Genomic DNA, 57671 nt, shown 5'->3' on the forward strand with positions numbered 1-57671 from the left:
GTGCCATGGGGATGGCAAAATCGCTATTCCAATAATGGTCAAACTGAACTTGAGTTTGTTCAACGACGGGACCATGGATCAGCAAATCAAAGTCACCAAACTCAACATCAGATTGAAATGAAAAATATTCGTTACCGATATTTCGCCCGCCAACGATAGTGGCGACACCATCGGCTGTCAGCGACTTATTGTGCATACGACGATTCAGTCGGTCGCCATCGGTAATCCAAGAGAGCATACGTAGATAACGATGTTGATGTGGGTTAAAGAGACGGATTTCGATATTAGGATGGCCATTTAGATAGGCAATGGTACTGTCTTTACGACTTTGCATATCATCTAACAACAAGCGTACTTTGACGCCTCGTTCTGCTGCCTCAAAAATACGCCAAATGATTAGCTGGCTGGTTTCATCATCACGAAAGATGTAGTACTGCAAATCCAGAGACGTGGATGCTGATTCAATCAAAGCCAAGCGTGTTAGCAGCGCATCATGTCCTGTTCCAAGTGGGTAAAAACCGGAATAATGGGTCGGCGTGTTTGCTGGTGGTTGGAAAAACTCCGCCAGTGGTGAGGAGGCATCAAGTCCTGAATGATAACTTGCTACTTTTGGAGCAAGCGCTGCATTTGATTCACAGCCAATTAATAGTAAGGCGCTAAGCACCAGCGCAGAGCATCTTTTCAAGCCAAATCATCCTTTGAATAGCGTAAATCGATACGGTAACACATTTGTGTTTTTATTGGAGAGAGTAAAACAGGGGTTTTTGAACTGGATAGAAAAGTCGCAGTGATACAGTAACCACCTATACCCAAGTTGTTCCCACATCTTCAAACGATGACAGGGATCGAAATTCCATTGCTTGAAATCACTTGGGTATATTGTTTAGCGGTTACATTTGAAGATTAATGCGTGGTATTTGGGCCTTTGCGCACAAGGTCTTGGCCGTTTTTAAATACTTCTTCAGAGACCCAACGACCCAGTACAAGTTGGTGCTTGTCATCAAGTACGGCAACAAAGTGGCGACCGGTTGAGTTTTGTGTCGCCAGCGCTACGCCAGCAACATTTTGTAGGCCTAGAATACCGCTATCAATCGCGTGCAAAAATGCTTCTAATTCTTCTAGGGTATCGATAATTCTTTCGTCTTTAATCATGACTGAAATCTCAAGTATTACTTTGGGCGCTACTTTACCTATCCCACACTATAAAATCTATAGTTGTGCACCTTTAGAGGGTGGTAAGGCATCGTGCATCAGGCTTTGCGAGTCAAAGACTGTTCATTCGTTGGTTGATCCAGCAACCGATTTGCTTGATGGACATTGACGGTAAGTAGGTTGACCAGTTGTTGAAATTGCTCGACGTCAGGAATATTACCCGCTCGAACTTCATGTTCGATTTTTTGTGTTAGGTTGCCAAGATTGTCCAACTGTAAGTTGAACGCGACGCCTTTTAATGCGTGGAGGGTTTCGTGTAGTTCTTGTTTATTTCTGACACTAAAGGCCGCAATCAGTTGGTCAATGTAGCTTTCAAAATCATTGATCAGCGAAGTGACTAACTCGCTGTAGACGCTAGGGTCAATTTTGAGCTCTTCCAGCATCGCACTGTTCGTCAATTCTTCTTCTGTTAGACGTAGTTTCTCTAAGTTTTCCCGATGCAGTTGCACCACATTACTGGGTTGATGATGTTGCTCGATGCGATGATTGAAGTTGACTAAGGCATCATGAAAACTCTCTTTTTGCAGCGGCTTAGTGAGTACGTGGTCTGCGCCTGCAGCAATAAAATCATCATGCGCTTCTCGGAATACATCCGCAGTGTAAGCGAAGATCAGCGTTTTTAGTTTCAACTTCTCTCTGAGATAGCGAGTTGCCTCGATGCCATTCATCTCCGGCATATGGTTGTCCATCAAAATCAGGTCATAATTGTTTCGCTCTGCCATTTCGATCGCGATACGCCCATTTTCCGCAGTATCAACGTGGTGGCCTAGTTTAGAACAAAATCCTTTGGCAACAATGGCGTTCACTCGATTGTCATCCGCCAACAAAATTTTGAGTGATTTCTGATTTACCGCTACTTGATTGACTTGCACGCACTCTTGTTGACGTTGGCTATGCTGTTGGGTGCGTTGCTGGTCGATGGCTAATGGCAGAGTAATTTGAAAGCGGCTACCTTGGCCTAGGCGGCTGGTTAGTGTGAGCTCACCGTGCATGAGTTCAGTCATCTTTTTCACGATCGCGAGACCAAGGCCGCTACCACCAAACTGGCGAGTCGTTGAAGAATCGGCCTGTTCAAACGATAGAAAGATGGTTTCGTGTTTATGTTCATCAATACCAATACCGGTATCAATGACCGCGATCTGTAACTGTTGAGGTTCCTCAGAGGTTAAGGAAAATTCCAATGTGACATGGCCTTTTTCAGTAAATTTGATCGCATTACCGGCAAGATTAAATAGGATTTGTCTCAAGCGGGCACAATCGCCAATAAAGTGCGTGTGCGCAGGGATACGATTGTCGATATTTAGCGGGAGGTTTTTTTCTTCTGCAAGTGGAGAAATAGCGCTGACCACCGGATCGATCACTTGGTTTAATCCAAAACTGGCAGACTCAAGCACGAGTTTATTTTCTTCAATTTTTGAGTAATCGAGAATGTCATTCAAAATCGTCAACAGGTGCTGACCTGATTCGAGGATCACCTTGATATTGTTTTTGGTTGCAGCTTCTTGGGTTTCTCCATTAATGATTTGTGCAATACCGAGTACGCCATTCATTGGCGTTCTGAGCTCATGACTCATCGTGGCAAGAAATTGCGATTTGGCTTTGGCTGCTTTGAGCGCTTTCTCAGAAGCCATCTTCATTTCTTGGTTGATTTTTTGTAGGTGGATAAAGCGTTGATAGCCTTGAAAGGCAATTAAACCAATTAAAACCCCGACAGCGGCAACACAATAGTACAAAGCATGGCTGAGTTTGAGGTTAGCTAAGTTTCTTAGGGTAATTTCCGACTCTTCAATAAAGTGGTGATTATGTTCACTCAGTAGATCCCGATACAGAGCCTCTTGGCGACCGTCGATAAGCTTTAATTGCTGAGTAAACTGCTGAATTTGGGGGTGAGCAATATGCTCCCCAGAGAGGTTATTGTTTACAAAATCAAGAAAGTACCAATGATTGTCACGGTGTGTTTGGGCAGCAATGGTTTTTTTGAACAAAGCGTCTAACGATATCAGGGCGTATTTTCTGGCGACTTGCACGCCTATCAGCATGTCGAGCATACCGGTTGTATGATAGAGCTGTTGTTCGAACGCGTTGATATTTTCCTGAGTCGTCTCAAATGAGGCGTCGATAGGGAACCAAAGCATGGCCTTGAGGGTTTGTGGTAATAATTGGGCTTCTTTTTCTATGTCGATAATGCGGTCGGTAAAGGTGTAATGTAAGCGGTCTTGCTCAGGTTGATAATTGAGGATTTGATCTCTCAGGCCAAGTAATTCATGCCCAATATCCGTAGTATCAATAGAGATTTGTTCGATGTTGCGACTATTTTGAAAGCTCATGTAAGCGAGGGCAAATAGGGTGGTTGAACCAATCGCGAGTAGTAGGCTGAAAATTTTGACTCTATTCATTTTCAAACTCCTGCAAAATCTTTGGCCTTGGTGCGCTGAGTGTTTTGAGGAAGGCTTCTATTTCAGTGATTGATTGCGCATCCATGGTGATGCCGAGCTGTCCTTGGGCCATAATCTGAATCGCTTGAGCAAGGGTTGGTGTCCGTCCGTCGTGAAAGTAGGGGGGAGTATTGGCGACATTGCGTAAACTGGCGACGCGAAAGTAATACTTATCGAGCGTATTTTCGGTGACTAAATGTCTGCCGGTGTCCTCAGAGTGATTGAGGTTGGTGAAGTAGCCAAATTTTTGAATCATGTTGCCACCAATATTTTGCCCTTGATGACATTGAACACAGCCTACTTGTTGAAAGGTTTGCCATCCGCGTTTTTCCATGTTAGTTAGCGCAGATTCATCTCCATGTAAGTATTGATCAAAGCGAGCATTGGGCGTTTGTAAGCCGCGCATGAACTCAGCGAGAGCGAAACGTATGTTTTCTTGGTTAATGTCAAAATCTTGAACATCGGCAAATAGAGTCTGATACCGCGTAGAGCGCTGTACATAGTCCTCAATTTTTGTCCAGCTAGAGTCCATTTCAACTGGATTGGTGACAGGTCCATTCACTTGTTCCTCTAAACTATTGGCACTGCCATCCCATAAAAAGCGATAGTTAAAAGACGAGTTAAATACCGTAATGGAGTTGCGAATTCCTTTACCATTTACGCCGGTTGAGACTGGAGTGTATTGTGCGCCATTGGTTTGCAGATCATGGCAACTCTCGCAACTGATGGCGCGGTTAGAAGAAAGATTAGGGTCACGGAATAGCGTCCAGCCAATTTTGGCAATATCACGGTTAAATTGAGTTTGTTCTGGGATGGGTTCAACCAATCTCATCGCTTGATAAGACTGCTGTTTATGATCTGAATGGTGATGGTCTTCGCCGCTGTGGACGAACAGCGGCAACAGGATCACTAAAGTTAGTATTTGCCAACGTGTCATAGATAAAATTATTTTGTATATTTATCTATAAATTTAGTTGCATATGAAAATTTGCAATCTAACCGCTGATGTTGGCGTCATCGGTATGCAAAACAGGTGCGTTAGGTTTTACGCCTCTCTTTGGGGTAAAAGCTTTTTACCAAAGACATTAACCAGCGCACCAAACATAATCATTGCGCCGCCCATATAAGTCCACATCGAAGGAATCTCACTAAATATCACAATACCAATTAAAGTAGAGAAGATGATTTGCACGTAAGAATACGCCGAAGCCGTGCCAGCAGCCTGTGTTTGCATTGCTTTGGTTAGACCAAATTGGCCAATTTGAGTAAAGACGCCAACCAACACTAACATCGCAATTAAGGATGGATTGGGTAAAACAAACTCATCCCACATTAAAAAGGTCGAGATGGGTAGTGCGACCAAAGGAAAATAGAAAATGATCACCGAACTGTCCTCGGTGCGACTGAGCTTGCGAACTACCACATAAGCAATTGAACTGGCAAATGCGCCTAGCAGGGCAACCATAACCCAGAATAATGGAAGTTCAGGAGCATTGTTCACGTGGGATAAATTAGGTTGAACCATTAACCCTACGCCGACTAAGCATAGAAAAATACATAATGCAGTTGAGCGTTGAATACGCTCTTTAAGAAACAGCAGACCCAGTAGAGCGGTAAAAATTGGGTGACAGTATTGAAGGATTGTTGCTTCTGCAAGTGGCAAATGAACCACAGCATGGTAGACGCACATTAGCGCTACGGTACCAACAGCACCTCGCAATAGCAGAAGTTTTCGATTATTGCCCCAAATCGAGATACCTTTACGCTTTACATCAAGATAGCTAAGGATAAGAGAAACTAACGCGCGTGCGGCGACAATTTCAAACACCGGAATGCCGTATTGGCTCACGTATTTGACGCAAGCAGACATAAGGGCAAAACCCAAGGCGGAAAGCAGCATAAATCTCACCCCAACAGGGATAAGATTGTTGAGAGTATTTGGCATGATGGTCGCAGTGGATGGGTTTTCAGTCATCATATACCTAAGTCACCCAAAGGTGCTAGTTATCTTCGGTATGACTTGGCGTATCAGTGCTCAAGGGAGAGAGTTGAGCGCTTAACGATTCGTTTTGCGTGACTCTTCAGGCGAGTAGCTTTGCCACTTTAGACGACCATTGGTTTCAAAGTCAGTTGCGTTCTCACAACGCAATAGAAAGCCGCCAACCTCAAGCAGTGAGCCTTCGGAGTAGGCTTGTCCTTGGTAGTAGCAGAGTCGTTGGTTTGTGTTATCGCCATCGACGATAACGGCGGTGCGGTTGGGCGTTGAATAACTTTTCTCGCTCGCGACACTGACACTCGCAATAACACTCAATCCCAAGCTCAATAAGACAAATAAACATTGTTTCATACTGACTCTCCAAATTTGCGTTGGTAGCGTGGCAACATACTCTCATTGCCTAGTAATCCACCTTGGTGAATATAGAGCAAGGTTTTATCTCGATTATTGGGATACCAATCGAGTAGACACTGCCACATCATTGGGTCATAAAGTAATTCAAATTCTACGCCAGTTTGTTGCTGTAGTTGCTGCCAAATTCGATAATCTTGCAGGTAGAGCTTGCCAAAATGATGTTTGCTCGCCGGTTCGATAATGGTTGGGTGGTCTGTTTCACCTAGCTGTTTAAATTGTAGACGCAGATAAGCACTGCCACCTACGCAGGCACACGTAATCACCTCAATCGCATGCTCATTAAGTTGATCATGATGTTTGAGTGCCTTATGAAGAAAGAGTGCGGTAGTCCCCGTTCCTGAGGGCAACGCAATGGCCCATTTTTGTTTTGGCTGAGTTAAAATCCACTCAGCAATTTCATTGGCAAGTTGCGTAACACCATATTCCGCCAGTTCGCAGCGTCCTCCTTCCGGTACAAATAAACAGTGTTCATCCGGTTGACGAATTTGTTCAATGTAGTCAACTGGATGCGAGTTGCTCTCGGCAACAGGAATCACTTGTGCACCTAGGGCTAATGCTGCGCGGTAGTTGCCGGTTGGTGTCTCCTTCAGCCATTGAGGAATACGATCAACGTAAAACTCTAATTGCCAACCTTTGAGGTGTGCGAGTGCCGCCATGGAATACAAGGAGTTGGCTTGAGCACTGCCGTAACCAATCAATGTTGTTACTGCCGGAAAGTCATCTTCTAACAACGCCATAAACTTACGCGCCTTATTCCCCGAGAACTGCGGGTGTAGCTGATCGTCTCGCTTTAGGTAAAAAGGAATATTGCTAAATTGGTGCTGGGTGACGGGCGTGTCGGCGAGTTTCATTCTTAATCTGCAGTGATAAAACAACTAGGTCCCAATCATAACGGAAGGGGACCTTGAGTGTTATTGAAAAGTGATGCTTGCCATGCATCCGCGTGGTGCATGATTTTTCAAACTAAACTGCCAATGATAGCGATGGCAGAGATCTTCAACAATTAACAGCCCCAATCCGTGGCCTTGTGTACTTGGGTTGTCACTTAGCCCCGGACCATCATCAATAATACGGATTTGATGTTGATCCACTTCTATCGTGATTTCGCCCTGCGGGGTTGCTGCAATCGCATTGCGAATAAGGTTGCCAACCACCATATTCAGTACCGGTTGGGAAGCGCGTAAGATTGGTGCAGAGGTATAACTCAACGTAATCTCAATCGCTTTGTCTTTGGCTTGGTTTGAGTTGTCTGCGACGATGGTTTCAAATTCGGTGAGTTCGATTTCTCTCAGCGGAGCATCGTCAACATTTCTCTCATATCTGACGATACTCAATAGCGCATCAACCATCGTAATCATTTGTGTTGTGGCGGTATCAATGCGGTCAATTTGGCGTTGATTGAACGGCTCCTGCTGACGTTTAGCCAGCAACTTGTTCGCGCCTTTAACCACTGTCAGTGGTGTGCGCAGTTCATGGCTGGCATAACGAGCAAAGGCTTGTTCTCGTTTCAGCGCTAAGTTGAGATCTGAGCGATATTGGTTGAGGCGTTCGGTCAGGATCTGAAATTCTTCCGCTGCTTCTGAAGAGATGCTAAATGCGTTTTCAGCGTTACCAGAATGGTTTTGCAATTGATCCGCGATATTATTGAGAGGCTCGATCAAGCGAATTGAGAGTCGATATAAAACGGTACCAAAAATGAACATCAACGTTGAGACGATCAAAACCACTATAAGGCTAGAATAAACGATCTCGTCTAAATCAAACTCGACATTATCGATTTTTGACATCAGGACGATATCGTAACTCTGCCCATTTTTGGTGTAAGTGCCTTTGTATATCATGCGCGAAATTTCGCTTTGATTACTCTCCTCAAGCTCCACTTCACCTAAGTAGTCTTCGTGTAACATTAAGTATTGGCGGTAGTCTTCAGGCACCAGTGACATATCATTGTAGGCATCAGTGAGCATGTCGATTTGGATTTCGCCATTTTCACCGGCAGTAAATCGCTGAATCGCGATGTCGCGATCGAGTAAAATTCGACGCTCACCCATGCGATCTTCCGACCAATGAATGGCCAAAGAAAAAACACTAAAGCTGATCAAACCAATGAGAAGTGACATACCGATAAAGAATATCGCCAATCGATTGGTTAAAGATTTGGTGCTGCCTAACAGTTGCATTATTCACTCATCTCTAAACGAAAGCCAATTTTCGGAATAGTCACCAGCAGCGGTTTTTCAAATGGTTTATCGAGCTGGTTTCGCAATTGGTAGATATGGCTGCGTAGCACGTCGTTGTTGGGTTCGCTCTCATCCCATAGTTTTTCTGAGATCTCTTGGCGAGTGACGATTTCTGGAGCTCGAGCACACAGCATTTCTAGGATAGTGTAGGTTGTCGGATTGAGTGCCAGAAGTTTTTCTTCTCGATAAGCCTTGCGTGTTTTTTGGTTGATGGTGACAGGGCCAAAAATAAGCTGAGTTGGCGCAATTTTTCCTCGATAACGTTTAATCAAAGCATTCATGCGAGCTTCGAGGATTTCAAGATCAAATGGTTTAGTTAAGTAGTCGTCGGCACCATGTTGAAAGCCTGTCAGCATGTCATCTCGACTATCTAAGGCAGTAAGCATCAGTACTGGTGTAGTATTACCTGCGTCACGGAGTTTATTGCATACGGTTAATCCATCCATACGTGGCAACATCAGGTCGAGAATGATCATGTCAAAGTTACCGTTTAGCGCCAGTTGTAATCCCAATTCGCCATTGTCTGCGTAATCCAGTTCCATTTCTAAGCTCTCGAAGTAATCGAATAAGATTCCTGCGACTTCACGGTTATCTTCAACAAGTAATATTTTGTTCATAGGTCTTCTGATTGTCTTATATGGCCATATTGAATCAACAATAGCGTGAAAAAAACGTCAATAACATTCTTTTCACACCTTCCCCCGTAGATTAGCCGCAGAACATCTCAAAGTTCCCACTTTGTCCTCTAACGTTGAAGTTAAACATTATGGCGGTTGTATGGATTTAATATCTATTACTCAAAAACGTTTTGAATCGGCGATTACTCTCTCGGTTATCGTTCCTTATTTTAATGAGTCTGCAGTGCTTCCTGCGTTGCATGCTCGTCTTACTGCGACGTTGGATCAGATCCCGGAGCGGTGTGAAATTATTTATGTCGATGATGGTAGCAATGATGACAGTCTACAGCTCGTTGAGCATTTTCAATCAACCAGCAGCATTGTGCGTAGTGTTTCGTTAAGCCGTAACTTTGGCAAAGAGTCGGCGATGAGTGCAGGCCTTGAGTACAGCCGTGGTGAGGCGGTGATTCTTATTGATGCAGATTTGCAAGATCCACCTGAATTAATACCTCAAATGTTGGCAAAGTGGCGCGAAGGTTATGACGTGGTCAATATGCAACGCAAAGAGCGTCACGGTGAAACTTGGTTAAAGCGTCGTTCAGCGGCTGCTTTTTATCGTTTACTCAATAGTTTAGCCAAAGCTTCTATTCCGGAAAATGTTGGCGACTTTCGCTTGTTGAGCCGCCGAGTGGTTAATCATATCAACCAAATGCCAGAGCGTAATCGCTATATGAAAGGGATTTTTTCTTGGCCTGGTTTTTCTCAGTACACCATGCAATTTGATCGCGACCCTCGTTTTTGTGGTGAGACAAAATGGAACTACTTTAAGTTATTTGGCCTAGCTGTTGATGGCATTACATCATTTTCTATTCGTCCTCTTCGATTGGCCACCTTGTTCGGTAGCCTTATCGCTTTAGGTGCATTTTTCTATGGTATGGTGATTGTCACGCAAACATTATTGTGGGGCAGTGATGTGTCGGGCTATCCATCGTTGATGGTAGCGCAACTGGCAATTGGCGGTATTCAATTGCTTTCTATAGGCATTTTGGGTGAGTACATCGGACGTATTTTTATTGAATCGAAACAGCGCCCGCTGTTTTTGGTGCGCTCGGTAAAAGAGAAGCCGGCTGTGATGGTGTTTGAACCTATGGAGAAACGCGCATGAGTTTTAACCGAGTTCATTTGTGGGCGATCTTAGGCACGGTATTGCTGGTTCGATTGATTTCTCTTGGTGCGTATCCGCTGATGGATACGACAGAAGCACGGTATGGCGAAATGGCGCGCTTAATGATCGAAACCGGAAACTGGCTCACTCCGCAGTTTGATTATGGTGTGCCGTTTTGGGGGAAACCACCACTTTTTACGTGGATGAGTGCCACCGGGATTGAAGCATTTGGCATTAATGAATTTGCCGTGCGTTTTCCTCATTGGTTGGCAGGCATTGCTGTACTGGCATTGATGGCGCATTTTGCACGCAAACAATACGTGAGTGGGTTAGTCACGACAGTCGTGTTAGCCACATGTGCGATTTTTGCTGTTGCTGCGGGAGCGGTGATGACCGATATGGCGCTGACCTTTGGTCTCAGCCTTGCCATGGTTGGTTTCTATCAATGTTGGCAAGGGAGTAAGCGTTGGGGCTATGTGGGCTTTGTTGGATTGGCGATAGGATTGCTGGCTAAAGGACCATTAGTGATTGTATTGATGGGTATCGCGATTGTGCCATGGTTAGTATTACAACACGGTGTTAAAGGTGCGTTGGTTACACTATGGCAACGTATTCCGCTGTTATCGGGCGCCGCATTAATGCTGCTCATTGCGGTGCCTTGGTATGTTTTAGCTGAGCGCGCAACGCCCGGGTTTATTGATTACTTCATTGTGGGTGAGCATTTTAAACGATTCTTAGTCAGTGGCTGGGAAGGGGATCTATACGGCTCTGCACATGATGAACCGCGTGGCACGATTTGGCTGTTTTGGTTATATGCCGCCGCACCATGGTCAGTGGTTCTGCCGGTGTTGCTGTGGAAGAAGCGTCGCCTATTCATGCTACGTGAAGCTAAACATTTTCCTTTAGTGAGCTTTTTATTGTGTTGGATGTTGTCACCATTGCTGCTGTTCACCCTGTCTGGAAATATTTTGCCAGCGTACGTGTTACCGGGTATTCCGGCTTTGGGTATGCTCGTGGCGATGTTGCTGGCAGACGTTAAGCACGATCCTAAGTGGTTTAAAATCACAGCCGGTTTAATGCCAGTATTGTTAATCGTTGCCGTAGTAGTGATCAACTTTGGCGTTGATGACAAGAAGAGCGACAAGATGATCTTTGCGAAAGTGAGTTCTGCGATACCGACGTTTTATGTTGGTGACCGTCCGTTCTCGGGGCAGTTTTATAGTCACGGTAAAGCACTTAAGTGGGATCCATCGGTGCAACTACAAGCGATGCCTGGTTTTCAGTTGATTGGCAAGAAGCATGACGTGCAACAGCTAGTGCACGAACAAGCTCTGAATTGTGTTGTGGAATATACCGCTAAAAGCAAGCGTATTCTGTATCGCTGCACTCCTTCGAGTTAGCGATGAAGGTTTTGTTGAACTTGTTGCAGCGACCTTTTATTCGGTTCTGTGTTGTCGGTGGGGTTGGATTTATTGCTGACGCGTTGGTATTTGCGCTTTGCGTTGAGTTATTTGGTTTTCCTTTACTGTGGGCGCGTGCAATCTCTTTTGTGATCGCGGCGAGTGTGACTTGGTTTGGCAATCGTTGTTTTACATTCATGGATGTCGTTAACGGTGGAGTATCTTCGCTCGTACAATGGGGTAAATTTATGCTGGTGGCATGTTTTGCTGCGATACCTAACTTCGCTATGTTTCAGAGCGTGTTATGGTTATTCGATGATCAGGAATGGGTTCCATATCTGGCACTGCTTCTGGGTATTGTCGCGGGTATGTTGGTGAATTATTGCTTGAGTCGCCGCTGGGTGTTTTCTTCACAATCAGCTGCTCATCACCATTAAAACAGAACAATATAGACGGCGCTTAATCGCGCCGTTTTTTTGCTCGAAAGAGAATAAAAAAAGCCCAGTGCAAGTGTGCGCTGGGCTGATACAAACTAATTTAGGAGTTAATTAGGAAAAAGCAGTGTAAATAAATACTGTCAGTAAGGGAGAGAGTTTGCGGCCTGTAAACTCGTCATATCCTCTTACACTTATTCAGACCCACCGATCGTCGAACAGTTCCCAAAAATCACTTTTTTTATTTATTTTTAATTATCAGCTAATTAGGAGAGCTTGGTTCTCTCTGAGGTCAGAACTTGCTCAAAATGTGATGTTAATTGGTTGTTAATGATGTTTTGTGCCTGTATATTTTCAAACAGGTGTTTAATACAGACGATTAAAATGACTGCAAAGCTGAAGACAAAAGATAAGATTTTAGATGTCGCAGAATCCTTGTTTGCAGAGCATGGTTTCAATGACACCTCTTTGCGCACGATTACCAGTAAAGCCGGGGTGAACTTGGCTTCAGTGAACTATCATTTTGGTGACAAAAAAACGTTAGTGAGAGCTGTGCTTAATCGCTATCTAGAGGCGCTAATGCCTGCCGTATCCGATGCTTTGATCACTCTCAACTGCAATGAAACGTTTTCGATGAAGCACGTGTTTGAAGCGTTACGCGGTCCTTTGATGGCGCTGAATCATGTTCGTCCTAATGGAACCAGCCGTTTTATGTTGTTAATCGGGCGAGGATATACCGATGTTCAAGGCCACTTACGTTGGTTTATCACGACGCGTTACCAAGAATCGCTGACGCTGTTTGTCGATTCGGTACTGAAAGCCAATCCTAACCTCAGCCGTGAAGAAGTCTTTTGGCGTTTGCATTTCACACTCGGTACTTGTGTCTTCACCATGGCATCCAGTAAAGCTCTGGCTGAAATTGCCCACAACGATTATGGGCAAAAAGTCGATGCCCAAGATGTATTAGACCAATTGATTCCCTATCTTGCTGCTGGTGTATCAGCAGAGTAACCATCAAAAATAATAACTATTTATAAGTACGCAAATACGTATAGAAACGTGAACAAAAGGAACTGGTTATGAGCTCTTTACGAAGAAAATGGATCAGCGATCCAGCTTTTAAATTGTTTAAACAAGTACTTCCACCGCTGTCTGATACTGAGAAAGAAGCGATGGAAGCGGGCAGTGTGTGGTGGGATGGTGAGCTGTTCTCAGGTAAGCCAGATTTTACCACGTTGCACCAATACCCTAAGCCGACTCTAAATGCTGAAGAGCAATCCTTTATGGATAACGAGTTGGAGACGCTACTTTCGATGCTCGATGATCAAACCATCAATAAGCACGATCGAGACTTGCCAGAGGAAGTGTGGCAATACCTACGTAAAGAGCGCTTCTTCTCTTTGATCATTTCTAAGCATTATGGTGGTAGAGAGTTCTCAGCTCTTGCGAACTCAACCATCGTATCGCGCATCGCAACGAAGAGTATCAGTGCTGCTGTTACCGTTATGGTGCCTAACTCGCTTGGTCCAGGTGAGTTGTTATCTCATTATGGTACTCAAGAACAAAAAGATTACTGGTTGCCGCGCCTAGCCGATGGAACCGATATTCCTTGTTTTGCACTGACCGGCCCAGAAGCGGGTTCCGATGCCGGCGGTATTCCTGATGAAGGCGTGGTTTGCATGGGGCAATATCAAGGTGAGGAAGTACTTGGTATTCGTGTTTCATGGAATAAGCGTTACATCACGTTAGCCCCTGTCGCGACGGTACTTGGTTTAGCGTTTAAGATGAAAGATCCAGACGGGTTGCTTGGCGATAAAACCGATATTGGTATTAGCTGTGCGCTGATCCCTGCTGATCATGAAGGCGTTGAGATTGGTGAGCGTCACGATCCACTGGGTTCAGCCTTTATGAATGGTCCGACTCGCGGTAAAGACGTGTTCATTCCTATGGATTGGCTTATCGGCGGCCAAGAATATGCAGGTAAAGGCTGGCGTATGCTGGTGGAATGTTTATCCGCAGGACGAGGTATTTCACTGCCGGCACTCGGCACGGCAATTGGCCACTTAACGGCGCGTACAACCGGCGCTTACGCCTATGTACGCAAACAATTTGGCATGTCGATCGGTAAGTTTGAAGGGGTAGCAGAGGCCTTGGGTCGAATTGGTGGCTATACCTACTTACTTGAAGCGACACGTACGCTGACCACAACCTCTTTGGATATGAATGAAAAACCGGGGATTGTTACTGCGATTGCTAAATATCACATGACAGAAATGGCGCGCACCATTTTGAATGACTCTATGGATATTCATGCAGGCCGAGCAATCCAAGATGGCCCAATGAATTATTTGGCTAAGCACTACATTGGTATTCCGGTGGCAATTACGGTGGAAGGCGCGAACATCCTGACGCGTAATCTAATGATCTTCGGTCAAGGTGCAACGCGTTGTCATCCATATGTACTCAAAGAAATGGAAGTAGCGGCAAACCCTGATCAAGAAGAAGCAGCACGAGAATTTGATAAGTTACTGTTCAAACATATCGCACATGCAACCAAAAATACCCTTGGAGCATTTGGCGCGGCGTTAACGGGTTCTCAGTTTATTTCTGCCAAAATGAGTGGCCCAACCAAACGATACTACCGCGACATTACACGCATGAGTCGAGCGCTTGCGGTGAGCGCAGACTTCGCGATGTTGACGTTAGGCGGCGAACTGAAACGTAAAGAGATGATTTCGGCACGTTTGGGTGATGTGCTAGCGTATTTGTATATGGCGTCAGCGACATTGAAAAAATATGAAGACGATGGCCGTCAGCAAGAAGATTTGAACTATGTGCATTATGCTGTTCAACACTGTTTGTATCATGCTGCGCAATCACTTCAGCAAGCGTTTATTAACTATCCGCAAGCGGCAATAGGACGCTTGATGAAGGTGTTGGTATTCCCATTTGGGAATCATTTCCATAAACCAAGTGATGAACTGTCGGTGAAATTAGCGCAAAGCCTAATGATTCCGGGTGCACACCGAGATCGTCTCACTCATTTGTGCTACATCGGTGAGCGTGAGGATGACAATATTGGCTTGATGGAAAATGCCTTTATTGCCATGTATGACGTACAAGGCATTGAGCGCAAACTCATGGAGGCCGCTAAACAAGGTAAGGTGGCACGTAAAGGTTTATTAAGCGAGCGATTGGAGCAGGCGAAACAAGCGGGTGTGTTAACGGATAAAGAGATTGAGCAAGTGTTGGCAGCAGATAAACTGCGTTACCATGCGATTCAAGTTGACCACTTTAGCCATGATTTCTCAGAGGTAAGAACACCACCTCTTAATCCAGAGCCAAAGGCCAAAAAAGCGAAGCAGAGCAAACCTAAGCTCAATAGTGTTGCTTAGTACGTAGCGAAAACAGAGTGAAAGGCACCTTCGGGTGCCTTTTGTGTATTTTTGGCAATAAAATGGATGGAATTTGTTTGAAAGTGCTCCAACCACTTGCATTTTCACTGCAATTTTTCAGAAATTAGATGCGATTTCCCGACGAACCTTTTATCCTAGCGAAGATTTTTAAAGGAAGTTGAATATGATCATCAAACCTAGAATTCGTGGATTTATCTGTACCACAACACACCCAGTGGGTTGTGAAGCTAACGTAAAAGAACAAATTGCTTACACTAAAGCGCAAGGTCCAATCAAAAATGCACCTAAGCGTGTACTTGTGATTGGTTCTTCAAGTGGCTACGGTCTATCTTCTCGTATCGCTGCAGCATTTGGTGGCGGCGCATCAACGATTGGTGTGTTCTTTGAAAAAGAAGGTTCAGAGAAAAAGCCGGGTACAGCTGGTTTCTACAACGCAGCAGCTTTTGACAAGCTTGCGGGCGAAGCAGGTCTGTATGCAAAAAGCCTAAACGGTGATGCTTTCTCTAACCAAGCAAAACAACAAGCAATCGATCTGATCAAACAAGACCTTGGTCAGGTTGATATGGTGGTTTACTCATTGGCATCGCCAGTACGTAAAATGCCAGAAACAGGCGAAGTGATTCGTTCTGCGCTAAAACCAATCGGCCAAACTTACACTTCAACTGCGGTAGACACTAATAAAGACGTGATTATCGAAGCAAGTGTTGAGCCTGCAACAGAACAAGAGATCAACGATACTGTTACTGTTATGGGCGGTGAAGATTGGGAACTTTGGATCAATGCACTTGCTGAAGCAGGTGTACTTGCCGACGGTTGTAAAACCGTTGCATACAGCTACATCGGTACTGAGCTAACTTGGCCAATCTACTGGGATGGTGCGCTAGGTAAAGCGAAGATGGACCTAGACCGCGCTGCTGCTGCACTAAATGCAAAACTGTCTGCAACTGGCGGTACGGCGAACGTAGCTGTTCTTAAGTCAGTAGTGACTCAAGCAAGTTCAGCAATTCCAGTAATGCCTTTGTACATTGCAATGGTATTTAAGAAAATGCGTGAAGAAGGCGTACACGAAGGTTGTATGGAGCAAATCTTCCGCATGTTTAGCCAACGTCTATACAAAGAAGATGGCAGTGCGCCTGAAGTGGACGAGCAAAACCGTCTACGTCTAGATGACTGGGAACTGCGTGAAGACATTCAGCAACACTGCCGTGAGCTATGGCCACAAATCACGACTGAAAACCTAAAAGAACTGACTGACTACGTTGAGTACAAAGAAGAGTTCTTGAAGCTATTTGGTTTTGGTGTTGAAGGCGTAGACTACGAAGCGGATGTGAATCCAGCGGTAGATGCGGGCTTTATCACTATCGAATAAGCCTATTGATTGCCCACTTAATGCTAAGTAGGCTAAAAATTCAAAAGCCACCTGATATTACAATGGTAATCAGGTGGCTTTTTTATTGTCTGAAGGCTTTGCATGTAGCGCCTAGAAAGCTAGGCACTAATTTGCTTAGAAGCTAAACGTTGACCAAATAGGTGCGTGATCAGAAGGTTTGTCGATACCGCGTAGCTCGTAATCGATGTCTGATTCAACGCACTTTGCAGCAAGGCTTGGCGTGGCCAGGATTACATCAATTCGCAGACCACGGTTATCATCAAAGCCACGCGAGCGGTAATCAAACCATGAGTACTTATCTTCTACTTGTGGATGTAGTGTACGGAAGGTATCTACCATGCCCCAATTAAGTAGAGTTTGCAGCCATTGGCGCTCTTCTGGTTGGAATGAACATTTACCAGTTTTCAACCAACGTTTACGGTTTGCTTCACCGATACCAATGTCGAGATCAATCGGGCTGATATTGATGTCACCCATCACAATGATGTTTTCACTATTGGTGTGGTACTGATTCAAATAACCCATGAGGTCGGTGTAAAACTGACGCTTGTATGGGAATTTGGTTTCGTGGTTAATGTTGTCGCCTTGCGGGAAGTAACCGTTAAGAATCGTGATTTTTTCACCTTCGCTATTCTCGAAGGTCGCCATAATCATGCGCTTTTGATGATCTTCATTATCGCTTGGAAAGCCTTTTTGAATCGCGATTGGCTCTTGTTTACATAGCATCGCGACACCGTAATGGGCTTTTTGACCATGGAAATAAACTTTATAACCCATAGCTTCCACATCTTCGATTGGAAAAGCTTCATCATGTACTTTGATCTCTTGTAGCCCAATCACATCGGGTTGATGCTTGTCGATAATGGCTTGTAATTGATGAAGACGGGCTCTAAGGCCATTGATATTAAATGAAATAACCTTCATTTCTCATCCTTATATGGTCAATTGGCGATGGCGTTATTGGTTTTTTAGCTTCGCTTCTAGATCGTTTTGTACGATTTTAAGCGCGGCCAAGGCAATGTGTGGGTCTACTTCGCTGCTCTCAAGTAAGTAGATCAGATCAACAGCCAGTTTTATTTCATCAGGCGCTTGCTCAAGACTGCTCTTGGGTGTGGACATATTACTGATTTCTCTCTCGATAGGTGATCTGGTTTTCCAGTTTTATCTTCGCTGCGCGACAGCGCTCTAATCGTTGCTCGGTGACTAACAGTGCTTGCTGCGCTTGTTGTTGAGCAAACGGCGGAGCGGAGTTAAGCGCGTTTTGTTTATCGATCACCATTTCCATCAATCTGCGTTCCCAATCTTGGTGTTGCGCTAACTCTTGGTAGAGAACATTGATTGGTTTTTGATAGAAACTATGGTGTTGAGGCGCTTTTTTGCGTATCGCTTGAGTGGCTAACTCTCGTTGAATCGCGCTCATTTGGGCAAATAATCGCTCACTTAGGTATTCCGCTCGCAGCGTGGTTAACTTGTCCGTCTCTTGTTCTCGAATTAAGGTTTCGAGTGTGCTCTTTGTTTCTTTAACGCAAGGAACTAGTAGCTTAGCGCTACCATGAAATAAGCGGTCATCAAACAGAGCTTGAGGTTGCTCACCTCGGCGTCTATCGATATCAGCAGCTTGAATTGCCAACTGATCAAGTGTAGAGATAAGTTGTTTTAGTTGAGTCATACTGCGACAAACCACGCATCGTAAGCCAATTTCACCGCGAGAATACTCACCACGGTAACGAAAATGGGGCGAATAAAGTTAGCACCAAAGCGAATTGCTGAGTGCGCACCAACAAAAGCGCCTGCCATAAGGCATATTCCCATGGTTAAACCTAAAAGCCAATCAATATGGCCTAAGATGGCAAAGGTAATGAGCGAGGTGAAATTACTAGTGAAATTCATTGCCTTTGCCACGCCGGAGGCAATCAGAATATTGAGGCGATAAAGCGCCATGGTGCTCACAGTCCAAAAAGCGCCGGTGCCCGGTCCCGCGACACCATCATAGAAGCCAAGCAACGATCCTTGAATAATTTGTTTTTTATGGAAAATAGGGCACGGTGGTGGAGTTTCATTGCCGCTGTTTTTTGGAGTTTTGTGCCAGACAGAGTAGATTGCAGCGATGAGAATGACGAGAGGTAGTGCTTTTTCTAACCATTCGTTACTGATCCAGTCAACGAAAAGCGTGCCAAGAATCGCACCAATAAAAGTGGTGATAAAGGCTCGCTTCCAACTTCGAGGACGGAATAAACGTTTGCGATAATAAGTGAATGCTGCTGTTGATGATGCGAACGTCGCCGCCAGCTTATTGGTTCCTAACGCCATATGAGGCGGTAACCCTAAAGAGAGTAGGGCTGGCACGGTGAGCATACCGCCGCCACCGGCAACGGCATCGATAAATCCAGCAATAAAAGCGACTAACGCCAACACCAACAGCATGGTCGGCTCAAACATTTCCATTAATTATTCTTCTTATAGTCTTTATTCAATAACTCGTTTAAAAGGCGGTAATGAATCAAGTAACGCTGTGCCGTATCGTTTTGTTACTAGTCGTCGATCAAGAATAGTAACGGTACCACAATCACGTTCTTTTCGAAGTAGTCGGCCGACTGACTGAATCAATTTTTTACTCGCTTCTGGAACCGTGATCTGCATAAATGCATTGCCGCCTTTGTGCTCAACATATTCGGCGTGAGCTTGTTCAACTGGTGAAGTTGGCACTCCAAAAGGAATTTTAGTAATGACTAGGTTTTCTAGTAATTCACCTGGTAAATCAAGACCTTCAGAGAAACTTCCGGTGCCAAAAAGGATACTGGTTTTACCGCATTGCACTAAGGTTTTATGTTTTTTTAGAATTTCACCGCGTGATTCTTTACCTTGAATTTGCAGTGCCCAGCCATTTTTGATGAACTTTGACTCTAACGCTTCCGCGACCTGATTCATTTGCCAATAAGAAGAGAATAAAACTAAATTAGCCTGTTTGTCTTTGATTTGATTAGGCAGAATTTCAATAAGATATTCCGTAAATTCTTTGGCTTGCGGTTCATATTTCATTTTAGGGATGCGTAGCTCAGCCTGATTTTGATAATCAAAAGGTGAGGCGAGGGCTAAAAAGCGCGTGCCATCTTCTGCTCGATCACTGACGCCTGATTGACGGCAGAAAAAGCTGAATGAGTTTAGGGCACGCAGCGTCGCAGACACCAATACTGCACCTAAGCAGCGGCTCCAAAGCTGCTGATCGAGCTGCCAACCAACTTCTAAAGGGGACACGTTGACAATAAAGTCCCCTTCGCGTTCTGGACTCACTTCTAACCAGCGAGCAAGAGGCGCGCCCTTGTCTCGTTGTGGCTCAGCCATAAGTTGCCAAACTTGCGCTAAGTTATCCATACGTTGAATATAGAAACCCAACTCAGCAAGGACAGGCTCTGCGAGGCGAGCTGCAAGCTCACCATCTTTGACTCTTTCCGCGATTAAATCGGCGATTTTAGCCGTTGCTTGCGCGCCTTTTTGCGAGAGCTGTTTAAGCTCTTTAGATTCTTCGCTCAACCAATCTGGCAGTTCACCATGTTCAAAGCGATAGATGTTTTCGCTGAAATGCGCGGGGTCAAATCGAGAGGCGAGTTGAGTCAATGAAGGGATTAACTGCTGAACCGAGTTCTGTAACTCGTTTCTAAAACGCCCGACACGCTTTTCATCCGCCATGCTCGCATATTTGGTCATCGATTGGTTGAGTCTTTCAAGCCAAGTTGCCGCCCCTTTGAGGCTTGCCGCTGCCGCTGAGTGATCTCGCGCTACGTGTGGTAAATGGTGCGCTTCATCAAACACGTAAATTGTGTTCTCTGGTTCAGGTAAAATTACGCCGCCACCCAAATCCGCATCCGCCATTACTAGGCTGTGGTTAGCGATAATTACATCGGCTTTATCGAGTTCGGCGCGCGCTTTTTGGAATGGACAGCCACGGTGTGCTGGCATGCTGTTGTTGCAGCTATGCTTATCACTTGCGATCAGTTGCCAAATTTCATCAGGGATGGTTTTAGGCCATGAGTCTCGGTCACCATCCCATTTACCTTGAGAGAGTGAGCGATACATAGTTTCTAATAGCTCAATGTCTTTGCGCTTAGGCTTTGTTTCAAACAGGGCTGTTTGTTGTCCTTCCGCTTCTGTACCACAAGCCACTGCCAACTTTTCTGCACAGCAGTAACGTTGACGCCCTTTTGCGAGCAAAAAAGAAAAACTGAGGTCGGTAATGCGTCTAAATAAAGGTAAATCTTTATTAATGAGCTGCTCTTGCAGCGCAACCGTTGCTGTCGATATCACTACCTTACGTTGGTTCAATACTGCAACGGGAATGGTCGCCATTAAGTAAGAAAGCGATTTACCGATACCAGTGCCAGCTTCTGCAACAATGATGCGATTTTTGGCGTGATATTCACCACACAATGTTTTGGTTATTTCTGCAACAAGATAGTTTTGTGCTCTGCGCGGTACAAAGTTATCCAGCTGAGCTTGTAGGTTTTGGTAACTTTTTCGAATCGATTGTTGGATTTTATTGTTGGTCATATCAGCGCCTTACTTACGGACGGTGAGTCTAACACACTTCCAGGACTGTTACGTAGTTCACGAAATTAAACGTGAGTGAAAAAATTGTCGATCAGCTTCACAAAAAAATAATGAACTATTCAAAACTCGTAAATTGCTACAAACAGACAGTATAAGATTCTGCTTTGGGTTTGGTTAATGGTTTTATGTTTTGCGTAGTGGGTGTTTTTATACCTTGTATGGATTTAATGCTTGTGAGGTGCATTTCCTTGACCGGTTATGCTGGGCATCTCCCAGATTAGAAGTTAGTCGCAAAAATGAGTTTTATTACTGTAACTATATGATATTTATGGATTTGATGTTTTTATCTTGATTTTTATAAGATTTGACAGGTTTCGGATTCTTCTGCACTCTAGCGTCGAAATTTGAAAACAGCGTTGTTATGCCAAGGCTGACGGCGCTAAAAAATATAAAAGGGAACCGGATATGGAATTCCCTAATCTAAGAAAAGGCAGTGGATTAACTATGAAAAGACTCTAGTAGCTCTTTCGATTCTTGCAGCAGCAACTTCTGCTCAAGCTATCGAACTATACAACCAAGACGGCGTAACTGTTGACATTCACGGCGACATCGAAGTTACTTACCAAAACTCTTTCTCTGATAGCTCAATGAGCCAACAAATCGAAGACGCTGACTTCGGTTTCGACGTTCGTTACGCTCTAAATGACGACCTACAATTTGGCGGCTACTGGGCATTTGACGGTTCAGAAAGCAACAACGCTGAAGTAACTCGTAGCGGTGACGTTTACGTTGCTCTTTACTCAAAAACTTACGGTTCAATCAAATTCGGTCGTCTATGTACTGCAGTCGATGACCTAGGTGGCATCACTACTGATTACCAATTTGACGTAAACAAACTTTACACAGCTGGTGCAAACGACGTTACATGTGCTGACGAAGCAATCCGTTACGACTACGACAACGGTTCTTTCTACACAACTCTTGGCTTTATTCAAGACAAACTAGGTCACAACGATCTATTCACTAACGTTGATAACGGTGAACTAATTAAAGTTGACGGTCGTGATTTCAACTACTACGACGGTCGTTTTGGTTACCGTGTAGCTGGTCTTGATCTATCTGCATTCTTCGCAGCGCTAAACTTTGAAGATAAAGCAGCAGGCGACGACAAAGCATACGGTTTCGAAGCTGATTACTCTGGTATCGAAAATGTACGTCTAGGTCTTGGTTACTACGCGACTAAGAACGATCACGACAACACAAAAGACTCTGATGTTGTTACTGTAGGTGCTGATTACTACCTAGGTAAGTGGACTTTCGCAACTGCATACTCACACGCTAGCCAAGATTCTGCTAAAGACCTTAACAGCTGGTTCGTAAACACTGGTTACAACCTAGCACCAAATACTACAGTTTACGCTGAAGTTGCTGGTAATGATGGCGAAACTGAAGGCCGTGACAACACGACAGCAGTAGCTATCGGTGTTAAAGCATCATTCTAATGATTGCTGAATAAGATATACTAAAGCCACCTTCGGGTGGCTTTTTACATTATGCTTTGCTAATTCAAGGAGAAAACCTTTGAAAATTAAACACTTACTGGCTGTGCTGGCTGGTGCGTTGGCCCTGCCTTTGCAAGCTGCGGTTTTAACTGCACAAGATGGCGTTTCTATTCTTTATATCAATGGTCAAGCGGCTCAAGAAAAAATTGGTAAAAACCAGGTAGAAGATGGATTTATTCAAGCTGTAGTGCGTTTTGATGACAAGCTAGGAAGTGGCAATAGCGGCAAGGTATACACATCTAAACCTTACTTATTAAGCTTTGATGCTCAAGGTGAGGCGATCAATATCGTTGCACCTCAAGTATACAGCGAACAAGAAGCCGACATCGAGTTTGCAAAAGCAAAACCGAATTGGAAAATTGTGGTTGATGGTAAAGACATTGCTTTTGAACAATCACAACTTAAAGGTAAGAGCGGTTTTATGCCTTATGCAGGCATGGAAAATCTAATTGCTGAACATAACAAGCAAAACGGTATTTACTTTAAAGATGGCCAGCTAGTCGATGCACCTGCGGCGTTAGAAGTTGCTGTTGTTCCGGCTGCAGTAGCAAAAGCAGAGAACAAACCAGCAGTAAAAGCGGCACCAGCGGATGTGAAAAACGTTGAGCAGCTGAAAGCTTGGTACCTGAAAGCGTCTAAAGAAGAGCGCAAAGAATTCCGTCGTTGGATGATTGACCAAGAGTAATCATTAACGTTGAACGATCAAAAAAGGGTTGGCATTGCTAACCCTTTTTTGTTGTCCTATTTCATTGTTTGGCGGTTAAGCAACGAAACACTCAGGCTTATTGAGCGCAGTTTCAATGGCATTAACTAGTTTTCAATATGTTTAGGTTGGCTAATGTAAGGTGGCATCATATAAATGAGTTTGCCAAAAGGTCGAATCCACACGCCTTGTTCAACAAAGTGTTGTTGAATGATTTCCATATTGACCGCAGACGTCACCTCAACCACGCCAATTGCACCTAACCAACGTATTTCATTGACTCTTGGGTGTTCAGCCAATTGAGGAAGCAAATCCGCAAAGCATTGCTCGATCTGTTGGGTTTGTTGTTGCCATTGGTTTGCTTCAAGCAGTTCCATACTCGCTGTTGCCACTGCGCAAGCTAAAGGGTTCGCCATATAGGTTGGCCCGTGCATAAAACACCCCGCCTGACCGCCACAAACCGTATTGGCAACATGAGAACTGGTAAGGGTGGCAGATAGCGTCATGTAGCCGCCAGTCAGTGCTTTTCCTAGGCACAAAATATCGGGTTCAATATTGGCATGTTGATAGGCAAAGAGTTTACCAGTGCGGCCAAAACCAGTGGCGATTTCATCCAAAATCAGCAGTACCCCATATTGATCGCATAGTTCGCGAACGCCGCGTAAAAATTCGGGGTGATAGATGCGCATTCCGCCCGCACCTTGAATGATCGGTTCTAAGATCACAGCGGCAATGTCATGGTGATGCTGTTTGAGTTTGCTATGAAAGTCATCAAGATCTTTTGGATCCCAAGGTTGCCAGAAACCTGATTGGGGAGAGTTGGAAAAAATATGCTGAGGCAAAAAGCCTTTGTATAGGGAGTGCATCGAGTTATCAGGGTCTGTGACAGACATGGCAGCAAAAGTATCGCCATGATAGCCGTCCCTTAAGGTTAAAAACTTGGCGCGCTTTTCCCCTCTAGCATGCCAGTATTGCATCGCCATTTTTAAGCTAACTTCAACTGCCACTGAGCCAGAGTCAGCAAGGAAAACATGCTGTAGTGAATCGCATGTCATGCTGATCAATTTTTTGCACAGATCAATAGCAGGTGCATGGGTCAGTCCACCGAACATCACGTGGGCAAAGTGCTCCACTTGTTGATGAGCTGCGATATTGAGCGCTGGGTGATTATAACCGTGTACCGCCGCCCACCAAGAAGACATGCCATCGACCAGTTCCTCACCACTTTCTAGATAGATATGCACACCATCAGCGCGGATAACGGGGTAACACGGTAAGGGGTTAAGTGTAGAAGTGTAAGGATGCCATATGTGTTGGCGATCGAAATCTAGATCCATGATAGCTCACTAATGTATAAAAATAACCAGATGTAAACTTTTGTATTTATTTGTGGTTGACAGCTTAACGCCTGTCTTTAGACTGTCAACCACAAATCAAATCACTAGGCAAGATTGGCTCCAAGTCATTATCTAGATCACACAGAAGGAAGACAGGTGGAAGTTCGTCATAATTGGACGGTTGATGAAGTTAATCAACTTATGCAAAAGCCCTTTATGGATTTATTGTTTGAAGCTCAATTGGTGCACAGAAAATACCAGCAACATAATTATGTTCAGGTCAGCACCTTGCTTTCGATTAAAACCGGCGCCTGTCCTGAAGATTGCAAGTATTGCCCGCAAAGCGCGCGTTACACGACGGATATCGAAAAAGAACGTTTGATGGAAGTTGAACGTGTATTAGAAGCCGCAAACAAAGCAAAAAATGCAGGTTCAACTCGTTTTTGTATGGGTGCCGCTTGGAAAAACCCTAAGCAGCGTGACATGCCACATTTAACGAAGATGATTCAGGGCGTAAAGGAATTAGGTCTTGAAACCTGCATGACATTGGGCATGCTCACGGCAGAACAGGCCAATCAACTGGCGGATGCTGGCTTAGATTATTACAACCACAACCTTGATACTTCACCTGAATTCTATGGCAATATAATTACGACTCGCACCTACCAAGATCGACTAGATACTTTATCCCACGTTCGTGATGCAGGTATGAAGATCTGTTCTGGTGGCATTATTGGTATGGGTGAAAGTGCCAATGATCGTGCTGGCTTATTGGTGGAGTTGGCTAACTTGCCGATTCACCCTGAAAGTGTGCCGATTAATATGCTGGTTAAAGTGAAAGGTACGCCACTTGAGAACGTGGATGATGTGGAACCTTTTGACTTTATTCGCCTTATTGCGATCGCGCGAATTATGATGCCTGCTTCAGCTGTACGTTTGTCTGCTGGGCGTGAAAACATGAATGAGCAGATGCAGGCGCTCTGTTTTATGGCTGGCGCTAACTCAATATTTTATGGCTGTAAGCTTCTGACAACGCCGAATCCATCTGAAGATAAAGACATGCTGCTTTTCAACAAGCTTGGGATTAACAGCCAACAAGTCTCTCAGCGTCCCGATGAAATAGAAGAGAATGAATTGCTCGACCGCGTTGTAGAGCGCGTTGCTGCTCGTCCGAGTAAAGACGATCTATTTTATGATGCCACTGTTTAATCAACGTATGGCTGATGCGATAGCATCGCGAGAGCAACAAGGTTTAGCGAGAAAGATCGCTACGCTGGATGGTGGCAATTCCACGTCATTACGTTTTGAAAATCAGCATTATGTGAATTTTTCCAGCAATGACTATTTGGGGTTAGCCACGGATCCAGACTTGGCACTGGCATGGCAACAAGGGATTGATATTTATGGTTGTGGCAGTAGCGCTTCGCCGTTAGTCACTGGTTTTAGCTACGCGCATCAAGCTTTGGAAGAACGTTTATGCGACTGGCTTGGGTATGATCGTGCCATTCTGTTTTCATCCGGATTTTCTGCCAATCAAGCGATGCTGTTTTCTCTATTAGAAAAACACGATCTAGTACTGCAAGACAGACTTAATCACGCTTCTTTGATGGAAGCGGGCCAAATGTGTAATGCGACAATGAAGCGTTTTCGTCACAACGACATCGCACATTTAACGCAGCAAATTGATGGCAATACCCTAGTAGTTACCGAAGGCGTATTTAGTATGGATGGCGATCAAGCGCCACTACGTGAAATCGCACAAGTGACTCAAGGTAAGGCTTGGCTGGCGGTCGATGATGCCCATGGTATTGGTGTTTTGGGTCAACAAGGACGAGGTAGTTGCAACCATGCGGGGATCAAACCTCAACTATTAGTCGTGACATTTGGTAAAGCATTTGGACTTTCTGGAGCGGCGATTTTGTGCGATGAATTGACCGGTAATTATCTCACTCAATATGCACGTCATCATGTTTATTCGACTGCTATGCCTCCAGCACAAGCCCATGCGCTGCGTTGTGCGGTGGATATGATAGCTTCTCAGCAATGGCGTCGTGATAAGTTAGCTGAACTAAATGATTGTTTTAATCAACATTTGGCCGATGCCCCAGGGCATATTCACACCAATACGCCAATTAAACCTTATCTCATTGGTGATGCCTCGCAGGCAGTCGCGTTAACTCATCTCCTACGAGAAAGAGGGCTGTGGTTAACTGCCATTCGCCCACCTACAGTGCCGCAGGGTAAAGCAAGGTTGCGTATTACTTTGACCGCCAATCACACCACTAAGCAAGTCAAACAGCTTGCGGAATCGATATACTCTTTGACTCAGGATTAATCATGACCCAAGTTGTATCTGCTGATTTATATCCAACTAACGTATCAAACAAGCAGGCAATCGCCGACGCATTTGGCCGAGCCGCGAGCAGCTATGACCGCCATGCCGCCTTTCAAAGAGATGTCGGTCTGCGTTTGATGGCAATGTTACCGTCTGACCTAAGTCACCAACGAGTATTAGATTTGGGCTGTGGCACAGGCTTTTTTAGTCAACTATTGCAGCAGCGTGGTGCAAATGTCGTGTGTTGTGATTTATCTAGCGCGATGCTAGAGCAAGCTAAACGGCGTTGTGGAACCGAGAATATCGAATATTACCAAGGTGATGCTGAATCTCTCCCTTTTGCGACGGGTGAATTTGATCATGTTTTATCAAGCTTGGCATTGCAATGGTGTGATGATCTCTCCTTTCCTTTGAGAGAAATGATGCGAGTCACTCGTGATGGAGGAAGGATCTACTTTTCGACGTTATTGGACGGTTCATTATGTGAGCTAAAGCACGCTTGGTCGAAAATTGATACATATCAACACGTCAATGATTTTATTACCCTCAATCAGGTAAAAATTGCGTTAGCGCAAGCTCAAAGCAAAGTTCATCACTTAGACTTGCCGACCATTAAAGTATGGTACCCGTCTGCATTAGCATTAATGCGAGACTTAAAGGGAATTGGTGCAAATCATGTTGAGGGTCGAGCGCATGGTTTGACGAGTCGCCAATCTCTTAAGCGTTTAGAGCGAGAGTACCAAAATATTGAGTACAACCATCAAGGGTTAGTACCTGCAACATATCAAGTTTGTTTGGGGAAGATTGATCGATGATCGATGCATTTTTTATTGCTGGTACGGATACCGACGTGGGTAAGACGGTCGCTTCAAAAGCGATCCTCAATGCGCTTGCAGAGAAGGGACTAAAGACGATTGGCTACAAGCCAGTTGCAGCGGGTAGCGACGAGACAGAGCAAGGTTTGCGAAATTCAGACGCGTTGTATTTACAAAATGCAGCGACAGTTGATGTGGATTATGACGACGTAAACCCTTACGCTTTAGCGCTACCTGCGTCGCCTCATATTGCGGCGAAACGCGAAAATATAGTAATTGACTATGATGTGTTGAGTGAAAAGCTTGCTCAGCACAAGCAGAATTCCGATATCGTATTGGTCGAAGGTGCTGGTGGCTGGCGCGTGCCAGTGTCTGATGAAGATTGCCTTTCAAGCTGGGTGCAACGTGAACAGTTACCAGTGGTGCTGGTCGTAGGTATCAAGCTTGGTTGTTTAAGCCATGCGCTATTGACGCTTGATGCGATTAAAGCCGATGGTTTGGAATTGGCAGGTTGGGTCGCTAACCGTATCAATCCGGGTACAGAGAACTACGCAGAAATCATCGAAATGCTAGAGCAAAAAATTGCTGCGCCAAAGATCGGTGAAATCCCTTACGTACCGAGTGTGAAGCGTAAAGATCTCGCCAAATACATTGACGTTACGCCGTTAGTCGCGAAGTAAAATTTTATATAGAATGTAATAGAAAGGGCTGCTCATTGAGCCGCCCTTATTATATCAATCTGAATAAACATTTTACTCGTTGCTTAAACCCATTAATGCAGATTGAGTTTCGGCTACACGCTGTTGAAGTTGGTTGTCAGAAGCAATGCCAAGTTGTTGTTTGGCTTCGTCTTCTGAGATGCCTAGATGACAGCAAAGCAAATCAATAGCCATTTGATAACTGTTAATTTCAGCCATGGTGAGTCCTTTCCGACGTTGTTTTAAAGCTCCATTTAAATCTAGCAGCTTTTTTTCGCCTCACAATTCGACCAAAGTCTAAATTTATGCCTCAAAAATAGCCGCTTTGTTATGCCTGAAAGCCATCAGCATAAAACAATTGTATCTATTTGCTTCTGAGTATTGTGTTTCATGTGATTCGGCTATATCTATATGCTAGCCTAGAGGTTAGAAAATGATGTGACTAGTAATCTGCTCGCATCTATATAAAGGTATCGTCAGGTACCACGAATAATAAGCTTCCTGTTCGGAGAAAAGTAATAATGAAGCGAGTCATGTTATTCCTTGCAACAAACTTAGCAGTCGTACTGGTACTAAGTGTTGTTCTGAATATTGTTTATGCTGTTACTGGTATGCAACCAGGCAGCTTATCTGGTCTGCTAGTTATGGCCGCAGTGTTTGGTTTCGGTGGTTCAATCATCTCTTTGATGATGTCTAAAGGCATGGCGTTACGTTCTGTTGGCGGCATGGTGATTGAAAGCCCGCGTAATGAAACTGAGCACTGGTTGTTAGAAACCGTTCGCCGTCAGTCTCAGCAAGTAGGTATTGGTATACCGACAGTCGCGATTTACGACTCTGCAGATATCAACGCATTTGCAACTGGTGCTAAGCGCGATGATTCACTGGTGGCGGTATCAACAGGTTTGCTACACAACATGACACGTGATGAAGCTGAAGCTGTATTGGCACACGAAGTCAGCCATATTGCGAATGGTGACATGGTAACGATGACGCTGATGCAAGGTGTGGTGAACACATTCGTTATCTTCCTATCACGCTTTATCGCAAACATCGTTTCGTCAAATAATGATGAAGAAGGCGAAGGTGGCAGCAACATGATGGTGTACTTCGGTGTATCAATGGTGTTGGAATTGGTATTTGGCTTCTTAGCAAGCTTTATCACTATGTGGTACAGCCGTCACCGTGAATTCCATGCTGATGCAGGCGCAGCGAGCCTTGTTGGTAAAGAGAAAATGATCGCAGCTCTTGAGCGCTTGAAGGTGAGTCATGAATCTCAACTAGAAGGTTCAATGATGGCGTTTGGTATTAACGGTAAACGTTCAATGACAGAACTACTGATGAGCCACCCACCACTAGATAAACGTATCGCAGCACTACGTAGCGGCATGTAATTCTGAAATCTGCTTAATTTATTAAAAAGGCTTGGAAATTTATCCAAGCCTTTTTTTGATCTCCTTTTGTAAAACCCCGTATCAACTCAATAGTTATACAAAAATAAATTTGTACAACTTTGTTTGATGTTCTAGTTTTTACATATTATACAAAAAATAACATGTATAAGATTATTGGAGAGCCACATGGATGTAACAGCAGTCAGCTCGGTTTATAAACAGCTTAACAAAGCAAACCTGCATTTATTAGAAGGTTTGTACCATCCTAACGTGGTGTTTGAAGATGCGGCACACCGACTTGAAGGGTGGGGTGAGCTCAAACATTATTTTGAATCCCTTTATTCAAACGTACATAGCTGTACTTTTGACATCCAAGAGACCCAGCAACAAGGCGACAGCGGTTTTATCACATGGGTAATGGCACTTGAACACCCTAAGTTGCAGCGTGGCGGAACAGTTTACGTCAATGGGGTTAGCCACTTAAAGTTTAGCCAAGGCCAAGTTATCTATCATCGAGACTACTTTGACTTGGGAGAAATGCTGTACGAAAACCTACCCATCCTAGGCAGTGTAATTCGCACGATCAAGCATAGGTTGGGCGAGTAATGAAGACGGTGTTGATTACTGGGGCAACGTCGGGTATCGGTTTCCAACTTGCTCTAGATTATTTAAATCATGGCTGGCACGTCGTTGCTTGCGGTCGCAATGAGAAACTCTTGTCTTCTTTGCAAAGTGCCTATCCAAACGTAGAGACACTTCAGTTCGACATCACTAAAGCAGCAGAAACTCGGCAAGCGATGTCGGAAATGCAATCGAAGCCATCGGTCTGGATTTTTAATGCTGGTAATTGTGAATACATTGAAAACGGTCACTTGGAAAGTGAATTGCTGCGACGTGTATTTGATACCAACTTCATGGGATTAGTTAACTCCATCGAATCGACTCAAGATCGTTTTGAAAGAGGTGATTCCGTGGTCGTCGTGGGCTCGATTTCTAGTGAAGTCGCGCTACCTAGAGCAGAAGCGTATGGCGCTTCCAAAGCCGCAGTCAGCTATCTCGCTCGCACCTTGCAAGTGACGCTCAAGCCCAAAGGTATTCATGTTTCTGTGGTTTATCCCGGTTTTGTTGAAACACCACTGACGGATAAAAACACGTTTGATATGCCAATGATTGTCTCTGCAGAACACGCTTCGAGCGCGATTCGCAAAGGCATCGAGAAACGCACACCACACATCTATTTCCCCACCCGTTTCACGTCCATTTTACGCTTGATAGGGTTGCTCCCATATCGTTGGCAAAATGCACTGACAGCCAAATTACTCAAAGGATAGAGGTAAGTACTGATGAAAATAGCAATAATAGGATCAGGAATATCTGGATTAACCTGCGGTTATCATCTTCACCAGCATCATGACATTACGCTGTTTGAGGCGAACGATTATATCGGTGGGCATACGGCCACTGTCGATGTTGAAGTCAATGGTGAGGAGCATGCGGTTGATACCGGTTTTATTGTTTACAACGATCGTACTTATCCGCATTTTATTCAAATGATGAATGAAATAGGTGTGGAAGGCGTACCGACTCAAATGAGTTTTAGTGTTTCCAACCAAAGCAACGGATTGGAATACAACGGGCATACAATCAGCACTTTATTTGCACAAAAGCGCAATTGGTTAAGACCTAAGTTTTACTATTTTATTTATGAGATATTGAAATTTAATAAGCTGGTTAAAGAGGCTGCGAGCACGAGTCAATCAAACCTATCAGATAGCCAAACGTTGGGCGAGTTTTTAACCGCGAACGGTTTTAGTGACTACTTCTGTGACAACTATATCTTACCAATGGGAGCGGCGATTTGGTCATCAACTCTGGCTGACATGCGAGCCTTTCCACTTGGATTTTTTGCGCGATTTTTTCTCAATCACGGTCTTTTGGATGTGGTCAACCGTCCTCAGTGGTACGTGATAAAAGGGGGATCTAAGCAGTACATTCCAGCGTTGACACAGGGTTTTGCCAATAAAATAAAACTTTCGTCTCCGGTAACCAAAGTGTGGCGAGATGCTGATGAAGTTTTTGTTGAGTCCAAGGGGCACGTGGAGTGCTTCGATCAGGTGATTTTTGCTTGTCATAGTGACCAAGCATTAGCGATGTTGGGTGATCCAAGTATCGATGAGCAACAGGTGCTAACCGCATTAGCTTATCAAAATAACGAAGTGGTGTTACACACCGACACCTCATTGTTACCGATGCGACCTGCCGCATGGGCATCGTGGAACTACCGCATCGCAGGGAAAGACAACGAGCATGACGCGCCGCCAATGCTTACCTATAACATGAACATTCTACAGCACATCAAGAGTTCAACGACTTTTTGTGTCTCGCTTAATAGTTCAGATTATATCGACCGATCAAAAATACTGCGTCGGTTTAACTATAGCCATCCGGTATTTAACAATGAATCATTTGCTGCGCAGCAGCAGCGTGGCCGAGTTAACGGTATCGCAAATACCTGGTTTTGTGGTGCTTATTGGTACAACGGTTTTCATGAAGATGGTGTGCGTAGCGCGCTCGACGTTGTTGATGCCATTGATAAACAGCAGCAAATGCATGTCACTAAGGGAGCAGCGTAAATGGAAAGCTGTTTACTTGTTGGACATGTTCGACACCGACGCTTTACCCCAGTAGAGCATGCACTCAATTACTCTTTGTTTATGCCTTGCCTTGATTTGGATGAACTGTTGGAGGTTGAGAGCCAAGTATGGGGGTTCGGTACTCGCTGGTGGCACTGGGCTCGTTTTCGTCGAGAGGACTATATTGGTCAAGGTGATCTGAAAAGTGCTGTTTTGATAAAGTATTCGAGCTGACGGGTGAAAAATTCGATCAGGGTCGCGTCGAGGCCGTGGTTCATCTCAGATATTTGGGGATCTATTTTAGCCCAGTGAATTTCTACTATGTGTACGACAAAGGCGGAGATTGGAAATACTTATTGGCTGAGGTGAGTAATACACCTTGGAATGAACGCCATTACTATGCAGTGCCTGCCGATTCTAGCCAGCAATGGCAGCACGCAAAAGCATTTCATGTTTCGCCCTTTAACCCCATCGAGCAACAATACCACTGGCGTGTGAAGCCACTTAAAAAGACGTTGAGCATTCATCTTGAATGTCATCGTGATCAGCGTGAATTTGATGCCACCTTGGCGATGCAAAAGCAGCGTTTAGATAGCGCGTACCTTATCAAAAAACTGATCTCGACACCCATCATGGCGGTAAAAGTGACCGTTGGTATTTATTGGCATGCGTTAAAACTTTGGCTTAAAGGCGCACCCTTCTATTCACATCCTAAATATTCGAATTCATCGAATAAGCAGAGCAAAAAAGGAGCGTAGGAAGATGACAACTCAAACTCTAACCCTTCCAAAGCGACTAACATCGATAGAAAAAACAGCACGTAGTGTCGTTTTCACCTGTATGCATAAAATCGCCATTGGCAATTTAACCGTGGTTGAAGAATTTGAAACTGGAAAAGTTGAGCATAGAGAGACGTTTGGTGAGGGCCCAAGTGGTCAAATCAACGCGGTCGTGATTGTACGCAACCCAGCCTTTTACACGCGCCTTTTAAAAGGGGGCAGCATAGCAGCTGCAGAGGCCTATATGGATGGCTGGTGGGATAGCCCCAATCTCACCGATGTCACCGAACTAATGGCTCGAAACATGGCGATGTTAGATAACTTAGAAAGCCGGTCGAGTTTTCTTACTGACATTATCAATCGGGTTTCTCATTGGCTCAATCGCAATACCTTGGAGAACTCGGAAAAAAATATTCATGCTCATTATGATTTGAGTAATGATCTCTATGAGACATTTCTTGATTCAAACATGCTTTACTCGGCGGCCATTTTTGAGCGTGCAAGCGAGACATTGGAGCAAGCACAAATCAATAAAATGGAACGCCTTTGCCAACAGTTACGGTTGTCTTCTACTGACCATGTGATTGAAATCGGCACAGGTTGGGGGGCAATGGCCATTTATATGGCACAAAACTATGGTTGCCATGTGACCACCACCACCATCTCTGATGCGCAATACGACTACACCAAACAGCGAGTCGAAGCCCTGGGGTTACAAAACAAAATAACGCTGCTCAAGAAAGATTACCGCTTGTTAGAGGGGGAGTATGACAAACTTGTTTCGATTGAGATGATTGAGGCAGTTGGTAAAGAGTACCTCACATCTTATATCAAGAAGTGCCAGTCCTTACTTAAACCTCAAGGTCTCATGGCCATTCAAGCGATCACCATTGCTGATCAGCGTTATAAGAGCTACAGCAACAACGTCGATTTTATTCAGAAATATATTTTCCCTGGCGGTTTTTTACCGTCGATTACGGCTCTGACTCAAACGGCTACCCAACATAGCGACTTAGTACTTCGTGACTTATTTGATATCGGTGAGGACTATGCCAAAACACTGAATCATTGGTATCAACGCTTTAATGCTCAGTTAGAGCACGTTAACGAGTTAGGTTTTGATGACCGCTTTGTGCGTATGTGGAACTACTACTTCTGTTATTGTGAGGGCGGCTTTAAAGCTAAAGCGATCAGTACCGTTCACATGACATTTCAACGTCCGTGATGAGTCATCTGTCATGAGTGCGATTAAGCAACTGGTTATTGTCTCCACCATTTTTCAAATTGTTTGGTTTATGGCGGTGTTAGGGCGTGAAACATGGCAGTGGTTCACGCTTGCTACTATTGCTGTGATTCTGCTGATCACTGCAGTGCGTTGTCAATTTCGTTGGCGTGTTTGGTTGTTACTTATTATCGTCGGAGTGAGTGTCGATGTACTTAACATCGTGTTTGGTGTTTTGGTTTTTGACACCACTTTTTTCCCGCTCTGGCTATTGGGTCTTTGGGTGACATTTTTTTGGTATGCGCAATTTCTAGCCCTGGTATTGAGCCAATATCCACTTCCTCTCGTATCAATAATTGGCGGCGTCGCTGGTGCTGTAAGCTATGTCGCTGGATACAAGCTCGGAGCTGTGACACTAGGTTTATCTTCTGTTTTAGCTTTTGTGGTTTTCTTTATTGAGTGGACACTTTTGGTTGCCCTCATTATGAAGGTGGTGAACAGAGAGGGTAAGAATCATGGAAAAGATTCAATGGCGTAGAATAATTGTTTTGGTGTTAGTGCTCTTCAATATATCGTGGGTAAAGGCTTCACCGGCAGGGCAGAATGATAATACTGAAAAGTTTGATACAACGAATTGGCAAAGCTGGCAGCAAGTAGGCAGTGCGCAGCTCAGTGTATTTGTTTTCGACATATACCAATCTAGATTGCTTACTCCCACCGGCGTTTACAATCTTGGCAACGACATCACTCCTCACCCGTTAGCGTTAGACATTCGTTATCAAAGAGATATTACGAAAAAGCAGTTGCTTGAGGCGACATATGAACAGTGGGTTAAATTAGGTTTCAACCAACAACAATCCACGCAATGGATAGAGCAACTCGAGTTAATATTTCCAAATATAAAGGAAGGACAGCGTTTAACGTATGTCACCAACGGACAGACAGGACAGTTTGTTTATTCATTGAAATCCGGTCAGCAAAAAAAGATTGGTTATATTAATGATGAATCGTTGAATGATGCTTTTCTCGCCATTTGGTTGTCACCAAAAACAGAATATGCGGATTTACGTAGAAGGCTTATAGGGATGAAACGATGAGAACTAAGCTGTTTGTTATGATATCGAGTTTTCTTACTTTGGTCGGCTGCGGTACCACGCTTAAAGACTATCAAAATACGACGCCCACATTCTCATTGTTTGAATACTTTAATGGCAAAACACATGCTTGGGGAATAGTACAGGATTTCTCTGGTAAACAAACGCGCAGCTTTGAGGTAAAAATAGTTGGAACTGTAGAGGGGAACAATCTCACGTTGGTCGAGGATTTTATCTACAGTGACGGGGTTGAGGAGCAGCGCATTTGGAATATTCAACGTCTTGAAGATGGAACATATCAGGGAACTGCAAAGGATATTATTGGCGTCGCAACAGGAGCGGAGCAGGGCAATGCGATGCGATGGCAGTATGATTTTGAATTACCCTATGATGGGTCGACGATTACCGTCGCCATGGATGATTGGTTATTTCGCCGCGACGAGAGTCATTTGTTCAATATTACCAGCGTGAAAAAATTTGGGATTGAAGTAGCGACCGTGACGATATTTTTCCAAAAGCAGGATTGATGATCAATTTCAGATATCTGAGATAAAATTCTGAGATAAAATAAAGCTTCCATAAGGAAGCTTTATTTTCTATTTATTACGCTATTACAGCATATCAGTCAGTTCGATAGCTTGACCAATGTAGTTCGCTGGTGTCATCTCTTTTAGACGAGCTTTTTCGTGTTCAGGAAGCTCAAGACCGTCGATGAAGTTACGCATAGCTTCACCATCAACACGCTTACCACGAGTTAGCTCTTTAAGCTTCTCATATGGTTTTTCGATGCCGTAGCGACGCATAACGGTTTGTACAGGCTCTGCAAGTACTTCCCAGTTTTTGTCTAATTCAGCAAGCAGTGCTTCACGGTTTACTTCTAGTTTGCTGATACCTTTCAGTGTAGAAGTGTAAGCGATGATTGCGTAGCCCACACCAACGCCTAGGTTACGTAGTACTGTTGAATCCGTAAGGTCACGTTGCCAACGAGAGATTGGCAGTTTTTGTGCTAGGTGGCCAAATACTGCGTTTGCTAGACCTAGGTTACCTTCTGAGTTTTCAAAGTCGATTGGGTTAACTTTGTGCGGCATAGTTGAAGAACCGATTTCGCCAGCAATGGTTTTTTGCTTGAAGTGGCCAAGAGCGATGTAGCCCCATACGTCACGGTCGAAGTCGATTAGGATAGTATTGAAACGCGCAACAGCATCGAATAGTTCTGCGATGTAATCGTGTGGCTCGATTTGCGTTGTGTATGGGTTCCAAGTTACACCTAGTGATTCAGTGATGAACTCTTCACTGAATTTGTGCCAATCTAGCTCTGGGTAAGCCGATAGGTGAGCGTTGTAGTTACCTACCGCACCGTTGATTTTCGCTAGGATCTCAACGTTTTCGATTTGCTTGTATTGACGTTCCATACGGTACGCCACGTTTGCCATCTCTTTACCCATAGTTGATGGAGAAGCAGGTTGGCCGTGAGTACGAGACAATAGTGGAATGTCACGGTGTTCAACAGCAAGTGCTTTGATTGCATCAATTAGGTTACGAATTTCTGGAAGAATAACCGTTTCACGTGCTTCTTTAAGCATTAGCGCGTGTGACGTGTTGTTGATGTCTTCAGAAGTACAAGCAAAGTGGAAGAATTCGTTAACTGCGTGAAGTTCAGGAACATCAGCAACTTTTTCTTTTAGGAAGTACTCAACCGCTTTAACGTCGTGGTTAGTGGTACGCTCAATTTCTTTGATGCGTAGTGCGTCTTCTTCAGAGAAGTTGGCAGCAAGATCGTCTAGGAATTGGTTAGCTTCAGCGCTAAACGCTGGCACTTCAGCGATTTCAGCAGTAGCAGCAAGCTTTTGTAGCCAGCGGATTTCAACGATAGTACGGTATTTTAATAGTCCGTACTCACTGAAAATTTCGCGTAACGCAATAGTCTTGCTTCCGTAACGGCCGTCTACTGGTGAAACAGCAGTCAATGCTGACAGTTCCATGATGTTCTCCTGAATTGAGTTTCTAGAATTTGTGAGCTTTATACCAACAACTTGGGCATTTGTCACGAATATTGCGCAAACGTTTGCGCAAGGATGGTTTTGCTCTAAAAAAACAAACACGCGGCAAGCCGCGTGTTCAAATTACATTCGAGCAAGAAGAATTTGTGCTTGCTCGACCATTTTTTTGCGGCCAAAGATCAGGTGACGTCTTTTGCCTCCGACCTGGCGCCATAGTACTGCGCTACGAATTCCCGAGAGAAGCAGTGCTCGCACCTTGTTTTGATTGCTGCTTTGTTGCAGTACCGTTGGTGTTCCAGTGACTTGAATACGTGGACCAATCGGGCTCACAACATCAAGGTACACACTCGCAAGGTTACTGATCATTTGGTCATCAGTAATGGCAAAATGTTCTGCTTGGCGGCCTAGCATTTGAATGCGATCACCAAGTTGAGACATTGCATCATTGCGGCTGCTCAATTTACGTTCAAGCGCCATCAGGCTGATAATGTAGCGAGTAATTTCACTGCCCGCAGGTGTATTATCAATCCCTTTTACTAGGCACTCTAGTCCAAGCTTTAGGTCGGACTCACGACCAAATACGTTTAATGTGCTGCTTGGACTAACGTTGAGAATCGCTTTCAGTGAAGTTTCAAACGCGTCAGTGTCACAATAACCGTTCTTTGCTGCTTGCTGAACCAGTGCGACAGCTTGGCAAATACCTGCAAATGCAATAGTGCGGTCATAAAGAGTGTTAGCCACGTAGAGTTACTCCTGAAATAAGTACGATTAAATGCGTTGTTCGATGATACCACCACCAAGACACACTTCACCTTGGTAGAATACTGCTGATTGACCCGGAGTTACAGCAACTTGTGGCTCATCAAAGATAACTTTAATAGTGTTGTCATCCACAGGGATGATAGTACACGGAATATCTGTTTGACGGTAACGAGTTTTTACACTGCATTGTAACGGCTGGTTAATCGGCGTGCGGTCTACCCAGTGTAGTTGAGATGCGATCAAACCATTTGATTTTAGTAGTGGGTGATCAGCACCTTGTACCGCGATCAGTACATTACGTTTGAGATCTTTTTCTGCTACGTACCATGGATCTTCATTGCCGCCGCCACCTTTGGTGCCACCGATATGTAGACCTTTACGTTGACCTAGAGTGTGATACATCAAGCCTTGGTGTTCGCCAATCACTTTGCCCTCTGGCGTTTCAATTTTACCTGGTTGAGCAGGTAAGTAACGACCTAGGAATTCAGTAAATTTACGCTCACCGATAAAGCAGATACCCGTTGAGTCTTTTTTCTTGGCTGTAATCAAATCTTGCTCTTCAGCAATACGGCGTACTTCTGGTTTCTCTAGTTCACCAACAGGGAATAGGCTGCGAGCTACTTGCTCATGGCTTAGAGTGTATAAGAAGTAGCTTTGGTCTTTGTTGCCATCCAAGCCACGTAGCATTTGTGGCTTCTCACCATTTTCTGGGAACGAGCGGCGTACATAGTGACCCATTGCAATGTAGTCAGCATCAAGTACTTCATCTGCATACTCTAGGAATGCTTTGAATTTGATTTCTTTATTACAAAGAATATCTGGGTTTGGCGTACGACCTGCTTTGTATTCTTCTAGGAAGTACTCAAACACATTGTCCCAGTATTCTGAGGCAAAGTTGATTTTATGTAGGTGGATGCCAAGCTTGTCACATACTGCCTGTGCGTCCGCAAGATCTTGCGCCGCAGTACAGTATTCTTCATTGTCATCTTCTTCCCAGTTCTTCATAAACAGGCCTTCAACTTGATAGCCTTGCTGTTTTAGAAGATACGCAGAAACCGATGAATCAACACCGCCAGACATACCAACGATGACTTTCTTTTGACTGTTGTCAGTACAGTTCTCAGACATTGCTTAACACCACATAATTTAACTGGGGGCAGATTCTAACAGAAAGCATTTCGCTGCGACAGATCCGAGACCGAAATCACACTTCGAAAAGTACTTCTTTTACCGATTAATTGGTTAAAACCTGCTTTATTGATAACGATGAGTCCTCTATATATGGCATAGTAGGCCAAATTCAAGCTCGGAAGATGTATTAATTACATCCCGTTGTTATTTTTGTATTTGCAGAGAACAGCACAAATCATGACTGATGAAAACCAAATCCTTGAAGAAGCCGACCTAATTGAGGTTATTGAGAACCAATTAGCGGACGGTAATCCTCTTAAAGTGAAAGAAACATTAATGCGTCTGATGATGACAGGCACAACGCGTGATGATGCCGTTGCGATGATGGCTTGTGCCGTTGCAATTGAAATTTTTGATGTGATGAAAAACGAAGGTGAGTTCAATTTGAAGCGCTATTCTGAGCATCTTGATCGCTTACCAGACCTAAGTTTTATGGAAGGTGAATAGAGTAAACGTTTGCTATAATCGCAGTTATTGCCGCTAATATCATCGCGCGGTAGAATCCGCGCTCCTGTCATCCATTAACAGAACCTGAACTATGAAATTTCCTGGTCAACGTAAATCAAAGCACTACTTCCCAGTACATGCGCGTGATCCTCTTGTGAGCCAAGCGCAAACCAGCAAAAAAATGTCACGTACCCATATTATCGGTATTGACCAAACCCTAGTAGACATTGAAGCAAAAGTTGGCTCGGAGCTAATTGAAAAATACGGTTTGAGTAAAGGACACTCATTAGTTATTGATGATCAATCAGCAGAAGCGTTGTATAACGAGCTTAAAGAAAACTGTCTGATCACCAACGAATATGCAGGCGGTACCATCGGTAACACGCTACATAATTACTCTGTATTAGCGGATGATAGATCAACACTGCTAGGTGTCATGAGCCAAGATATTAAGATTGGCAGTTACGGTTACCGTTACCTATGTAACACATCAAGCCGTATGGATTTAAATTACCTACAAGGTGTTGACGGGGCAATTGGTCGTTGTTTCGCGTTAATTACTGAAGATGGTGAGCGTACGTTTGCTATCAGTGAAGGTCAGATGAACCAGCTTCATCCAGACAACATTCCAGAAAAAATCTTCAAGAATGCTTCTGCATTAGTGCTGACCGCTTATCTTGTGCGTTGTAAAGAGGGCGATCCAATGCCTGACGCAACAATGCGAGCGATTGAATACGCTAAGAAGCATGATGTGCCGGTGGTATTAACTTTGGGCACTAAGTTTGTTATTCAAGATGACCCTAAATTCTGGCAAGACTTCCTGCGTGATCATGTGAGCGTGGTAGCGATGAACGAAGACGAAGCTGAAGCGTTAACTGGTGAGCACGACCCTCTAGCAGCTTCCGATAAAGCACTTGAGTGGGTTGATTTGGTATTGTGTACTGCAGGCCCTGTAGGTCTATACATGGCTGGTTATACCGAAGATGAAGCGAAACGTGAAACATCACTACCACTTCTTCCAGGTCAAATTGCAGAATTCAACCGTTACGAGTTTAGTCGCCCTGCAGTAAAAGACCTTTGTGATAATCCAATTAAGGTTTATTCACATATTTCACCATACATGGGTGGACCAGAAAAAATTAAAAATACCAATGGTGCGGGTGATGCGGCGTTATCAGCTTTATTGCATGATATGGCAGCAAATAAATACCATAAAGAAAACGTACCAAACTCAAGCAAACATGCATATGGTTTCTTAACGTATTCATCTTTCTCACAAGTATGTAAATACTCTAACCGCGCAAGTTATGAAGTGCTAGTGCAACACTCACCACGTTTATCTCGTGGTTTGCCTGAGCGTGAAGATAGCCTTGAAGAAGCGTATTGGGAACGTTAATAAACGGAAAATAAGTATTAGATAATGAATCAATTGTTGTCTAATACTTCAAATAACGACTAATAAAAAAGCTCCCATATTTGGGAGCTTTTTTTGTATCAATCTATTCGATTAACCTATTAGATTAGGAAGTCATCTAGAGATTTACCAGCATCTAGTTCAGCTTGGATTGCTGAAGGAGTGCGGCCTTGACCTGTCCATGTTTTTTCTTCACCGTTGTCTAGGTATTTGTATTTAGCAGGGCGAGGTGCGCGTTTAGATTTTGCTTTAGTCTTAGTTTCACCAGCAAGTGCGCTAATCAATGCATCAACGTCAATACCGTCTTTTGCGATTTGTTCTGCAATAGCAGCTAGCTTAGCTTCTTGCTCAGCAAGAGCAGCACGCTCTTCTTCTTCTGCTTCTTTGCGTTCAGTAACTACTAGAGTTAGTTTCTCTAGCGCTTCTTCTAATTGCTCAAGAGTAAGTTCACGAGAAAACGCACGAAGGCTACGAATGTTCAAAAGAGTTTTTGTTAATTCCGACATAGGATCTCACCAATATATTGTAAGCAAAGCTAATATTAATATCGTATTTCAAATAATACAATTTAATTGTATTCAATAAAGTATTTAAATTGAAGTTAATTCGCAGTGTATGAAACTTTAAAGCTCATATCACACACTTCTACGCAGTAAATGAATAAATAGCCACATACCTTATTTGGTATAAGTATAGTGTGAAGTTTCATAGTCGCCAGTAAAAGTTAAACTCAAATTGTTTGTGTAACCAGCAATGATCATTACTCAAAACTAATTATGGAAAATACTCGGGAACTTAATTGAAAGTTATTGCCACAATCCGTTATGGCTTCATCCTTTATTGGTTTAATTGCTCGTTGTCTAGAATGCTCTAGTAATCTTATTGCAATCGGGTTACTAGGAATAACTTGTTTAAGGGTGAAGTAATGAATTAAGTCTTTAGTGGCTCTAAATTCGAAGTCGTTGCTAAAGTCCTCCCTCCTTTAAGTGGATTGTCATTGCATCTTTTTTTACAGCTAACCATTTGGAAATAGATAACTATTCCACTGAATTTGCATCGGACTACTGACCATTTATCAATGAGTAAAGTGAAGTGGCAAAGCGCCAATCTTGCGTCGAAAATTTTTAGAAAGATATGTTGTAAATGAGTTTATTATAAGTACAATGACAAATACCTGATGCACTACATTGGTTAGCAATGTGTTAAATTTTATTTTTCACAGGTTAATCTATAGTCAGTGCGGTAGAGGTGCGGAATTAAATAGTAGCGTTTGTTGGGGTGATGCCAATGAATAAGCGTGAAAGGTCTTATCCGCCGAAGTAAGTTGGCACATCAAAGCCGCTTGCTGGGGTTGTACTCGAATAGGGACAACACTGCCATAGTCTATTATGTTGTATAACTATGGAGCGCTACTGTAGGGTTGGGTGAAGTTTTCGCTTCCCCGTCGCTATGTTCAACATACACACAAATTATCATTTATGTGTCTGCAGTAGATCTCTAACCAATTATTACTGGTTTCGAAGATCATGAATTTAATCGATTTTGCATCATCTCCTATTTCACTGCTGCCTCCGGTAGTAGCCCTGACGCTAGCAATTGTTACGCGTCGTGTTCTGTTATCGCTTGGTACGGGTATTGTACTTGGCGCTTTCTTACTTGCTGATGCGTCATTTGGCGGTGCTTTCAGTTATATTGAAAATATCGTTGTGGGCGTATTTGTCCAAGATGGCGGCATTAATGCAGGTAAAATGAGTATTGTTGCTTTCCTATTGCTACTTGGCATGATGACTGCGCTCTTAACACTGTCTGGTGGTACGCGAGCATTTGCTGACTGGGCACAATCTCGTATTAAGAGTAAGCGTGGCGCTAAGCTACTTGCAGCATTCCTAGGTATTTTCATTTTTATTGACGACTATTTTAATAGCCTAGCGGTTGGTGCCATTTCTCGCCCTGTAACAGATCGTTTTTATATCTCTCGTGCCAAGCTTGCGTATATCTTGGACTCAACGGCAGCACCGATGTGTGTGGTCATGCCAGCATCAAGCTGGGGTGCATACATTATGACGATTGTCAGCGGCATTCTGGTAACACACGGTATTACTGAATATTCCGCACTTGGTGCGTTTATGCGTGTTGTACCGATGAACTTCTACGCAATTTTTGCCTTGTTGATGGTGTTTGCCGTGTCATGGTTTGGCCTGACGGTTGGTAAGATGCGTGACCATGAAATCGCTGCTTCGCAAGGTCGTGGTTTTGACGAAGATGCGGCTGATGAACGTGAGCAAGCACGCGAGCTTGACGAAGAACTCGACATCCAAGAAAGCACTCGTGGCCGTGTAATGGATTTGATCCTGCCAATCGTAATGTTGATTATTGCTACGTGTGCATCCATGTTGTTTACGGGCGCTCAAGCACTCGAAGCTGCAGGCAAAGCATATTCATTACTTGGTGCATTTGAGAACACTAACGTCGGTACGTCTCTTGTTTACGGTGGCCTTGCGGGACTAGCTGTTGCACTTGCGACAGTACTAAGACAGCGTCTAGCGGCAGCAGAAATCGGTGTTACGCTTTGGATCGGTGCGAAATCAATGTTTGGCGCTATCCTTATCTTGGTATTTGCTTGGTGTATCGGTACGGTAATTGGCGATATGAATACCGGTAGTTACCTATCGAGCCTTGTTCAAGGTAATATCGACCCTAAATGGTTGCCAGTAATCTTATTCATGCTTTCTGGTGTGATGGCATTTGCTACCGGCAGTTCATGGGGCACGTTCGGTATCATGTTACCAATCGCAGGTGACCTAGCAGGTAATACTGATATTGCGCTTATGCTACCAATGCTAAGCGCAGTTTTAGCTGGTGCTGTGTTCGGTGATCACTGTTCACCAATCTCTGACACGACGATTTTGTCTTCGACAGGTGCGCGTTGTAACCATATTGACCACGTACAGACTCAGTTGCCATATGCATTGGCAGTGGCATTGGTCTCTATCGTTGGCTTCATTGTACTGGGTATGACCGATTCATTGGCAGTGTCATTCGCAGCAGCAAGTCTTGCTTTCATTGCGGTGTGTTTTGCGATGAAGCATATGTCTACCAGTCGTATTGTTAGCAGTATTGACTAACGAACCATTGATTTGTGAAAAGGAAGCTTCGGCTTCCTTTTTTTACACCTAAAGTTTATTGCGGATGTTTATCATCGTATATCACTGTATCTCAACGCTTTCTAAGTGATTGTTAAGGTTTAATAGTTGCTCGTAAAGTACGATATGTTGTTTATAAAATGAAAAGAAAAAACTTAAATTAATGGTTGAAAAAGTTAATAGCTTGGTTAGTGTGGTTAGCATCTAAGCAAGAGAATAAGAATTCATCAGTATGCGTAAATCAGTAATGAACATTCATCACCATCATCACCCATAGTTGTCTTTCGGGAGATGTACGCATACCCGGGAGATAGGATACTCCCGGAGGCTTAAGTCAAAGATTTTAAGAATTAACCCTCGGGAGACACGTTTCTTCCGAGGGTTTTTCACTTTTCGCGCTTTATAAATTACTCAAATTAAATTTGCACAGGGACAACGCAATGCAAACAAAACGCCTAAGAATCGCAATTCAAAAAAAAGGTCGCCTTAGTAAAGAGAGCCAATTACTCCTAAACAAATGCGGCGTGAAGTTCAACATTATGGGTGAGCGTTTGGTTGTTCACTCTCTCAATATGCCAATCGATCTGTTATTGGTGCGTGATGACGACATCCCTGGTTTAATCATGGACGGTGTGGTTGATCTTGGTTTCATCGGTGAAAATGAATTAGAAGAAGTGCGCTTAGACCGAAAAGCTCTCGGCGAACCTTGTGAGTTTATCAAACTGCGCCGCATGGATTTTGGTGGCTGCCGCTTATCCATCGCCATTAACAAAGGTCAAGAGTACAACGGCCCTCAAGACCTAGCAGGTAAACGTATCGCGACTACTTATCCGCAATTGCTAAAAGCGTATATGGATGAACAGGGTGTGCCATTCTCTACATGTATGCTCACAGGTTCAGTGGAAGTAGCGCCACGAGCAGGACTTGCTGATGCGATTGCGGATTTAGTTTCAACAGGTGCCACGCTTGAAGCCAATGGCCTTAAAGAAGCGGAAGTGATTTTCCGTTCTAAAGCAACACTTATTCAACGTCTTGGTGAATTTGAGCCTGAAAAGCAACGCCTTATCGACAAGCTGTTGACCCGTATGCAGGGTGTTCAACAAGCCAAAGAATCTAAATACATCATGTTACATGCACCAGTTGATCGCCTAGAGCAGATCAAAGCGCTACTACCTGGTGCGGAAGATCCAACAGTACTGCCATTGTCAGCAGAAAAACAGAGAGTCGCAGTACATCTAGTAAGTAGTGAAAACTTATTCTGGGAAACGATGGAGCAGCTAAAAGAGTTAGGTGCAAGTTCCATTCTCGTATTGCCAATTGAAAAAATGATGGAGTAATTAGCCATGAGAACAGTTGTTTGGCAATCGTTAAGTGAGACACAACAAGATGCGGTATTAGAGCGACCTGCGATAACAGAAGGCGCTAATATTACCGCAGCGGTTTCACAAGTTATTGCTCAAGTACGAGAGCAGGGTGATGCGGCATTAATAGAGCTGACTGAAAAGTTTGATCGCGTAAAGCCAGAGTCTATTCGTGTTTCTCGCAGTGAAATTGATGCTGCGTGTGAGCGTCTTAGCGACAATATGAAACAAGCGCTTGAGCAAGCCTATGCGAACATCGCTAAGTTCCATAAAGCGCAAAAGCCGCAGCTAATTAAAGTCGAAACACTGCCAGGTGTGATGTGTGAGCAAGTCACTCGCCCAATTCAAAAAGTGGGTTTGTACATTCCCGGTGGTAGTGCGCCTTTGCCATCAACCGTATTGATGCTTGGTGTGCCAGCGCAGATTGCGGGTTGTCAAAAAGTGGTGCTATGTTCACCTCCGCCGATTGCCGATGAAATTCTCTATGTGGCGAAGCTATGTAATATCGACGAAGTATACAATGTTGGCGGTGGTCAAGCCGTAGCCGCAATGGCCTACGGTACTGAAACGGTTGCTAAAGTGGACAAAATTTTTGGCCCAGGCAACGCCTATGTGACCGAAGCTAAGCGTCAAGTGAGTAACGATTTTCGTGGTGCGGCGATCGATATGCCAGCAGGACCATCGGAAGTTCTAGTTATCGCAGATGAAAATGCGGACGCTGATTTCGTCGCATCTGACTTGCTAAGCCAAGCTGAACATGGCCCAGACTCTCAAGTGGTGCTTGTGACACCATCGCCGGTAATGGCTGATCAAGTTGCCGATGCGGTGCAGCGTCAATTAAAGCAATTGTCTCGTGCTGATATCGCTGAAAAAGCATTGGCTTCAAGTCTGATAATCATTTCAGAGTCACTGACTCAAGCGGTTTCTATTTCGAACTTCTACGGCCCAGAGCACTTGATCGTGCAAACTAGGAATCCACGTGAACTGTTGCCTTTATTAGATAACGCCGGTTCAATTTTCCTAGGTGAGTGGTCGCCAGAATCAGCGGGCGATTATGCTTCAGGCACCAACCACGTGTTGCCAACGTATGGTTATACCCGTACCTACTCAAGTCTTGGCTTGGCCGATTTCTCAAAACGCATGACAGTGCAAGAGCTGTCTGCGGCAGGCTTACAACAATTAGCGCCGACAGTCGTAACTATGGCTGAGGCGGAAGGTCTCGATGCACACAAACGTGCTGTGACCATTCGTGTCGAAAAATTGCTTCAACGAGGAGAAGCGTAATGGAAAAGTTAGCTCGCAAGCAGGTTCAGAAGTTAACCCCTTATCTTTCGGCGCGCCGTATCGGCGGCTGTGGTGATGTTTGGTTGAATGCCAATGAATCGCCGTTCGATAACGAATACAAAACGGATTTTACTCGCCTTAATCGATATAGCGAGTGCCAGCCTAAACCTTTGATCGAGGCTTACGCGGCATATGCGGGAGTTAAGCCAGAACAAGTACTGACTTCACGTGGTGCTGATGAAGGCATTGAATTATTAACCCGCGCTTTTTGTGAGCCAGGTGAAGATGCCATTCTCTATTGCCCGCCAACTTATGGCATGTATGCAATTAGTGCAGAGACCATTGGCGTAGAGCGTAAAACCGTACCGTTGACTGCAGATTGGCAACTTGACCTTGCGGGTATTGAGCAAAACCTCGCTAACGTCAAATTGGTGTTTGTGTGTAGCCCGAACAACCCAACCGGTAATCTTGTTAAACGTGAAGACATTATTGCACTGCTTGAGATGACGAAAGACCGTGCCATTGTGGTCATGGACGAAGCGTATATCGACTTTTGCCCGGAAGCTTCAACAGTGGATTTGTTAGCACAATATCCAAACTTAGCGATTCTGCGCACGCTTTCTAAAGCGTTTGCTCTAGCAGGTCTGCGTTGTGGCTTTACCTTGGCAAACGAAGAGCTAATTGGAGTGCTAAACAAGGTAATTGCGCCTTACCCAGTGCCGGTGCCAGTGGCGGATATTGCTATTCAAGCGTTGTCAGAGGCGGGGCTAGCTCGTGCAAAATTCCAAGTGTTAGACCTCAATGCTAACCGTGCTTATTTGCAAGTCGGTCTCTCGATGATTAGTGGTGTGCAAGTCTTTGATGGTTGGGGTAACTACCTGTTGGTTAAATTCCCTGATGGTGACGCATTATTTAAAGCGGCTTGGGAAAGCGGGATTATTTTGCGTAATTCCCCGATCGAAAATTGTGTGCGCATTAGTGTCGGTAACCGTGAAGAATGCGAAAAGACTCTGGGCTTTATTCGTAACTTTTACCTGTAACCGTCATACCAATAACCCAATATCAAAAAGTTAGCGCGCTCTGGCATCAGCGAGAGCGCAAAAATGAAAAGGATGTTCTAGTGAGCAAGCAGCAAAAAATACTTTTTATTGACCGAGATGGCACCTTAATTGTTGAGCCGCCGGTTGATTTTCAAGTTGATCGTTTGGATAAACTGAAATTAGAGCCATTTGTTATTCCAAGTTTGTTAGCCCTACAAGATGCGGGCTATCGCTTAGTGATGGTGACAAACCAAGATGGGTTGGGAACGGACAGTTATCCGCAAGCAGATTTTGATGCGCCGCATAACATGATGATGGATATCTTTACTTCACAAGGGGTGAAGTTTGATGATGTCTTAATTTGTCCGCACTTTGCCGAACAAGAATGTAGCTGTCGTAAGCCTAAATTAGGTTTGGTCAAAGAGTACCTACAAGCTGGCAAAGTGGATTTTCAGCATTCAGCAGTGATTGGTGATCGTATTACTGATTTACAGCTGGCGGAAAATATGGCGATTCGAGGTATTCAATACCACCCACAAACCATGGGTTGGCTGCAGATCTTAAAAGACTTAACCGTTCATGCTCGAGTGGCCGAAGTGGTTCGTACCACCAAAGAAACGGACATCAGAGTGCGTGTAAATTTGGATGAGCAAGGCGGCAACCAAATCTCTACTGGGCTAGGTTTCTTTGACCACATGCTCGATCAAATTGCGACTCACGGTGGTTTTCAGATGATTTGCCAAGTGGAAGGTGATTTGCACATCGATGATCACCATACTATTGAAGATACTGCTCTTGCACTTGGTCAGGCATTAAAAGACGCGCTGGGTGATAAGCGTGGAATTGGTCGCTTTGGTTTTAGTTTGCCGATGGATGAGTGCTTGGCGCAATGTGCGTTGGATTTATCAGGTCGCCCTTATTTGAAATTCGAAGCGGAATTTAGTCGTGAGCAAGTGGGCGATTTGTCGACCGAAATGGTTGAACACTTCTTCCGTTCGCTGACGGATACCCTAGCGTGCACGCTGCACTTATCTTCAAGTGGTCATAATGACCACCACATCATTGAGAGTTTGTTTAAAGCCTTTGGTCGTACGTTACGTCAAGCGATTAAGGTGGAAGGCAATGAACTTCCAAGCAGTAAAGGCGTGCTGTAGGAGGCATTATGAAGCAACAGAAAGTGGTTATTATTGATACCGGTTGTGCCAATGTTTCTTCGGTTAAGTTTGCTATTGAGCGTTTGGGCTGCGACGTGGTGGTGTCAAAAGATCCTCAAGTGGTGCTCGCCGCAGATAAACTGTTCTTACCTGGTGTGGGTACCGCCAGTGAAGCGATGAAAAACCTTGAAGAGCGCAATTTGATCGAATTAGTTCAACAAGTAGAAAAACCATTGCTTGGTATTTGCTTAGGTATGCAATTACTTGGCACCTTTTCCCAAGAAAAAGGGCAAAAAGCGGATGAGCAAGTTGAGTGCCTTGGCTTGTGTAATGGTGAAGTAAAACGGATGCAGACTGGTGATCTACCTTTGCCACACATGGGTTGGAATACGGTGAAATCTCGACCAGAGAACCCTTTGTTTAAAGGGATTGAAGAGGGTGAGTATTTCTACTTCGTGCATAGTTTTGCCATGCCGATTGGTGATTACACCATTGCAGAGTGTGAATACGGTCAGCGTTTCAGTGCCGCGGTGCAAAGTGGTAATTACTACGGAGTGCAATTTCACCCAGAGCGTTCAAGTAGCGCTGGCTCAAAACTGATTGAAAACTTTTTGAACTTATAAAGGGAATTACTCGTGATCATTCCAGCTTTAGATTTAATAGAAGGACAGGTAGTTCGCCTTTATCAAGGAGACTACGGTCAAGTAACCGAATACAAAGTCGACCCAGCCGAGCAGTTTAATCTTTACCACCAAGCAGGCGCGAATTGGTTGCACTTAGTGGATCTCACTGGCGCCAAAGATACCAGCGCTCGTCAGTTAGATTTGATCGCAAAACTGCTCGCGAGTACACCGGCCAAGATCCAAATTGGTGGAGGTGTGCGTAGCGAACAAGACGTGGTTGATCTGCTTGAAGCGGGGGCACAACGTGTGGTTGTGGGATCAACGGCAGTGAAACAACCAGAACTTGTCAAAGGATGGATGGAAAAATACGGTGCTGAGAAAATCGTATTGGCACTGGATATCAATATTGATGCCGATGGCACTCGCAAAGTGGCGATTTCTGGCTGGCAAGAAGACTCGGGTGTGACGATTGAAGCGCTTATCGACGATTATCTCACCGTTGGTCTGACCCACGTTTTATGCACTGACATCTCTCGCGATGGCACTTTGACGGGTTCTAATGTTGAGCTTTATATCGATTTATGCAAACAGTATCCACAAGTGCAATTTCAATCATCTGGCGGCATTGGTAGCCTTGCCGATATTGCAGCATTGAAAGAAACAGGCGTCGCAGGTGTGATTGTTGGTCGTGCATTACTCGATGGTAAATTCACCGCAGAGGAGGCATTTGCATGTTGGCAAAGCGAATAATTCCGTGTCTCGATGTTCGAGATGGGCAGGTGGTGAAAGGCGTTCAGTTTCGTAACCACGAAATCATTGGTGATATCGTACCGCTGGCTAAGCGTTACGCTGAAGAGGGCGCTGACGAACTGGTGTTTTACGATATTACCGCATCCAGTGATGGCCGAGTGGTCGACAAAAGTTGGGTGAAGCGTGTGGCAGAAGTGATTGATATTCCCTTCTGTGTTGCTGGTGGCATTAAGTCGGCAGAGGACGCTGCTCGCATCCTTGAGTTTGGCGCTGACAAAGTCTCGATTAACTCGCCAGCGCTTGCCAATCCTGAGCTTATCACTGAACTTGCTGATAAATTTGGTGTGCAATGTATCGTGGTTGGCATCGACTCGTACTATGACCAAGAAACAGGAAAATACCAGGTTTATCAATTCACTGGTGATGAAGCGCGCACCAAAGCGACCCAATGGCAAACTCGTGATTGGGTACAAGAAGTGCAAAAGCGTGGTGCTGGTGAAATCGTTCTTAATATGATGAACCAAGATGGAGTGCGCAACGGTTATGACATTGCGCAGCTCAATATGGTACGTGAAGTGTGCAAAGTGCCGCTGATCGCATCAGGTGGTGCCGGTGCGATGGAGCACTTTGCCGAAGCATTTGAGAAAGCCAACGTGGACGGTGCATTAGCAGCATCTGTTTTTCACAAACAAGTGATTAATATTGGCGAATTGAAACAATATCTATTGGCGCAAGGCGTTGTAGCAAGACCAGTCGAGGTGAAGTAATGAGTTTTAATGTAAATGATTTGGCGGCGCTAAATCAGCGTATCGATTGGCAAAAGGTCGATGGTTTATTGCCAGTAATCGTGCAAGATTTTCAATCAAGCCAAGTATTAATGATGGGTTATATGAACCAAGAAGCCTTGGTTAAGACGAGTGAAACAGGTCATGTGACCTTTTTCTCTCGTTCCAAGCAGCGTTTATGGACCAAAGGGGAAACCTCAGGCAATGTGCTAAATTTGGTTAATGCCGCCCTTGATTGTGACAATGACACGCTATTAGTAAAAGTGAATCCAGTTGGCCCTACTTGCCACACAGGGACCACAACTTGTTGGGATGCGGATAAGCAAGAAGAGACTCAATTGGTGTGGCTTCATCAGTTGGAGCAACTTTTGGCTGCGCGTAAGGATGCCGATCCGAATTCTTCCTACACTGCCAGTCTCTATGCCCGTGGCACCAAGCGTATTTCGCAAAAAGTCGGCGAAGAGGGCGTTGAAGTCGCGCTTGCGGCAACGTCGGGTGATAAGGCGGAATTAGTGTGCGAATCAGCAGATTTGATTTATCACTTATTGGTGCTGTTACAAGACCAAGGTTTGTCGTTAAACGATGTGATCAACAAACTGAAAGAACGCCATAAATAGCCATTATTTAACTATAAAGCCCAGCAATGCTGGGCTTTTTAAATTGTGCGTTCTTATCATTCTCCGCTCTTGAGGTTTTCACACCTCAAACAAGAAATAGAACCCATAGCCGACAATGAGAGCCGGAATAGCAGAGTAAATGGTCGCGACCAACGCCGCTTTGGGTGCTAATGCAATCGCAGGGAAGAGAGCATCACCATCATTTGAAATTGAGTTCGCCAGCTGTGCAGAAAGTGGGGCTGCTCCCGAGATATAAAGGCTGGTAACGAGTATTTGTGGACCACAACCAGGCAACATACCAACCAATAACCCCATCAGTGGCATATAGGCCCCCCAACCAGAGAATATCAGTGGCAAGTCAAGATGGCCGAAGTAGGCGACGAGCTCGAAAGCCATAAAGGCAACAATGACCCAAGCGGTGACGAAGTTGGTGTCTTGTGCGGCTTTTTGTAGTGGGTGCGAAGAGACACATTTTGCATCCTCTGAGACAGTCGATTCGTAATCTTTGATCTCTTTCGTCATTGCCCATAAAAGCATACTGACGATGATCAAAATGGTACCTGTCCATTCAATACTCATTTCAGGAAGGTGGAACAGTTGGTTGATATCAACTTGAAACGATCCTAATGCGGCGATGATGGTTGCGGGTACAATCAACCACTGCCAAAACGCGCCTTGGAGGTTGATTGCTTTGCGCTCAAATGCATTGGCATTGTTAGAGTTACAACCTGCTATTGGTAACGCCTGCTGTAATTCAGGGCGCAAAAAGTCATCCTTATGAATAGCATTGACGAGCCATCCAGATAAACAACCAACGACAATTCCGACTCCGATAACGAATACACCAATATCCGGTTTACTCGCGAGCAGTAAAAATGCGGCATCTCCCATGGTCGAGGTGAGCACTGCGACGATCGCACCAAAACCAACGCGGCCGCTAACAAATTGTGTTGTGACGATAATCGCGCCACCACAACCCGGTAACGCGCCTAAAAGCGCAGAAAAGAAGACTTGGTAATTGCGTGAGCGATGAAAGAGCGTTACCACTTTATTCTGTTTACTGATCAAACGGGATAAATAGTGGTAGATAGCTAAAGTGAATGCCACGTAACAAGAGACAGCCCAAAAAGCGTCAGAAAGCGTGTTGACCGTTACTTCTCTTGTCACTGGGCTTGCTATCAGAGCAATTAAGGTCACGGGTAGCAGTAGACGTTTATAAGCCAGATCAAACTGACTAAACGTAAACAGATTTGAAAACTTGGTCGATAGTGTAGAGTTCATATTGCCATCTCGATGATAACGATTCTCATTATTAATATATGCAATGAGAATTATTTGCAACAAAAATAATTATGATTATTTTCTTTACTAACCAATGGCTGAAACCGATGACAAATGACAAAAATCAGGTAAAGTATCGGCTTTCATAAGTAAGTAGCCAAACCTTGACGCTAAGTGTCTAACACCTGCTTTAAGTATGGCACGCAATAAGACTTAAATAGGAAGAGCAATGATTCTAGTTGTAGGTCACAAGAACCCTGATAGTGATAGTATCTGTAGTGCAATCGTAGCAACTGAGCTACTTAAAGCACGCGGTGTTGAAGCAATGCCAATTCGCCAAGGTGAAATCAACCGCGAAACTCAACACATTCTAGAAGTAGCAGGCGCACAAGCTCCTGAACTACGTACTTCTGTAGCTGGTGAGCAAATCTGGCTAGTGGACTACTCAGATCTAGCGCAAGCACCAGATGACGTGGCTGAAGCAGAAATCCTAGGTATCGTTGACCACCACCGTCTAGGTGATGTGATGACTGTAAACCCAATGGAAGCTTGGATCTGGCCTGTTGGCTGTACAAACACTGTACTATTCAACATGTTCAAGATTGAAGGTCATGAGATCACACCACAAATCGCTAAGCTAATGATGTCAGCAATTCTTTCTGATACGGTTGGCTTTGCATCTCCTACTTGTACACAAAAAGACAAAGACGCAGTAGCAGAGCTTGCTGCAATTGCTGATGTACAAGACGTAGACGCATTTATCAAAGATCTACTGATCGCTAAGACAGACATCGAAGGTCTATCTGCTGCTGATCTAGTTGAGAAAGACCTGAAAGGTTACCCATTCAACGGCCGTGACGTAGTCGTTGGTCAAGTTGAGCTAGCAACTCTAGAGCAAGTTGCAGAGATGATCGAAGCACTAGAAGCGGATCTAGAGCGTCGTTGTATCGAAGAAAACCTAGCGTTTGCAGCAGTAATGCTAACTGACATCACAACAGCACAAACTCGTCTTCTACACAAAGGTGAGTGGTCTGAGAAACTTCTTAAACATGAAGTTGAAGGCATGCTAATGATGGAAAACACGCTAAGCCGTAAAAAACAAGGCTGGCCTTGGCTACAAAACGAACTGGCTTAATTGTGGTTTGTAAGTAGTACATTGGTTCCAAAACCCATCCTCGGATGGGTTTTTTATTGCCACTACGGTTACCGAAGTAATTGATGCAGGGGAGCTGAACGAGCCAAAGATACCGCTTCAGCTAACATTCCTTGTTGTTGATATCGAACAAGTAGTTTGTCCAACTGTTCAGTGACTTGAGCTTTATTCATACCACTTCGCATTTCAGGTTCATAGAGAAGCTTGAGCAAAATAACATCGAGTGGTGATAGCAAATCGTCTGGTGTTTGATCGTTAAATATCGATGGATAGGCGAGTTCTGAATCATTAGGTAGCCCTAACACTTGAGTGATTTCTTCTACCACACAAGCTAACAGTTTGCCGTGAGTGCGGCTTTGGTCGACTGGGATAATAACGCTGGCTTTGATGATTTGACTATCTTGTACAGAGACTCGATATCCAGCTTTGCAGATAGCCCCCCGAATATGCTTTAGTGCATGAGGCCCAATTTCACGTTTGATATCTTGTCGCCACAAAGATTCTTTTGTGTAGATCCAGATGACGTTTGCTTGTTCCCGCTTTGAAACGCGTTCGATGGGATGACTGGTGATTTGGCGTAAATGTTCGATATGAGCATTAGTGAGTTGTTCATGGAGTTCAATATCACCAACGCGATGTTCGACCCATATTTTGATGGGTTGATGCCATTTAACGAGAGGTTTGTCACCACTAGAGTATTCATTTTTCAGCGCTACCTCGAGGAAGGCTCGCTTGACAAACTCTGGCTCTAGCCACGTTTGCCGAACTGCAAATGCGTGGCTAGAAATGAGCAATGAGAGAACTAAACAGGCGATCCTTGCCATTGTTATCGTCCTTACTTGAAATTAGGCGCCTTATTAAAGTGGCTCTCAATCAAGCGCTGGGTAATCGGGCTTTGTGGGTCGCTCAATACTTTATGTGTATCTCCCGCTTCCACTACAGCGCCTTCGTGCATCACCATCACTTTGTCAGTAATGTGTTTCACGGTGCCGATATGCTGAGTTACGTACACAAATGACACGCCCATCTCTTCTTGCAGTTCGAGGAACAAGTTGATGATCTGTGAGCGCATAGCCATATCGAGACCATTGAGCGCTTCGTCAGCAACAATGATTGACGGTTGTAGAATCAATGCTCGAGCGAGACAGACACGCTGTTTTTGACCCGTTGCTAGCATTTGTGGGTAAAAATACGCGTGTTCAGGTAGTAAGCCAACACGCAGCAGCGTGTCTTTTACCCGTTTGAGACGCGCTTCCGGAGACATATTGGTATTACGTTTTAGTGGACCTTCTAAAATTTTACCAATTTGTATTTTCGGGTTAAGTGATGTGTTGGGATCTTGGAAAATCATACGAATCAGCTTACAGCGAGTCGAATAATCTTTGTGTTCCAATAAGTCACCATTGACGCGAATCTCGCCAGACGTTGGCTCAACCATGCCTGCCAACATGCGAGCAAGAGTTGATTTACCTGAACCATTCTGACCGATAAAGCCAATAGTTTGCCCGGCTTCAAGCGTAAAACTGACCGGCTGAACCGCAACGTGTTCTTTTTTACGAATCAGCCCTGGTCGACTGATAAACACCTTCGAGAGGTTGGTGACTTCTAATAATGCACTCATGCTTTCTTCTCCGTATTGAGTGGGAAGTGGCATGCGTATTTATGGTTCTTAACACGGATAGGCATTGGGATCTCGACACATTGACGTTGTGCGTATGGGCAACGAGGGCCAAGGCGACAACCAATCGGTAAATGTTGCAGTGGAGGAATCGTGCCAGGTAGCGAATGTAATTTTTGCTTGTGCGGAATCCACTCTGCAAAATCTGGCATCGCTTTTAGCAGTGCAGCGGTATAAGGATGCTTAGGTTTTTCTAAGATCTTATCGGTATCCGCGGATTCAACTGATTGACCACAATACATGACCGTAATTCGAGTCGCCCATTGGGTGATAGTGGTCAAGTCATGGCCAATTAACAAAATACTGGTGTTATGTATTTGGTTCATGCGGCTCAGTAGACGCAGGATTTGTGATTGCGTGATCGGGTCCAAATCGTTGGTTGGTTCATCGGCGATCAGCAATTTTGGCTTGGCGGCAATGGCCATCGCAATCATGACTTTTTGGCACTCACCGTCGGTGAGTTCATACGGGTAACTGCTCATGATTTGGCGGTGGTTTTTGATACCAACTTTGTGTAGTAGGGCAATCGCTTGTTTACGACGCCAATGGAAACGTTGCCACCATTTACCTTCAAATGCTCGTGATGGGATTGATTCAATAAGCTGTTTACCCACCCCTTCAGAAGGGTCCAAACAGGTTGACGGTTCTTGGAAGATCATTGCGATATCGCGAGCGATTACGCGGCGGCGTTCACGAGGTGTTAACTGTAGTAAGTCGATATTGCCAAGGCGCATACGGTCAGCGGTGACCGTCCAGTTGTCTTTACAAACGCCAACGATCGCTTTGGCAACTAAGCTTTTACCTGAGCCTGATTCGCCCACGAGGCCACGAATTTCACCTTCGGTCAAAGTCATACTCATGCGGTCAACGGCTTTCACGCGACCTTGCGGTGTTTCGATCTCAATTGTGAGGTGTCGAATATCTAATAACGGCATTATTCTACCCCTGCATTAAGAGCTTGGCGTACGCCTTCACCCACTAAGTTTACAACCACAACGGTAAACATAATCGCCAAACCAGGCAGTGTTACTGTCCAAGGAGCAAGGTAGATCAGCTCTACCGAGTCTCCAAGCATCGTGCCCCATTCAGAACTAGGTGCTTGAGCACCTAGCCCCAAGAAACCAAGTGCTGTGATATCGAGAATCGCGATAGAAA

Annotated in this window: 56 protein-coding genes, 2 pseudogenes, 1 riboswitch and 1 other annotated feature (2 of these 60 only partly in view); of the genes and pseudogenes, 33 read left to right on the forward strand and 25 right to left on the reverse strand. The window is 44.5% G+C overall.

Going from position 1 to position 57671, the window contains the following annotated elements:
- The 9 genes from Vt282_RS05080 to Vt282_RS05120 form a co-directional block, all read right to left on the reverse strand.
- On the reverse strand, positions 1-685 hold the beginning of the coding sequence (locus Vt282_RS05080) for a phospholipase D family protein (protein WP_162062727.1). The gene continues 818 nt to the left of window position 1, outside the view; the window shows 685 of its 1503 coding nt (coding positions 1-685); it begins with the start codon at positions 683-685; its stop codon lies off the left edge, out of view.
- Between the two features lie 218 nt (positions 686-903).
- Positions 904-1152, reverse strand: coding sequence for a hypothetical protein (locus Vt282_RS05085; protein ID WP_162046656.1), 249 nt, complete (start codon positions 1150-1152; stop codon positions 904-906).
- Positions 1153-1250: 98 nt separating this feature from the next.
- Complete coding sequence (locus Vt282_RS05090; RefSeq protein WP_162062728.1) at positions 1251-3608, reverse strand: hybrid sensor histidine kinase/response regulator; 2358 nt, start codon at positions 3606-3608, stop codon at positions 1251-1253.
- Positions 3601-4479 carry a cytochrome-c peroxidase gene (locus Vt282_RS05095; protein ID WP_232055150.1) on the reverse strand — a complete coding sequence of 293 codons (879 nt, stop codon included), beginning with the start codon at positions 4477-4479 and terminating at the stop codon, positions 3601-3603. The genes Vt282_RS05090 and Vt282_RS05095 overlap by 8 nt, the downstream gene beginning before the upstream one ends.
- Positions 4480-4692: 213 nt before the next feature.
- On the reverse strand, positions 4693-5592 hold the full coding sequence (locus tag Vt282_RS05100) for a DMT family transporter (RefSeq protein ID WP_174855833.1): 900 nt from the start codon (positions 5590-5592) through the stop codon (positions 4693-4695).
- Between the two features lie 111 nt (positions 5593-5703).
- Positions 5704-5994 (reverse strand): DUF1496 domain-containing protein, encoded by a 291-nt coding sequence (locus Vt282_RS05105; protein ID WP_162062730.1) that lies wholly within the window; start codon positions 5992-5994, stop codon positions 5704-5706.
- Positions 5991-6908, reverse strand: a complete 918-nt coding sequence (locus tag Vt282_RS05110; protein WP_162062731.1) for a pyridoxal-phosphate dependent enzyme — start codon at positions 6906-6908, stop codon at positions 5991-5993. The genes Vt282_RS05105 and Vt282_RS05110 overlap by 4 nt, the downstream gene beginning before the upstream one ends.
- Positions 6909-6968: 60 nt before the next feature.
- Positions 6969-8237 (reverse strand): sensor histidine kinase, encoded by a 1269-nt coding sequence (locus Vt282_RS05115; RefSeq protein ID WP_162062732.1) that lies wholly within the window; start codon positions 8235-8237, stop codon positions 6969-6971.
- Positions 8237-8914, reverse strand: coding sequence for a response regulator transcription factor (locus Vt282_RS05120; protein WP_162046651.1), 678 nt, complete (start codon positions 8912-8914; stop codon positions 8237-8239). Before Vt282_RS05120 ends, Vt282_RS05115 begins: the two co-directional genes overlap by 1 nt.
- A gap of 160 nt (positions 8915-9074) precedes the next feature.
- On the opposite strand from Vt282_RS05120, the gene Vt282_RS05125 reads away from it, so the two are divergent.
- The 6 genes from Vt282_RS05125 to fabV all read left to right on the forward strand — a co-directional run bounded on the left by Vt282_RS05125 (position 9075) and on the right by fabV (position 16698).
- Entirely contained in the window at positions 9075-10079 is a 1005-nt protein-coding gene (locus Vt282_RS05125; protein ID WP_162062733.1) for a glycosyltransferase family 2 protein, read from the forward strand.
- A complete protein-coding gene (locus Vt282_RS05130; protein ID WP_162062734.1) occupies positions 10076-11479 on the forward strand; it encodes an ArnT family glycosyltransferase in 1404 nt (467 codons plus the stop codon). The genes Vt282_RS05125 and Vt282_RS05130 overlap by 4 nt, the downstream gene beginning before the upstream one ends.
- A 2-nt stretch (positions 11480-11481) precedes the next feature.
- Positions 11482-11916, forward strand: a complete 435-nt coding sequence (locus tag Vt282_RS05135; protein WP_162062735.1) for a GtrA family protein — start codon at positions 11482-11484, stop codon at positions 11914-11916.
- Between the two features lie 381 nt (positions 11917-12297).
- Positions 12298-12924 (forward strand): TetR family transcriptional repressor PsrA, encoded by a 627-nt coding sequence (psrA, locus tag Vt282_RS05140; protein ID WP_162062736.1) that lies wholly within the window; start codon positions 12298-12300, stop codon positions 12922-12924.
- A 68-nt stretch (positions 12925-12992) separates the two neighbouring features.
- On the forward strand, positions 12993-15308 hold the full coding sequence (locus Vt282_RS05145) for an acyl-CoA dehydrogenase (protein ID WP_162062737.1): 2316 nt from the start codon (positions 12993-12995) through the stop codon (positions 15306-15308).
- Positions 15309-15492: 184 nt separating this feature from the next.
- Positions 15493-16698 (forward strand): enoyl-ACP reductase FabV, encoded by a 1206-nt coding sequence (gene fabV / locus Vt282_RS05150; protein WP_162062738.1) that lies wholly within the window; start codon positions 15493-15495, stop codon positions 16696-16698.
- A gap of 135 nt (positions 16699-16833) precedes the next feature.
- Here fabV and xthA read toward each other — a convergent pair whose 3' ends face one another.
- The 5 genes from xthA to dinG are packed head-to-tail and all read right to left on the reverse strand — an operon-like array spanning position 16834 to position 21264.
- Entirely contained in the window at positions 16834-17643 is an 810-nt protein-coding gene (gene xthA, locus Vt282_RS05155) for an exodeoxyribonuclease III (RefSeq protein WP_162062739.1), read from the reverse strand.
- Between the two features lie 33 nt (positions 17644-17676).
- Complete coding sequence (gene rsmS / locus Vt282_RS05160) at positions 17677-17838, reverse strand: pleiotropic regulatory protein RsmS (protein WP_162062740.1); 162 nt, start codon at positions 17836-17838, stop codon at positions 17677-17679.
- A gap of 1 nt (position 17839) precedes the next feature.
- Positions 17840-18388 (reverse strand): primosomal replication protein, encoded by a 549-nt coding sequence (locus Vt282_RS05165; protein ID WP_162062741.1) that lies wholly within the window; start codon positions 18386-18388, stop codon positions 17840-17842.
- Positions 18385-19164, reverse strand: coding sequence for a sulfite exporter TauE/SafE family protein (locus Vt282_RS05170; protein ID WP_162062742.1), 780 nt, complete (start codon positions 19162-19164; stop codon positions 18385-18387). Before Vt282_RS05170 ends, Vt282_RS05165 begins: the two co-directional genes overlap by 4 nt.
- A 21-nt stretch (positions 19165-19185) precedes the next feature.
- Positions 19186-21264, reverse strand: coding sequence for an ATP-dependent DNA helicase DinG (dinG, locus tag Vt282_RS05175; protein ID WP_162062743.1), 2079 nt, complete (start codon positions 21262-21264; stop codon positions 19186-19188).
- A gap of 497 nt (positions 21265-21761) precedes the next feature.
- On the opposite strand from dinG, the gene Vt282_RS05180 reads away from it, so the two are divergent.
- Entirely contained in the window at positions 21762-22766 is a 1005-nt protein-coding gene (locus tag Vt282_RS05180; RefSeq protein WP_162063683.1) for a porin, read from the forward strand.
- A gap of 79 nt (positions 22767-22845) precedes the next feature.
- On the forward strand, positions 22846-23511 hold the full coding sequence (locus Vt282_RS05185) for a DUF2057 family protein (RefSeq protein WP_162046640.1): 666 nt from the start codon (positions 22846-22848) through the stop codon (positions 23509-23511).
- A 75-nt stretch (positions 23512-23586) separates the two neighbouring features.
- On the opposite strand, the pseudogene bioA reads toward Vt282_RS05185, so the two are convergent.
- Positions 23587-24866 (reverse strand): annotated as a pseudogene (gene bioA, locus Vt282_RS05190) (adenosylmethionine--8-amino-7-oxononanoate transaminase).
- Between the two features lie 156 nt (positions 24867-25022).
- Here bioA and bioB point away from each other — a divergent pair.
- Genes bioB through bioD form a run of 4 tightly spaced genes read left to right on the forward strand, consistent with a single transcriptional unit; the run spans position 25023 to position 28696 of the window.
- A complete protein-coding gene (gene bioB, locus Vt282_RS05195; RefSeq protein WP_162046638.1) occupies positions 25023-26075 on the forward strand; it encodes a biotin synthase BioB in 1053 nt (350 codons plus the stop codon).
- The gene (gene bioF, locus Vt282_RS05200; protein ID WP_162063684.1) at positions 26062-27201 is read left to right on the forward strand and encodes an 8-amino-7-oxononanoate synthase; all 1140 of its coding nucleotides are present in this window, start codon (positions 26062-26064) and stop codon (positions 27199-27201) included. The genes bioB and bioF overlap by 14 nt, the downstream gene beginning before the upstream one ends.
- A 2-nt stretch (positions 27202-27203) precedes the next feature.
- Positions 27204-28016 (forward strand): malonyl-ACP O-methyltransferase BioC, encoded by an 813-nt coding sequence (gene bioC, locus Vt282_RS05205; protein ID WP_162062744.1) that lies wholly within the window; start codon positions 27204-27206, stop codon positions 28014-28016.
- Positions 28013-28696 (forward strand): dethiobiotin synthase, encoded by a 684-nt coding sequence (gene bioD, locus Vt282_RS05210; protein WP_162046636.1) that lies wholly within the window; start codon positions 28013-28015, stop codon positions 28694-28696. The genes bioC and bioD overlap by 4 nt, the downstream gene beginning before the upstream one ends.
- A gap of 72 nt (positions 28697-28768) precedes the next feature.
- Here bioD and Vt282_RS19900 read toward each other — a convergent pair whose 3' ends face one another.
- Positions 28769-28933: a hypothetical protein gene (locus Vt282_RS19900; protein WP_167515600.1), complete on the reverse strand. Its 165-nt coding sequence runs from the start codon at positions 28931-28933 to the stop codon at positions 28769-28771.
- Positions 28934-29235: 302 nt separating this feature from the next.
- Between Vt282_RS19900 and htpX the strand changes: the two genes are divergently transcribed.
- From htpX to Vt282_RS05255, 9 genes and pseudogenes are all read left to right on the forward strand, one after another.
- Positions 29236-30105, forward strand: coding sequence for a protease HtpX (htpX, locus tag Vt282_RS05215; protein ID WP_162062745.1), 870 nt, complete (start codon positions 29236-29238; stop codon positions 30103-30105).
- A 186-nt stretch (positions 30106-30291) separates the two neighbouring features.
- On the forward strand, positions 30292-30711 hold the full coding sequence (locus Vt282_RS05220; RefSeq protein WP_162062746.1) for a nuclear transport factor 2 family protein: 420 nt from the start codon (positions 30292-30294) through the stop codon (positions 30709-30711).
- Entirely contained in the window at positions 30711-31436 is a 726-nt protein-coding gene (locus Vt282_RS05225) for an SDR family NAD(P)-dependent oxidoreductase (RefSeq protein WP_162062747.1), read from the forward strand. The genes Vt282_RS05220 and Vt282_RS05225 overlap by 1 nt, the downstream gene beginning before the upstream one ends.
- A gap of 12 nt (positions 31437-31448) precedes the next feature.
- Positions 31449-32738: an NAD(P)/FAD-dependent oxidoreductase gene (locus Vt282_RS05230; protein WP_162062748.1), complete on the forward strand. Its 1290-nt coding sequence runs from the start codon at positions 31449-31451 to the stop codon at positions 32736-32738.
- Positions 32739-33496, forward strand: a pseudogene (locus Vt282_RS05235) (DUF1365 domain-containing protein).
- 4 nt (positions 33497-33500) lie between these two features.
- Positions 33501-34742 carry an SAM-dependent methyltransferase gene (locus Vt282_RS05240; protein WP_162062749.1) on the forward strand — a complete coding sequence of 414 codons (1242 nt, stop codon included), beginning with the start codon at positions 33501-33503 and terminating at the stop codon, positions 34740-34742.
- A 13-nt stretch (positions 34743-34755) separates the two neighbouring features.
- A complete protein-coding gene (locus Vt282_RS05245) occupies positions 34756-35277 on the forward strand; it encodes a DUF2878 domain-containing protein (RefSeq protein ID WP_162062750.1) in 522 nt (173 codons plus the stop codon).
- Positions 35255-35836 carry a chalcone isomerase family protein gene (locus tag Vt282_RS05250; RefSeq protein ID WP_162062751.1) on the forward strand — a complete coding sequence of 194 codons (582 nt, stop codon included), beginning with the start codon at positions 35255-35257 and terminating at the stop codon, positions 35834-35836. Before Vt282_RS05245 ends, Vt282_RS05250 begins: the two co-directional genes overlap by 23 nt.
- Positions 35833-36360, forward strand: coding sequence for a DUF3833 domain-containing protein (locus Vt282_RS05255; RefSeq protein WP_162062752.1), 528 nt, complete (start codon positions 35833-35835; stop codon positions 36358-36360). The genes Vt282_RS05250 and Vt282_RS05255 overlap by 4 nt, the downstream gene beginning before the upstream one ends.
- Positions 36361-36444: 84 nt before the next feature.
- Here the strand turns inward: Vt282_RS05255 and purB are convergent, their stop codons facing one another.
- The 3 genes from purB to mnmA all read right to left on the reverse strand — a co-directional run bounded on the left by purB (position 36445) and on the right by mnmA (position 39723).
- Positions 36445-37815, reverse strand: coding sequence for an adenylosuccinate lyase (gene purB / locus Vt282_RS05260; protein ID WP_162046627.1), 1371 nt, complete (start codon positions 37813-37815; stop codon positions 36445-36447).
- Between the two features lie 141 nt (positions 37816-37956).
- Positions 37957-38574, reverse strand: coding sequence for a high frequency lysogenization protein HflD (gene hflD / locus Vt282_RS05265; RefSeq protein WP_162046626.1), 618 nt, complete (start codon positions 38572-38574; stop codon positions 37957-37959).
- Positions 38575-38601: 27 nt separating this feature from the next.
- Positions 38602-39723, reverse strand: a complete 1122-nt coding sequence (mnmA, locus tag Vt282_RS05270; protein WP_162046625.1) for a tRNA 2-thiouridine(34) synthase MnmA — start codon at positions 39721-39723, stop codon at positions 38602-38604.
- A 240-nt stretch (positions 39724-39963) separates the two neighbouring features.
- Between mnmA and Vt282_RS05275 the strand changes: the two genes are divergently transcribed.
- On the forward strand, positions 39964-40233 hold the full coding sequence (locus Vt282_RS05275; RefSeq protein WP_162046624.1) for a hypothetical protein: 270 nt from the start codon (positions 39964-39966) through the stop codon (positions 40231-40233).
- A gap of 91 nt (positions 40234-40324) precedes the next feature.
- On the forward strand, positions 40325-41629 hold the full coding sequence (locus Vt282_RS05280; protein ID WP_162062753.1) for an inosine/guanosine kinase: 1305 nt from the start codon (positions 40325-40327) through the stop codon (positions 41627-41629).
- 119 nt (positions 41630-41748) lie between these two features.
- Here the strand turns inward: Vt282_RS05280 and Vt282_RS05285 are convergent, their stop codons facing one another.
- Positions 41749-42153, reverse strand: a complete 405-nt coding sequence (locus Vt282_RS05285) for an H-NS family histone-like protein (protein WP_162046622.1) — start codon at positions 42151-42153, stop codon at positions 41749-41751.
- A gap of 729 nt (positions 42154-42882) precedes the next feature.
- A riboswitch (Lysine riboswitch) is annotated at positions 42883-43067 on the forward strand.
- Between the two features lie 106 nt (positions 43068-43173).
- On the opposite strand from Vt282_RS05285, the gene Vt282_RS05290 reads away from it, so the two are divergent.
- The 9 genes from Vt282_RS05290 to hisIE all read left to right on the forward strand — a co-directional run bounded on the left by Vt282_RS05290 (position 43174) and on the right by hisIE (position 52404).
- The gene (locus tag Vt282_RS05290; protein WP_162062754.1) at positions 43174-44772 is read left to right on the forward strand and encodes a Na+/H+ antiporter NhaC family protein; all 1599 of its coding nucleotides are present in this window, start codon (positions 43174-43176) and stop codon (positions 44770-44772) included.
- A 273-nt stretch (positions 44773-45045) separates the two neighbouring features.
- Positions 45046-45181 (forward strand) — a sequence feature (His leader region).
- Between the two features lie 49 nt (positions 45182-45230).
- The gene (hisG, locus tag Vt282_RS05295; RefSeq protein ID WP_162046620.1) at positions 45231-46127 is read left to right on the forward strand and encodes an ATP phosphoribosyltransferase; all 897 of its coding nucleotides are present in this window, start codon (positions 45231-45233) and stop codon (positions 46125-46127) included.
- Positions 46128-46133: 6 nt separating this feature from the next.
- Entirely contained in the window at positions 46134-47435 is a 1302-nt protein-coding gene (gene hisD / locus Vt282_RS05300; protein ID WP_162062755.1) for a histidinol dehydrogenase, read from the forward strand.
- Positions 47435-48475 (forward strand): histidinol-phosphate transaminase, encoded by a 1041-nt coding sequence (hisC, locus tag Vt282_RS05305; protein WP_162062756.1) that lies wholly within the window; start codon positions 47435-47437, stop codon positions 48473-48475. The genes hisD and hisC overlap by 1 nt, the downstream gene beginning before the upstream one ends.
- A gap of 80 nt (positions 48476-48555) precedes the next feature.
- On the forward strand, positions 48556-49629 hold the full coding sequence (gene hisB, locus Vt282_RS05310; RefSeq protein WP_162062757.1) for a bifunctional histidinol-phosphatase/imidazoleglycerol-phosphate dehydratase HisB: 1074 nt from the start codon (positions 48556-48558) through the stop codon (positions 49627-49629).
- An 8-nt stretch (positions 49630-49637) separates the two neighbouring features.
- Positions 49638-50252 (forward strand): imidazole glycerol phosphate synthase subunit HisH, encoded by a 615-nt coding sequence (gene hisH / locus Vt282_RS05315; protein WP_162062758.1) that lies wholly within the window; start codon positions 49638-49640, stop codon positions 50250-50252.
- A 12-nt stretch (positions 50253-50264) separates the two neighbouring features.
- Positions 50265-51002 (forward strand): 1-(5-phosphoribosyl)-5-[(5-phosphoribosylamino)methylideneamino]imidazole-4-carboxamide isomerase, encoded by a 738-nt coding sequence (gene hisA, locus Vt282_RS05320; RefSeq protein WP_162062759.1) that lies wholly within the window; start codon positions 50265-50267, stop codon positions 51000-51002.
- Positions 50984-51769 carry an imidazole glycerol phosphate synthase subunit HisF gene (hisF, locus tag Vt282_RS05325; protein WP_162062760.1) on the forward strand — a complete coding sequence of 262 codons (786 nt, stop codon included), beginning with the start codon at positions 50984-50986 and terminating at the stop codon, positions 51767-51769. Before hisA ends, hisF begins: the two co-directional genes overlap by 19 nt.
- Complete coding sequence (hisIE, locus tag Vt282_RS05330; protein ID WP_162062761.1) at positions 51769-52404, forward strand: bifunctional phosphoribosyl-AMP cyclohydrolase/phosphoribosyl-ATP diphosphatase HisIE; 636 nt, start codon at positions 51769-51771, stop codon at positions 52402-52404. The genes hisF and hisIE overlap by 1 nt, the downstream gene beginning before the upstream one ends.
- A 78-nt stretch (positions 52405-52482) precedes the next feature.
- Here hisIE and Vt282_RS05335 read toward each other — a convergent pair whose 3' ends face one another.
- On the reverse strand, positions 52483-53685 hold the full coding sequence (locus tag Vt282_RS05335) for a putative manganese transporter (RefSeq protein ID WP_162062762.1): 1203 nt from the start codon (positions 53683-53685) through the stop codon (positions 52483-52485).
- Positions 53686-53914: 229 nt separating this feature from the next.
- Between Vt282_RS05335 and Vt282_RS05340 the strand changes: the two genes are divergently transcribed.
- Positions 53915-54820: a manganese-dependent inorganic pyrophosphatase gene (locus Vt282_RS05340; RefSeq protein WP_162046611.1), complete on the forward strand. Its 906-nt coding sequence runs from the start codon at positions 53915-53917 to the stop codon at positions 54818-54820.
- A 68-nt stretch (positions 54821-54888) separates the two neighbouring features.
- Here Vt282_RS05340 and Vt282_RS05345 read toward each other — a convergent pair whose 3' ends face one another.
- The 4 genes in view from Vt282_RS05345 to sapC are tightly spaced (at most 11 nt apart) and all read right to left on the reverse strand, a layout consistent with a single transcriptional unit that may run on beyond the window.
- The gene (locus Vt282_RS05345) at positions 54889-55662 is read right to left on the reverse strand and encodes a DUF2927 domain-containing protein (protein ID WP_162062763.1); all 774 of its coding nucleotides are present in this window, start codon (positions 55660-55662) and stop codon (positions 54889-54891) included.
- Between the two features lie 11 nt (positions 55663-55673).
- Positions 55674-56459: a peptide ABC transporter ATP-binding protein gene (locus tag Vt282_RS05350; protein WP_162046609.1), complete on the reverse strand. Its 786-nt coding sequence runs from the start codon at positions 56457-56459 to the stop codon at positions 55674-55676.
- On the reverse strand, positions 56456-57451 hold the full coding sequence (locus tag Vt282_RS05355) for a peptide ABC transporter ATP-binding protein (protein ID WP_162046608.1): 996 nt from the start codon (positions 57449-57451) through the stop codon (positions 56456-56458). Before Vt282_RS05355 ends, Vt282_RS05350 begins: the two co-directional genes overlap by 4 nt.
- Positions 57451-57671, reverse strand: the end of a protein-coding gene (gene sapC / locus Vt282_RS05360; protein ID WP_162046607.1) for a putrescine export ABC transporter permease SapC. Its footprint extends 667 nt past the window's final position; the window shows 221 of its 888 coding nt (coding positions 668-888); its start codon lies off the right edge, out of view; it ends in the stop codon at positions 57451-57453. Before sapC ends, Vt282_RS05355 begins: the two co-directional genes overlap by 1 nt.

Source organism: Vibrio taketomensis, from assembly GCF_009938165.1.
Taxonomy (GTDB): Bacteria; Pseudomonadota; Gammaproteobacteria; order Enterobacterales; family Vibrionaceae; genus Vibrio; species Vibrio taketomensis.

Excerpts from the sequence above, each read along its gene's own strand:
- htpX (WP_162062745.1), top strand. The coding sequence starts at position 29,236 with ATGAAGCGAGTCATGTTATTCCTTGCAACAAACTTAGCAGTCGTACTG.
- Vt282_RS05275 (WP_162046624.1), top strand. The coding sequence starts at position 39,964 with ATGACTGATGAAAACCAAATCCTTGAAGAAGCCGACCTAATTGAGGTT.
- Vt282_RS05350 (WP_162046609.1), bottom strand. The coding sequence starts at position 56,459 with ATGAGTGCATTATTAGAAGTCACCAACCTCTCGAAGGTGTTTATCAGT.
- Vt282_RS05255 (WP_162062752.1), top strand. The coding sequence starts at position 35,833 with ATGAGAACTAAGCTGTTTGTTATGATATCGAGTTTTCTTACTTTGGTC.
- Vt282_RS05125 (WP_162062733.1), top strand. The coding sequence starts at position 9,075 with ATGGATTTAATATCTATTACTCAAAAACGTTTTGAATCGGCGATTACT.
- Vt282_RS05355 (WP_162046608.1), bottom strand. The coding sequence starts at position 57,451 with ATGCCGTTATTAGATATTCGACACCTCACAATTGAGATCGAAACACCG.
- Vt282_RS05165 (WP_162062741.1), bottom strand. The coding sequence starts at position 18,388 with ATGACTCAACTAAAACAACTTATCTCTACACTTGATCAGTTGGCAATT.
- Vt282_RS05225 (WP_162062747.1), top strand. The coding sequence starts at position 30,711 with ATGAAGACGGTGTTGATTACTGGGGCAACGTCGGGTATCGGTTTCCAA.
- rsmS (WP_162062740.1), bottom strand. The coding sequence starts at position 17,838 with ATGTCCACACCCAAGAGCAGTCTTGAGCAAGCGCCTGATGAAATAAAA.
- Vt282_RS05110 (WP_162062731.1), bottom strand. The coding sequence starts at position 6,908 with ATGAAACTCGCCGACACGCCCGTCACCCAGCACCAATTTAGCAATATT.
- hisF (WP_162062760.1), top strand. The coding sequence starts at position 50,984 with ATGTTGGCAAAGCGAATAATTCCGTGTCTCGATGTTCGAGATGGGCAG.
- bioC (WP_162062744.1), top strand. The coding sequence starts at position 27,204 with ATGACCCAAGTTGTATCTGCTGATTTATATCCAACTAACGTATCAAAC.
- Vt282_RS05280 (WP_162062753.1), top strand. The coding sequence starts at position 40,325 with ATGAAATTTCCTGGTCAACGTAAATCAAAGCACTACTTCCCAGTACAT.
- Vt282_RS05250 (WP_162062751.1), top strand. The coding sequence starts at position 35,255 with ATGGAAAAGATTCAATGGCGTAGAATAATTGTTTTGGTGTTAGTGCTC.
- hisG (WP_162046620.1), top strand. The coding sequence starts at position 45,231 with ATGCAAACAAAACGCCTAAGAATCGCAATTCAAAAAAAAGGTCGCCTT.
- Vt282_RS05100 (WP_174855833.1), bottom strand. The coding sequence starts at position 5,592 with ATGCCAAATACTCTCAACAATCTTATCCCTGTTGGGGTGAGATTTATG.
- fabV (WP_162062738.1), top strand. The coding sequence starts at position 15,493 with ATGATCATCAAACCTAGAATTCGTGGATTTATCTGTACCACAACACAC.
- hisD (WP_162062755.1), top strand. The coding sequence starts at position 46,134 with ATGAGAACAGTTGTTTGGCAATCGTTAAGTGAGACACAACAAGATGCG.
- Vt282_RS05145 (WP_162062737.1), top strand. The coding sequence starts at position 12,993 with ATGAGCTCTTTACGAAGAAAATGGATCAGCGATCCAGCTTTTAAATTG.
- bioD (WP_162046636.1), top strand. The coding sequence starts at position 28,013 with ATGATCGATGCATTTTTTATTGCTGGTACGGATACCGACGTGGGTAAG.
- Vt282_RS05105 (WP_162062730.1), bottom strand. The coding sequence starts at position 5,994 with ATGAAACAATGTTTATTTGTCTTATTGAGCTTGGGATTGAGTGTTATT.
- Vt282_RS05135 (WP_162062735.1), top strand. The coding sequence starts at position 11,482 with ATGAAGGTTTTGTTGAACTTGTTGCAGCGACCTTTTATTCGGTTCTGT.
- Vt282_RS05285 (WP_162046622.1), bottom strand. The coding sequence starts at position 42,153 with ATGTCGGAATTAACAAAAACTCTTTTGAACATTCGTAGCCTTCGTGCG.
- Vt282_RS05230 (WP_162062748.1), top strand. The coding sequence starts at position 31,449 with ATGAAAATAGCAATAATAGGATCAGGAATATCTGGATTAACCTGCGGT.
- bioF (WP_162063684.1), top strand. The coding sequence starts at position 26,062 with ATGCCACTGTTTAATCAACGTATGGCTGATGCGATAGCATCGCGAGAG.
- purB (WP_162046627.1), bottom strand. The coding sequence starts at position 37,815 with ATGGAACTGTCAGCATTGACTGCTGTTTCACCAGTAGACGGCCGTTAC.
- Vt282_RS05115 (WP_162062732.1), bottom strand. The coding sequence starts at position 8,237 with ATGCAACTGTTAGGCAGCACCAAATCTTTAACCAATCGATTGGCGATA.
- Vt282_RS05335 (WP_162062762.1), bottom strand. The coding sequence starts at position 53,685 with ATGAACTCTACACTATCGACCAAGTTTTCAAATCTGTTTACGTTTAGT.
- Vt282_RS05290 (WP_162062754.1), top strand. The coding sequence starts at position 43,174 with ATGAATTTAATCGATTTTGCATCATCTCCTATTTCACTGCTGCCTCCG.
- mnmA (WP_162046625.1), bottom strand. The coding sequence starts at position 39,723 with ATGTCTGAGAACTGTACTGACAACAGTCAAAAGAAAGTCATCGTTGGT.
- hisC (WP_162062756.1), top strand. The coding sequence starts at position 47,435 with ATGGAAAAGTTAGCTCGCAAGCAGGTTCAGAAGTTAACCCCTTATCTT.
- hisH (WP_162062758.1), top strand. The coding sequence starts at position 49,638 with ATGAAGCAACAGAAAGTGGTTATTATTGATACCGGTTGTGCCAATGTT.
- hisIE (WP_162062761.1), top strand. The coding sequence starts at position 51,769 with ATGAGTTTTAATGTAAATGATTTGGCGGCGCTAAATCAGCGTATCGAT.
- Vt282_RS05120 (WP_162046651.1), bottom strand. The coding sequence starts at position 8,914 with ATGAACAAAATATTACTTGTTGAAGATAACCGTGAAGTCGCAGGAATC.
- Vt282_RS05095 (WP_232055150.1), bottom strand. The coding sequence starts at position 4,479 with ATGAGATTGGTTGAACCCATCCCAGAACAAACTCAATTTAACCGTGAT.
- psrA (WP_162062736.1), top strand. The coding sequence starts at position 12,298 with ATGACTGCAAAGCTGAAGACAAAAGATAAGATTTTAGATGTCGCAGAA.
- Vt282_RS05170 (WP_162062742.1), bottom strand. The coding sequence starts at position 19,164 with ATGGAAATGTTTGAGCCGACCATGCTGTTGGTGTTGGCGTTAGTCGCT.
- Vt282_RS19900 (WP_167515600.1), bottom strand. The coding sequence starts at position 28,933 with ATGGCTGAAATTAACAGTTATCAAATGGCTATTGATTTGCTTTGCTGT.
- Vt282_RS05240 (WP_162062749.1), top strand. The coding sequence starts at position 33,501 with ATGACAACTCAAACTCTAACCCTTCCAAAGCGACTAACATCGATAGAA.
- Vt282_RS05090 (WP_162062728.1), bottom strand. The coding sequence starts at position 3,608 with ATGAATAGAGTCAAAATTTTCAGCCTACTACTCGCGATTGGTTCAACC.
- Vt282_RS05245 (WP_162062750.1), top strand. The coding sequence starts at position 34,756 with ATGAGTGCGATTAAGCAACTGGTTATTGTCTCCACCATTTTTCAAATT.
- dinG (WP_162062743.1), bottom strand. The coding sequence starts at position 21,264 with ATGACCAACAATAAAATCCAACAATCGATTCGAAAAAGTTACCAAAAC.
- Vt282_RS05340 (WP_162046611.1), top strand. The coding sequence starts at position 53,915 with ATGATTCTAGTTGTAGGTCACAAGAACCCTGATAGTGATAGTATCTGT.
- Vt282_RS05345 (WP_162062763.1), bottom strand. The coding sequence starts at position 55,662 with ATGGCAAGGATCGCCTGTTTAGTTCTCTCATTGCTCATTTCTAGCCAC.
- Vt282_RS05220 (WP_162062746.1), top strand. The coding sequence starts at position 30,292 with ATGGATGTAACAGCAGTCAGCTCGGTTTATAAACAGCTTAACAAAGCA.
- Vt282_RS05085 (WP_162046656.1), bottom strand. The coding sequence starts at position 1,152 with ATGATTAAAGACGAAAGAATTATCGATACCCTAGAAGAATTAGAAGCA.
- Vt282_RS05130 (WP_162062734.1), top strand. The coding sequence starts at position 10,076 with ATGAGTTTTAACCGAGTTCATTTGTGGGCGATCTTAGGCACGGTATTG.
- xthA (WP_162062739.1), bottom strand. The coding sequence starts at position 17,643 with ATGAAGGTTATTTCATTTAATATCAATGGCCTTAGAGCCCGTCTTCAT.